At 32.3% G+C, this 57,671-nt stretch carries 58 protein-coding genes (2 of these 58 only partly in view); 42 read left to right on the plus strand and 16 right to left on the minus strand.

The features are described from left to right. The 22 genes from DM444_RS17270 to DM444_RS17375 all read left to right on the plus strand — a co-directional run. On the plus strand, window positions 1-344 hold the 3' portion of the coding sequence (locus DM444_RS17270) for a YeeE/YedE family protein (protein ID WP_111288892.1). Its footprint begins 220 nt before the window's first position; 344 of the gene's 564 nt are visible here — the last part of the coding sequence; its start codon lies off the left edge, out of view; it ends in the stop codon at window positions 342-344. A gap of 10 nt (window positions 345-354) precedes the next feature. Beyond that, window positions 355-831 (plus strand): DUF6691 family protein, encoded by a 477-nt coding sequence (locus DM444_RS17275; protein WP_111288894.1) that lies wholly within the window; start codon window positions 355-357, stop codon window positions 829-831. Window positions 832-1,171: 340 nt separating this feature from the next. Next, the gene (locus DM444_RS17280; RefSeq protein ID WP_111288896.1) at window positions 1,172-2,749 is read left to right on the plus strand and encodes a glycerol-3-phosphate dehydrogenase/oxidase; all 1,578 of its coding nucleotides are present in this window, start codon (window positions 1,172-1,174) and stop codon (window positions 2,747-2,749) included. Window positions 2,750-3,038: 289 nt separating this feature from the next. Beyond that, the gene (locus DM444_RS17285; RefSeq protein ID WP_111288898.1) at window positions 3,039-3,497 is read left to right on the plus strand and encodes a MarR family winged helix-turn-helix transcriptional regulator; all 459 of its coding nucleotides are present in this window, start codon (window positions 3,039-3,041) and stop codon (window positions 3,495-3,497) included. Between the two features lie 13 nt (window positions 3,498-3,510). After that, complete coding sequence (locus DM444_RS17290; RefSeq protein ID WP_111288900.1) at window positions 3,511-4,143, plus strand: NAD(P)H-dependent oxidoreductase; 633 nt, start codon at window positions 3,511-3,513, stop codon at window positions 4,141-4,143. Window positions 4,144-4,181: 38 nt separating this feature from the next. Beyond that, entirely contained in the window at window positions 4,182-4,748 is a 567-nt protein-coding gene (locus DM444_RS17295) for a YceI family protein (RefSeq protein WP_111288902.1), read from the plus strand. A 206-nt stretch (window positions 4,749-4,954) separates the two neighbouring features. Beyond that, window positions 4,955-6,235, plus strand: a complete 1,281-nt coding sequence (locus DM444_RS17300) for a hypothetical protein (protein ID WP_111288904.1) — start codon at window positions 4,955-4,957, stop codon at window positions 6,233-6,235. A gap of 298 nt (window positions 6,236-6,533) precedes the next feature. Beyond that, window positions 6,534-7,934: an anthranilate synthase component I family protein gene (locus DM444_RS17305; RefSeq protein WP_111288906.1), complete on the plus strand. Its 1,401-nt coding sequence runs from the start codon at window positions 6,534-6,536 to the stop codon at window positions 7,932-7,934. A gap of 73 nt (window positions 7,935-8,007) precedes the next feature. Continuing rightward, entirely contained in the window at window positions 8,008-8,451 is a 444-nt protein-coding gene (locus DM444_RS17310) for a hypothetical protein (RefSeq protein WP_111288908.1), read from the plus strand. An 84-nt stretch (window positions 8,452-8,535) separates the two neighbouring features. Further along, window positions 8,536-9,102, plus strand: coding sequence for an anthranilate synthase component II (locus DM444_RS17315; protein ID WP_111288910.1), 567 nt, complete (start codon window positions 8,536-8,538; stop codon window positions 9,100-9,102). Between the two features lie 94 nt (window positions 9,103-9,196). After that, window positions 9,197-10,189, plus strand: coding sequence for an anthranilate phosphoribosyltransferase (gene trpD / locus DM444_RS17320; protein WP_111288912.1), 993 nt, complete (start codon window positions 9,197-9,199; stop codon window positions 10,187-10,189). A gap of 47 nt (window positions 10,190-10,236) precedes the next feature. Then, window positions 10,237-11,016, plus strand: a complete 780-nt coding sequence (trpC, locus tag DM444_RS17325; RefSeq protein ID WP_111288914.1) for an indole-3-glycerol phosphate synthase TrpC — start codon at window positions 10,237-10,239, stop codon at window positions 11,014-11,016. A gap of 105 nt (window positions 11,017-11,121) precedes the next feature. Continuing rightward, complete coding sequence (locus DM444_RS17330) at window positions 11,122-11,754, plus strand: phosphoribosylanthranilate isomerase (protein ID WP_111288916.1); 633 nt, start codon at window positions 11,122-11,124, stop codon at window positions 11,752-11,754. 12 nt (window positions 11,755-11,766) lie between these two features. Continuing rightward, window positions 11,767-12,948, plus strand: coding sequence for a tryptophan synthase subunit beta (trpB, locus tag DM444_RS17335; protein ID WP_111288918.1), 1,182 nt, complete (start codon window positions 11,767-11,769; stop codon window positions 12,946-12,948). Between the two features lie 81 nt (window positions 12,949-13,029). Then, window positions 13,030-13,347, plus strand: a complete 318-nt coding sequence (locus tag DM444_RS17340) for a gamma-glutamylcyclotransferase family protein (RefSeq protein ID WP_111288920.1) — start codon at window positions 13,030-13,032, stop codon at window positions 13,345-13,347. Between the two features lie 10 nt (window positions 13,348-13,357). Then, a complete protein-coding gene (locus DM444_RS17345) occupies window positions 13,358-14,092 on the plus strand; it encodes a carbon-nitrogen hydrolase family protein (protein WP_111288922.1) in 735 nt (244 codons plus the stop codon). 57 nt (window positions 14,093-14,149) lie between these two features. Further along, on the plus strand, window positions 14,150-14,911 hold the full coding sequence (gene trpA, locus DM444_RS17350; protein WP_111288924.1) for a tryptophan synthase subunit alpha: 762 nt from the start codon (window positions 14,150-14,152) through the stop codon (window positions 14,909-14,911). Window positions 14,912-15,021: 110 nt separating this feature from the next. Further along, window positions 15,022-15,570 (plus strand): hypothetical protein, encoded by a 549-nt coding sequence (locus DM444_RS17355; protein WP_111288926.1) that lies wholly within the window; start codon window positions 15,022-15,024, stop codon window positions 15,568-15,570. 238 nt (window positions 15,571-15,808) lie between these two features. After that, window positions 15,809-16,438 (plus strand): TetR/AcrR family transcriptional regulator, encoded by a 630-nt coding sequence (locus tag DM444_RS17360; protein WP_111288928.1) that lies wholly within the window; start codon window positions 15,809-15,811, stop codon window positions 16,436-16,438. Next, a complete protein-coding gene (locus DM444_RS17365) occupies window positions 16,428-17,747 on the plus strand; it encodes a TolC family protein (protein WP_111288930.1) in 1,320 nt (439 codons plus the stop codon). The genes DM444_RS17360 and DM444_RS17365 overlap by 11 nt, the downstream gene beginning before the upstream one ends. 12 nt (window positions 17,748-17,759) lie before the next feature. Next, window positions 17,760-18,839, plus strand: a complete 1,080-nt coding sequence (locus DM444_RS17370; protein ID WP_111288932.1) for an HlyD family secretion protein — start codon at window positions 17,760-17,762, stop codon at window positions 18,837-18,839. 4 nt (window positions 18,840-18,843) lie between these two features. Next, window positions 18,844-20,433, plus strand: coding sequence for an MDR family MFS transporter (locus DM444_RS17375; protein ID WP_111288934.1), 1,590 nt, complete (start codon window positions 18,844-18,846; stop codon window positions 20,431-20,433). A gap of 178 nt (window positions 20,434-20,611) precedes the next feature. On the opposite strand, the gene yaaA is transcribed toward DM444_RS17375, so the two are convergent. Next, window positions 20,612-21,370: a peroxide stress protein YaaA gene (gene yaaA, locus DM444_RS17380; RefSeq protein WP_111288936.1), complete on the minus strand. Its 759-nt coding sequence runs from the start codon at window positions 21,368-21,370 to the stop codon at window positions 20,612-20,614. A 533-nt stretch (window positions 21,371-21,903) separates the two neighbouring features. On the opposite strand from yaaA, the gene DM444_RS17385 reads away from it, so the two are divergent. The 5 genes from DM444_RS17385 to DM444_RS17405 all read left to right on the plus strand — a co-directional run bounded on the left by DM444_RS17385 (window position 21,904) and on the right by DM444_RS17405 (window position 25,661). After that, on the plus strand, window positions 21,904-22,224 hold the full coding sequence (locus DM444_RS17385; protein ID WP_317048486.1) for a GxxExxY protein: 321 nt from the start codon (window positions 21,904-21,906) through the stop codon (window positions 22,222-22,224). A 70-nt stretch (window positions 22,225-22,294) separates the two neighbouring features. Then, window positions 22,295-23,725, plus strand: a complete 1,431-nt coding sequence (locus tag DM444_RS17390; RefSeq protein WP_162614992.1) for a CCA tRNA nucleotidyltransferase — start codon at window positions 22,295-22,297, stop codon at window positions 23,723-23,725. Continuing rightward, window positions 23,725-24,093 (plus strand): hypothetical protein, encoded by a 369-nt coding sequence (locus DM444_RS17395; protein WP_111288938.1) that lies wholly within the window; start codon window positions 23,725-23,727, stop codon window positions 24,091-24,093. Before DM444_RS17390 ends, DM444_RS17395 begins: the two co-directional genes overlap by 1 nt. After that, window positions 24,090-25,115 carry a COX15/CtaA family protein gene (locus tag DM444_RS17400; RefSeq protein ID WP_111288940.1) on the plus strand — a complete coding sequence of 342 codons (1,026 nt, stop codon included), beginning with the start codon at window positions 24,090-24,092 and terminating at the stop codon, window positions 25,113-25,115. Before DM444_RS17395 ends, DM444_RS17400 begins: the two co-directional genes overlap by 4 nt. 24 nt (window positions 25,116-25,139) lie before the next feature. Next, window positions 25,140-25,661 carry a hypothetical protein gene (locus DM444_RS17405; RefSeq protein ID WP_111288942.1) on the plus strand — a complete coding sequence of 174 codons (522 nt, stop codon included), beginning with the start codon at window positions 25,140-25,142 and terminating at the stop codon, window positions 25,659-25,661. Here the strand turns inward: DM444_RS17405 and DM444_RS17410 are convergent, their stop codons facing one another. From DM444_RS17410 to DM444_RS17450, 9 genes are all read right to left on the minus strand, one after another. Next, complete coding sequence (locus tag DM444_RS17410; protein ID WP_111288944.1) at window positions 25,662-26,429, minus strand: LytR/AlgR family response regulator transcription factor; 768 nt, start codon at window positions 26,427-26,429, stop codon at window positions 25,662-25,664. Window positions 26,430-26,469: 40 nt separating this feature from the next. Continuing rightward, window positions 26,470-26,850, minus strand: coding sequence for a 2TM domain-containing protein (locus DM444_RS17415; RefSeq protein ID WP_111288946.1), 381 nt, complete (start codon window positions 26,848-26,850; stop codon window positions 26,470-26,472). 20 nt (window positions 26,851-26,870) lie between these two features. Then, window positions 26,871-27,176 (minus strand): 2TM domain-containing protein, encoded by a 306-nt coding sequence (locus DM444_RS17420; protein WP_239455709.1) that lies wholly within the window; start codon window positions 27,174-27,176, stop codon window positions 26,871-26,873. A 2-nt stretch (window positions 27,177-27,178) separates the two neighbouring features. Continuing rightward, entirely contained in the window at window positions 27,179-27,508 is a 330-nt protein-coding gene (locus tag DM444_RS17425) for a 2TM domain-containing protein (protein ID WP_111288950.1), read from the minus strand. Beyond that, the gene (locus DM444_RS17430; RefSeq protein WP_111288952.1) at window positions 27,489-27,812 is read right to left on the minus strand and encodes a 2TM domain-containing protein; all 324 of its coding nucleotides are present in this window, start codon (window positions 27,810-27,812) and stop codon (window positions 27,489-27,491) included. Before DM444_RS17430 ends, DM444_RS17425 begins: the two co-directional genes overlap by 20 nt. After that, the gene (locus DM444_RS17435; protein ID WP_111288954.1) at window positions 27,812-29,149 is read right to left on the minus strand and encodes a 2TM domain-containing protein; all 1,338 of its coding nucleotides are present in this window, start codon (window positions 29,147-29,149) and stop codon (window positions 27,812-27,814) included. Before DM444_RS17435 ends, DM444_RS17430 begins: the two co-directional genes overlap by 1 nt. A 20-nt stretch (window positions 29,150-29,169) precedes the next feature. Continuing rightward, complete coding sequence (locus DM444_RS17440; protein WP_111288956.1) at window positions 29,170-29,790, minus strand: hypothetical protein; 621 nt, start codon at window positions 29,788-29,790, stop codon at window positions 29,170-29,172. Window positions 29,791-29,841: 51 nt separating this feature from the next. Further along, the gene (locus tag DM444_RS17445) at window positions 29,842-30,249 is read right to left on the minus strand and encodes a DUF2141 domain-containing protein (protein ID WP_111288958.1); all 408 of its coding nucleotides are present in this window, start codon (window positions 30,247-30,249) and stop codon (window positions 29,842-29,844) included. A gap of 322 nt (window positions 30,250-30,571) precedes the next feature. Next, window positions 30,572-32,737, minus strand: coding sequence for a TonB-dependent receptor (locus DM444_RS17450; protein WP_111288960.1), 2,166 nt, complete (start codon window positions 32,735-32,737; stop codon window positions 30,572-30,574). A gap of 141 nt (window positions 32,738-32,878) precedes the next feature. On the opposite strand from DM444_RS17450, the gene DM444_RS17455 reads away from it, so the two are divergent. The 10 genes from DM444_RS17455 to DM444_RS17500 all read left to right on the plus strand — a co-directional run bounded on the left by DM444_RS17455 (window position 32,879) and on the right by DM444_RS17500 (window position 40,937). Further along, window positions 32,879-33,337, plus strand: coding sequence for a DinB family protein (locus tag DM444_RS17455; RefSeq protein ID WP_111288962.1), 459 nt, complete (start codon window positions 32,879-32,881; stop codon window positions 33,335-33,337). A 160-nt stretch (window positions 33,338-33,497) separates the two neighbouring features. Next, window positions 33,498-33,956, plus strand: a complete 459-nt coding sequence (locus DM444_RS17460) for a YciI family protein (protein ID WP_111288964.1) — start codon at window positions 33,498-33,500, stop codon at window positions 33,954-33,956. Window positions 33,957-33,959: 3 nt separating this feature from the next. Further along, complete coding sequence (locus DM444_RS17465; RefSeq protein ID WP_111288966.1) at window positions 33,960-34,535, plus strand: sugar O-acetyltransferase; 576 nt, start codon at window positions 33,960-33,962, stop codon at window positions 34,533-34,535. Beyond that, window positions 34,535-34,924 carry an SMU1112c/YaeR family gloxylase I-like metalloprotein gene (gene gloA2, locus DM444_RS17470; RefSeq protein ID WP_111288968.1) on the plus strand — a complete coding sequence of 130 codons (390 nt, stop codon included), beginning with the start codon at window positions 34,535-34,537 and terminating at the stop codon, window positions 34,922-34,924. Before DM444_RS17465 ends, gloA2 begins: the two co-directional genes overlap by 1 nt. Before the next feature lie 209 nt (window positions 34,925-35,133). Beyond that, the gene (locus DM444_RS17475) at window positions 35,134-36,525 is read left to right on the plus strand and encodes a hypothetical protein (RefSeq protein WP_162614993.1); all 1,392 of its coding nucleotides are present in this window, start codon (window positions 35,134-35,136) and stop codon (window positions 36,523-36,525) included. Between the two features lie 157 nt (window positions 36,526-36,682). Continuing rightward, a complete protein-coding gene (locus DM444_RS17480) occupies window positions 36,683-37,963 on the plus strand; it encodes a chloride channel protein (RefSeq protein WP_111289266.1) in 1,281 nt (426 codons plus the stop codon). Between the two features lie 86 nt (window positions 37,964-38,049). Then, window positions 38,050-38,649 (plus strand): HPP family protein, encoded by a 600-nt coding sequence (locus DM444_RS17485; protein WP_111288972.1) that lies wholly within the window; start codon window positions 38,050-38,052, stop codon window positions 38,647-38,649. 190 nt (window positions 38,650-38,839) lie between these two features. Beyond that, a complete protein-coding gene (locus DM444_RS17490; RefSeq protein WP_111289268.1) occupies window positions 38,840-39,379 on the plus strand; it encodes an IS1096 element passenger TnpR family protein in 540 nt (179 codons plus the stop codon). A 94-nt stretch (window positions 39,380-39,473) separates the two neighbouring features. Next, window positions 39,474-39,833: a four helix bundle protein gene (locus DM444_RS17495; protein ID WP_111288974.1), complete on the plus strand. Its 360-nt coding sequence runs from the start codon at window positions 39,474-39,476 to the stop codon at window positions 39,831-39,833. 45 nt (window positions 39,834-39,878) lie between these two features. Beyond that, window positions 39,879-40,937, plus strand: a complete 1,059-nt coding sequence (locus DM444_RS17500; RefSeq protein ID WP_111288976.1) for a nucleoid-associated protein — start codon at window positions 39,879-39,881, stop codon at window positions 40,935-40,937. An 85-nt stretch (window positions 40,938-41,022) separates the two neighbouring features. On the opposite strand, the gene DM444_RS17505 is transcribed toward DM444_RS17500, so the two are convergent. Both DM444_RS17505 and DM444_RS17510 read right to left on the minus strand, forming a co-directional pair. Next, the gene (locus DM444_RS17505) at window positions 41,023-41,604 is read right to left on the minus strand and encodes a TetR/AcrR family transcriptional regulator (protein ID WP_111288978.1); all 582 of its coding nucleotides are present in this window, start codon (window positions 41,602-41,604) and stop codon (window positions 41,023-41,025) included. A gap of 70 nt (window positions 41,605-41,674) precedes the next feature. Continuing rightward, on the minus strand, window positions 41,675-42,427 hold the full coding sequence (locus DM444_RS17510; RefSeq protein ID WP_111288980.1) for an SDR family oxidoreductase: 753 nt from the start codon (window positions 42,425-42,427) through the stop codon (window positions 41,675-41,677). Window positions 42,428-42,655: 228 nt separating this feature from the next. On the opposite strand from DM444_RS17510, the gene DM444_RS17515 reads away from it, so the two are divergent. Then, a complete protein-coding gene (locus DM444_RS17515) occupies window positions 42,656-45,025 on the plus strand; it encodes a GAF domain-containing protein (RefSeq protein ID WP_111288982.1) in 2,370 nt (789 codons plus the stop codon). 305 nt (window positions 45,026-45,330) lie between these two features. Here DM444_RS17515 and DM444_RS17520 read toward each other — a convergent pair whose 3' ends face one another. Then, complete coding sequence (locus DM444_RS17520) at window positions 45,331-46,518, minus strand: Pycsar system effector family protein (RefSeq protein WP_111288984.1); 1,188 nt, start codon at window positions 46,516-46,518, stop codon at window positions 45,331-45,333. Between the two features lie 26 nt (window positions 46,519-46,544). Here DM444_RS17520 and DM444_RS17525 point away from each other — a divergent pair, with 26 nt between their 5' ends. Next, a complete protein-coding gene (locus DM444_RS17525) occupies window positions 46,545-50,276 on the plus strand; it encodes a metallophosphoesterase (protein ID WP_111288986.1) in 3,732 nt (1,243 codons plus the stop codon). Between the two features lie 152 nt (window positions 50,277-50,428). Here the strand turns inward: DM444_RS17525 and DM444_RS17530 are convergent, their stop codons facing one another. Beyond that, window positions 50,429-51,286 carry an SdiA-regulated/phytase-like domain-containing protein gene (locus DM444_RS17530; protein ID WP_111289270.1) on the minus strand — a complete coding sequence of 286 codons (858 nt, stop codon included), beginning with the start codon at window positions 51,284-51,286 and terminating at the stop codon, window positions 50,429-50,431. A 53-nt stretch (window positions 51,287-51,339) separates the two neighbouring features. Next, window positions 51,340-52,392: a hypothetical protein gene (locus DM444_RS17535; protein ID WP_111288988.1), complete on the minus strand. Its 1,053-nt coding sequence runs from the start codon at window positions 52,390-52,392 to the stop codon at window positions 51,340-51,342. A gap of 106 nt (window positions 52,393-52,498) precedes the next feature. Here DM444_RS17535 and DM444_RS17540 point away from each other — a divergent pair, with 106 nt between their 5' ends. The 3 genes from DM444_RS17540 (at window position 52,499) to DM444_RS17550 (ending at window position 56,615) form a co-directional block, all read left to right on the plus strand. Then, window positions 52,499-53,410 (plus strand): ABC transporter ATP-binding protein, encoded by a 912-nt coding sequence (locus DM444_RS17540; RefSeq protein WP_111288990.1) that lies wholly within the window; start codon window positions 52,499-52,501, stop codon window positions 53,408-53,410. Window positions 53,411-53,413: 3 nt separating this feature from the next. Next, complete coding sequence (locus DM444_RS17545; RefSeq protein ID WP_111288992.1) at window positions 53,414-54,250, plus strand: ABC transporter permease; 837 nt, start codon at window positions 53,414-53,416, stop codon at window positions 54,248-54,250. 70 nt (window positions 54,251-54,320) lie between these two features. Beyond that, window positions 54,321-56,615, plus strand: a complete 2,295-nt coding sequence (locus tag DM444_RS17550; protein ID WP_239455710.1) for a T9SS type B sorting domain-containing protein — start codon at window positions 54,321-54,323, stop codon at window positions 56,613-56,615. 130 nt (window positions 56,616-56,745) lie between these two features. Here DM444_RS17550 and typA read toward each other — a convergent pair whose 3' ends face one another. Then, window positions 56,746-57,671 carry the 3' portion of a translational GTPase TypA gene (typA, locus tag DM444_RS17555; RefSeq protein ID WP_111288996.1) on the minus strand. 871 nt of this gene lie beyond the right edge of the window, so the window shows 926 of its 1,797 coding nt (coding positions 872-1,797); its start codon lies off the right edge, out of view; it ends in the stop codon at window positions 56,746-56,748.

Consider the following 57,671-nt stretch of genomic DNA (forward strand, 5'->3'; position numbering starts at 1 on the left):
GTGGTTTTATTGCAGCTCACTTTTTATCAAATCCAAATCCGGTGGAAATTGCTCCTGAATTATCGGAGAAATTAGCCACTTACGGAATCACAGATCATACAGGTTTAGTTCCTGTACAGTTATTTTCTTGGGAAAGCTTATTAACTCTTCGTGGATTCATTATGATTGTTGTCGGCGGATTTTTAGTTGGCTTCGGAACTCGTTACGCTGGCGGTTGCACAAGCGGACACGCGATTATGGGATTATCAAACTTACAATGGCCTTCATTAGTAGCGACAATCTGCTTTATGATTGGCGGTTTTGTAATGGCGCTTTTGATTTTACCTTATATTCTTTCACTTTAAAATTTCAAAAATGAGTTTAGAAAATAAAAATATAGACGGCGAAGGAATCAACGCAAGCCAGAAAAAAGAAAACACATTCGCAAACCTAAAATACTTAATCGTTGGGATCTTTTTCGGAATTGTATTCGTAAAAGCAGAAATCATCAGTTGGTTTCGTATTCAGGAAATGTTTAATCTTGAATCGTTTCATATGTATGGCGTAATTGGATGCGCTGTTGCTGTTGGATTAATTTCAGTTCAGTTGATTAAAAAATTTAATATCAAAACTCTTGATGGCGAAAAAATCGAAATCCAGCCAAAGACTTTCAACAAAGGACAAATCTATGGCGGATTGTTATTCGGTTTCGGATGGGCAATTACTGGAGCTTGTCCAGGTCCGCTTTTTGCTCAAATCGGTACGGGTGCAACTGTAATTGTTGTGACTTTAGTAAGTGCAATTGCTGGAACTTGGGTTTATGGTTTGATTAAGGATAAACTGCCACATTAAAATTTGTTTCAAGTTTTATTTGTTTCAGGTTTCAAGTTGGAAAACGTAACAAACCCGACAGGTTAAAAAAACTGTCGGGTTTTGTATTTTAAGAACCTATTCATTCCGTAGGAGTGTCTGGTTGGTAGAAATTAAATTTGAATTCCGTCTACACGTTCCGTAGGAACGTTTGATTAATGATTGAATATATCATTTTATAAAAAACAAGTGTCCCTACAGGACACGACGCAAAACGATATTATCTTTTTTCTACCAACGAGATATTCCTACGGAATATTTCTTCATCAATTTTTAATTTCATTTCGTTAAGTTTGCTTTCAACAAAAAGTCCCGTAAATATATGAACCGCCCAGAGCAATTAACCAAACTACAAAATACCGAAAATTGGGACGTAATAATTATAGGCGGTGGAGCAAGTGGACTCGGAACTGCAATTGATGCAGCAAGTCGTGGCTACAAAACCGTTTTATTTGAAGCTGTAGATTTTGCAAAAGGAACTTCGAGCCGAAGCACTAAATTGGTTCATGGCGGAGTGCGCTATTTGGCACAAGGTGATGTTCATTTAGTTAGAGAAGCTTTAAAGGAAAGAGGATTATTAGCTCAAAATGCAAATCATTTGGTAAAAAATCAATCTTTCGTTATTCCAAATTATCATTGGTTTAGTGGCTATTTTTATACAATCGGATTAAAAATTTACGATTTATTGTCGGGCTGTCTTAGTTTAGGAAGTTCTCAATATCTTTCGAAAAAGAAAACTATTGAAATGCTCCCAAACGTAGAAGAAAACGGGTTGGTAAATGGCGTTATTTATCACGACGGACAATTTGATGATTCGCGTTTAGCAATTAATCTTGCTCAAACTGCCGTAGAAAACGGAGCTTGTGTTTTGAATTATGTAAAAGTTGTCAATTTGCTAAAAGACGACAAAAATCAAGTTATTGGTGTTCAGGTTCAAGATCAAGAAAACGGAATTAAATATGATGTAAAAGGTTCAGCTATAATAAATGCGACTGGAGTTTTTACAAATGCAATCATGAAATTGAATGATAACGTTTATAAAAAATACATTGTTCCAAGTCAGGGAATTCATTTGGTGTTTGATAAATCTTTTCTTCCAGGTGAAAATGCTTTAATGATTCCTAAAACAAAAGACGGCAGAGTTTTATTTGCTGTTCCGTGGCACAATCGAATTGTGGTTGGAACAACTGATACTTTAATTAAAAAACAAAGTTTAGAGCCTATTGCATTAGAAAGCGAAATTCAGTTTGTTCTCGAAACAGCGCAACGTTTCTTGACAAAAAAACCAACAAGAGCAGATGTACTTTCTGTTTTTGCAGGATTGCGTCCGTTGGCAGCGCCAAAGGAAGAAGGAAAAAGCACCAAAGAAGTTTCTAGAAGCCATAAAATTATAGTTTCAGAAACAGGGCTAATTACTATTACTGGCGGAAAATGGACAACGTACCGAAAAATTGCTCAAGATATTATTGACAAAGCTATCAAAACTGGAAAATTGCCTCAGAAAGAATGTCGCACAGAACATCTTCCCATTCATGGAAATAAATCTACAAATTCTTTAGATAGAGAAAATCACCTTTATATATATGGTTCGGATATTCCGAAAATAATTGAGTTACAAGAAAGCGAACCTGAATTAAAAGAAAAACTTCATCCTGATCATGAATTTACAATGGCAGAAGTCGTTTGGGCTATTCGTTACGAAATGGCCAGAACTGTAGATGATATCTTAGCGAGAAGAGTTCGTTTATTGTTCTTAGATGCGAGAGCTGCAATTGAAGTTTCGGAGAAAACAGCAAGGGTAATTGCTAAAGAATTAGAACACGATGAAGCTTGGATTAACACAGAAATTGCAAATTTCAGACAAATTGCAAACGGATTTCTTCTCTCAGAATTCCAATAAATAGTAAATTCAGACGATTTTGAGTAATTTTTATTTTGAAATCATCTTACAAAAAGCCATTTAAAAAATATTGCAGATCAAAATTACTTTTTGAGTTTAAAAAATCATTAATTCACAATATATCAGAACGTTATATTGAAAAATTATTTTAATTTTAGTATCAAGAAACTACCCTTTTAGTTCTTGCTAAAAGCGCAATTAAACATATTAACAAATAATTAACACAACATTTGTATATACAACTATTAAAAGTTCTACATTTGTATATACAAATTATACACTTACGACTATGACAATTGAAGAAGTTATTAAGAGTACGGTTAAGATGGATAATGCGAAAAAAGTTATTCTGAATATCATGTACACGCAGAATGTGATTCAGGATCATTTCAACGAGTTAATCAAACCGTATGATTTGTCTGGAGAACAATATAATGTGTTACGTATATTAAGAGGACAAAAAGGAAAGCCTGCTAATATGTGCGTGATACAAGAGCGAATGCTTGCCAAAACAAGCAACACAACGCGATTGGTAGACAAATTATTATTAAAGGATTTTGTAACCCGAAATGTCTGTCCAGATAATCGTCGAAAAATTGAAGTTTCGATTACAGAAAAAGGTTTGGACGTTTTAAAAGAATTAGATCCGAAAGTAGATGAGCATGAGCAGACATTTGCAAACAATTTAAAACCAGAAGAATTAGTTTTCTTAAATCAATTATTAGAAAAATATAGAACCAACAAATAAAATAATACAAACTATGAGCAATTTCTTAGAAAATCAAAATTGGAGATACGCAACTAAACAGTTTGATGCTTCAAAAAAGATATCAGATGCTGATTTAAATACATTAAAAGAAGCTGTTAGATTAAGTGCTTCTTCATACGGATTACAACCTTATAAAGTTATTCTTGTTGAAAATCCAGAATTAAGAGAAAAATTAAAAGGGGCAGCTTGGGGACAAACTCAAATTACAGATGCTTCTCACCTATTCATTTTTGCAAATGATTTAAACCTTGATGCAGGTTCTGTAGACAAATACATCAACAATATTAGCGAAGTTAGAGGTGTTCCTGCAGAAGCTTTAGGCGGATTTAGCGACATGATGAAAAATGTAATCGCTAATTTATCAGAAGATGCAAAACATATCTGGACAGCAAAACAAACTTATTTAGCTTTAGGAAACTTACTTAATGCAGCTGCTGAATTAAAAATTGATGCAACTCCAATGGAAGGTTTCAATGCAGCTCAATTCAACGAAATTTTAGGTTTTGACAAATTAGGTTTAAATGCTTCAGTAATCGCAACTGTTGGTTACAGACATGATGACGACAAATCTCAACACCAGAAAAAAGTTAGAAAATCACACGAAGAATTATTTATCACTCTATAATTATTTATTAATCAAATTCAAATTTTAATTTTAACAACATGAAAAATTTAAAAACAATTGCAATAGCATTATTCGTAGCAGCAGCTGGAATTTCAGTAAACGCTCAAACTAAAAAAATCGACGTAAAAGCATCTACTATTAAATGGGTAGGTAAAAAAGTAACTGGAGAGCACTCTGGAACTGTAAACTTCAAAGACGGTGCAGTAGTTTTCAAAGGAAAAAAATTAGTTGGTGGTAGCTTCACAGTTGACATGACTTCATTAACTTCTACAGATTTAACTGGAGAATACCAAGGAAAATTAAACGGTCACTTAAAAGCTGACGATTTCTTCGGAACTGACAAATTCCCAACTTCAAAATTAGTTTTCAAAACTATCGGTGCAAAATCTACTGACGTTTACACTGTAACTGCAGATTTAACTATCAAAGGAATCACTAAACCAGTAACTTTTGATATCACTGTAAATGGAAACACTGCTACAACTGCTTTCAAAGTTGACAGAACTAAATACGATATTAAATACGGTTCAGGTAGTTTCTTCGAAGGTTTAGGAGACAAAACTATCAGTGACGAATTTGAATTAGCAGTAGCTTTAAAATTCTAATATTTCAAGCTTACTAGTTCGTAAATATTACAAACCCCAGCAGTTCAAACTGTTGGGGTTTATTTTTTTTTTAAACTTTTCACAACCTTAACGTTCTTAATAGTATAATAACGCTTTCGTAATAAGTATCAGAGCTTTGATTAACATACGGCTTCTAATTTTGGGACAATTAAAAAAATCAAAAACTAGAAATTAAAATTATAGTTATGAAAACAAAATTACGTATTGCATGTATAAGTCTAATTACCAGCTTTTTCGTACAAGCTCAACAACAGCCAAAAGGAATAATTGGAACTTCAAATTGGATGAATAACTGGACGAGCTTTAAACCTGCTGCTAATGACTATGGCGAAGCAACCAATATAATTGCCGGAACAATTGATAAAGATATGCGATTAGTAAAACGTAATGTTTATCATTTAGTTGGTGTTGTGTACGTTACAAATAATGCAACTTTAACGATCGAGCCGGGAACTGTAATACGAGGTGATGATAAAACCTGCGGAACTCTTGTAATCACAAATGGTTCAAAAATTGTAGCAGAAGGATTAGAAACTGATCCAATTATTTTTACTTCTGAAAACGAAATAAACAACAGAAAACCAGGCGACTGGGGTGGAATTATTGTTTTAGGAAAAGCTCCAATAAACACTTTAGGAGGTATTCACACTTTACCTTTCGATTTAGATCCAAACTTAAATCATTACGGAGGTCAGGATCCTGAAGATAATTCAGGAATTTTAAAATATGTTAGAATCGAGTATGCTGGAAGAAAACTAAGTGCTTCTAAAGAACTTAATGGCCTTTCTCTTGCTGGTGTTGGAAGAAAAACAATTGTAAGCAATGTCCAAATTAGCTTTTCTAATGATGATTCTTTCGAATGTTATGGTGGAGATTTGAATTTGACTAATTTGATTTCATTTAGAACAACAGATGATGATTTTGATTTCACGCAAGGTGCTCAAATTAACATCAGTAATAGTATCGCAATTCGCCACCCATTCTCTTCAGATATTTCGGGTTCAAGATGTTTTGAGGTAGATTCATACGAAAAAGTTGCAAACACAGATATGACTAAAAAGATGACTAAAATCAATGCAAGCAATATTACTTTGGTTAATCTAGAAGAAAACAATCAAGGCTTGGTAAGAGAATCTGCTTATATTAGAGAAAATACTTTTTTTAATCTAACAAATAGTGTCGTTTCTGGATTTGCTCCTTTTGTTTTATTGGAAGGAAATATTGGAAATGGAGAAGCTAATTTGTCAAAGATTAGTTTTAAAAATGTTATAGCAAACAATTGTACTGGAGAAATCGAAAGCGAATCTGGAAGTAATATTCCTGGTATAAAAAGTTATTATGGTAACCCAGCTTATGGAATAGAATATACTAAACTGAAACTTATTGAATTATTTGCGCTTCCAAACATCAAAGGAAATCCAGATTTTAGATTAAGCGTAAATAACACGGTAGCAAGTGGAAACTAAAGAGTTATTGAAGTAAATTCAAATAAAATTTAACAAATTTTACAGATTCGAAAAGTTTTTTTTCAAATTTTATATACTTCAATTCAAATTACATTTATATCTTTGTCACAACAAAAACAGATATGAGAACAATATTAAACAATACTTGGTGGTGGAACAATTTACGTCAGACGTCGTGAACAAAGCTTCCTATGGTATTGTAAAAACTATAAATTAAAAAGGCTTGTCATCACGACAAGCCTTTTTTTTTGGTCCAATTTTAAACGAAAAACAACTAACGAATTAAAAACTATATATTTTGAAACCTTTTATTCTTAATACACATTACAAACAAATTCTGGCAGACACAGTTACGCCAGTGAGTATTTATTTCAAAATCAGAGATAAATTCCCAAATAGTTTATTACTAGAAAGTAGTGATTATCACGGAAATGACAACAGTTTCTCTTACATCTGCTGCAATCCAATTGCTACTATTAAAATTGAAAATGAAGTTATCTCTAAAACTTTTCCAGACGGAACTTCAGAAAAAATCAATATCGATTCTTCGACAAATATTCCTCAGGTAATTCAGGAATTTTCAAGCCAATTCAAATCAGAAAAAAACGATTTTAAATTCATCAATAACGGTTTATTCGGATACATTTCTTATGATGCAGTTCGTTATTTCGAAAAAGTTTCGATTGCTAAAAAAGACAACGCAACTTCGATTCCAGATGTTTTTTATGCTGTTTATCAAAACATTATTGCAATTAATCATTTTAAAAACGAAGCTTATATTTTCTGCCATAGTCTTGACGGAAAAAATAATATTTCAGAAATCGAGCAATTATTGCAATCTAGAAATATAGCTTCATATAAATTTTCTAAAGAAGGCGAAGGTTTCTCTAATTTAACCGATGAGGAATTTAAAGCAAATGTGGCTTTAGCCAAAAAACATTGTTACCGTGGAGATGTTTTCCAATTGGTTCTTTCTCGCCGATTTACTCAAGGTTTCAAAGGAGACGAATTCAATGTTTATAGAGCTTTAAGAAGCATCAACCCTTCTCCATATTTATTCTTTTTTGATTATGGAGATTTCAAAATATTTGGTTCTTCGCCAGAAGCACAAATTATCGTAAAAGATAGAAAAGCTGAAATTCATCCAATTGCGGGAACTTTCAAAAGAACAGGAAATGATGAACGCGACGCGCTTTTAGCTAAAGAACTTTCTGAAGACAAAAAAGAAAACAGTGAACACGTTATGCTTGTTGATTTGGCAAGAAACGATTTAAGCAGAAATGGTCACGATGTTAATGTAGAAAAATATAGAGAAGTTCAGTTTTTCTCTCATGTAATTCACTTAGTTTCAAAAGTTACCGGACATTTACACGAAAAAGCAACTACGATGCAAGTTGTAGCAGATACTTTCCCTGCAGGAACTTTGAGTGGTGCACCAAAACATAGAGCAATGCAATTAATTGAAGATTGCGAAAAAACAAATCGTAATTTTTACGGAGGCGCAATTGGAGTTATGGATTTTGACGGAAACTTTAATCACGCGATTATGATTCGAACTTTCCTTTCTAAAAATCACCAATTGCACTGTCAAGCAGGAGCCGGAATTGTAGCAAGTTCTGACGAAGAAAGCGAAATGCAGGAAGTTTATAATAAGTTAAGAGCTTTGAATACAGCGCTAGAAATGGCAGAACAAATTTAGTTTCAAGTTGTTGGAACGTGAAACGTGAAACCTTAAACAATTAAAAAACAAACCATAAAAACAACCACAAAATATGAAAAAAGCAGTATTAATTTTAGTTTTAATCATTATTATGACTTCTTGTAATTCAGAGAAAAAGCAGAATCCAATTGAAGGAACCTGGCGTCTTATATCAGCTGAAACCACTGAAAAAGATTCGACCTTTTCAACTTTCAATAGAAAAACAAAAATGATTAAAATTATAAACGATACACACTTTGCTTTTTTTAATCATGATTTAAAAAACGGAAAAGATTCAACAACAGCATTGTTCTTTGGCGGAGGCGGAAAATATACTTTGAAAGACAGTATTTACACAGAAAATTTAGAGTATTTCAACAACCGCGATTGGGAAGAGAACAAATTTGAATTTGTAGTGAAAGTTCAAAACGACACTTTAATTCAAAAAGGAATAGAAAAAGTAGAAAAATTAGGAATAGATCGAATTATTATTGAAAAATACGTTCGAGAGAAATAATAAAAAATTAGTTGCCAGTCTCAGTCTCAGTTTTCAGTAAAGACTTAAAGCCTTAGAATCTTAGCAACTTAGCACCTTAAAAAAATGAAAAAGATTTTAGTTATAGACAATTACGATAGTTTCACTTACAATTTAGTGCACTATCTAGAAGATTTAAACTGCGAAGTTACTGTTTACAGAAACGACGAATTTGATATTGATGAAATTGCATCTTTCGAGAAAATTTTACTTTCGCCAGGACCAGGAATTCCAGATGAAGCAGGTTTATTAAAAGCAGTAATCGAAAAATACAGCCCAACGAAAAGTATTCTTGGAGTTTGTTTAGGACAACAAGCAATTGGAGAAGTTTTTGGAGGAACGCTTTCAAACCTTGATAAAGTCTATCACGGCGTTGCAACAAATGTAAAAACAGTAGTTTCGGATGAAATTTTGTTTGAAGGTTTAGGAAACGAATTTGAAGTTGGAAGATACCATTCTTGGGTTGTAGACAGTAATTTACCAGAAGATTTAGAAGCAACTTCTGTTGACGAAAATGGTCAAATTATGTCTTTAAGACACAAAAGTTATGATGTGAGAGGCGTTCAGTTCCACCCCGAAAGTGTATTAACACCAAATGGCAAAAGGATTTTAGAGAATTGGATTAAAAGTTAATTTTTAGTCGCAGTCTCAGTTTTCAGTCACAGAAAACATGAAACAAAAAACTTAGAATCTCAGCATCTTAGAACCTTAGCAACTTTAAAAATAAATGAAAACTATATTAAACAAATTAATCAACCACGAAGTTCTTACTAAAGAAGAAGCAAAAAACGTATTGATTAATATTTCAAGCGGTCAATATAATCCAAGTCAGATTTCGGCATTTTTGACTGTTTTTATGATGCGAAGCATTACTATTGATGAACTTTCTGGCTTTCGCGAAGCTTTGTTAGAATTATGTATTCGAGTTGATTTATCAGCTTACAATACGATCGATTTATGCGGAACTGGCGGTGACGGAAAGGACACTTTCAACATTTCGACTTTAGCTTCTTTTGTATCTGCTGGAGCAGGAATAAAAGTGGCAAAACATGGAAATTACGGGGTTTCATCCATTTCTGGATCAAGCAACGTAATGGAGAAAATGGGAATTAAATTCAGCAACGATCCTTCATTTTTAGAAAAATGTATCGATCAAGCTGGAATCTGCGTTTTGCACGCTCCCCTATTTCACCCAGCAATGAAAAATGTTGGACCAATTAGAAAAGAATTGGCAGTAAAAACATTCTTTAATATGTTGGGACCAATGGTTAATCCAGCATTTCCACAAAATCAATTGGTTGGAGTTTTCAACTTAGAACTGGCGAGAATGTATGCGTATTTATATCAAAATACCGATACCAATTTCACGATCTTACATTCACTTGACGGATATGATGAAATTTCGTTAACTGGACCAACCAAAACGATTTCTAATCACATGGAAGGAATGCTGAATCCAGAAGATTTTGGCGTTCGTCTTTTATCTCAAACAGAAATTGAAGGTGGAAAAACAATTGAAGAATCTGCTGAAATTTTTACGAATATCATTTCTGGAAGAGGAAACGAAGCTCAAAATAATGTGGTTTGTGCCAATGCTGCAATGGCAATTTCAACCGTTACAAAATGTTCTCCAAAAGAAGGTTTTGAATTAGCAAAAGAAAGCTTGCTATCTGGAAAAGGATTAAAAGCTTTACAAAAATTACAACAATTATCACTTTAAAAAAAGCTTAGTATCTCAGTATCTTAGAATCTTAGCACCTTAAAAAAATGAACATTTTAGATAAAATAATAATAGACAAAAAAAGAGAAGTGATTTTGAAGAAATCGATTATTCCGGTTTCTCAGTTGGAAGCTTCTGTATTTTTTGGAAAACAGACCATTTCTCTTAGTCAGAAATTAAAAGAAAGTAATTCTGGAATTATTGCAGAACACAAACGCCGTTCACCTTCAAAATCAATCATCAACAATAATTTTACAGTTGAAGAAGTAGTAAAAGGTTACGAAAATGCAGGTGCTTGCGGAATCTCTGTTTTAACCGATGGAAAATATTTCGGCGGATCTTTAGACGATTTACTTTTAGCAAGAGCTTCAGTAAATATTCCGCTTTTACGAAAAGAATTTATTGTAGACGAATATCAAATTTTAGAAGCAAAAGCTCACGGAGCCGATTTAATTTTATTAATCGCAGCCGTTTTAACGCGTGAAGAAATCAAATCATTATCTCAATTTGCTAAAAATTTAGGCTTAGAAGTTTTACTGGAAGTTCACAATCAAGAAGAATTAGAAAAATCTATTATGCCGACTTTAGACATGATTGGTGTAAACAACAGAAACCTAAAAACATTCGAAGTAAGTTTAGATTTCAGTAAAGAATTGGCATCTCAAATTCCGAATGATTTTGTAAAAGTTTCTGAAAGCGGTATTTCATCAATTGAAGCCATTCAAGAACTTAAACCTTACGGATACAAAGGTTTCCTAATTGGAGAAAACTTCATGAAAACTGATAACGCAGGAAAAGCGGCGATTGACTTTATAAGTCAGCTGTAAGCCGTAAGCTATAGGCAATAAGCTTTTAGCAAAAGTTAAATAAAAAAATCAGCACAAAGCAAAGAGCTTAAAGCTTATTGCCTACTGCTTAAAGCATCAAAAAAAATGAAACTCAAAATATGCGGCATGAAATACCCAGAAAATATCCTCGAAGTAGGCGCGCTCCTACCCGATTATATGGGATTTATTTTCTGGGAAAAGTCTGCTAGATATTGCAATGGGAATGTTCCCGAATTGATAAAAACAATCAAAAAAGTAGGCGTTTTTGTCAATCAAAGTCAGGAAGAAATTCTAGAAAAAGTAGAAAAATACAATTTACAAGCAGTTCAATTACACGGAGAAGAATCTGTTGAATTTTGTTCAGCATTAAAAGAAAAACTTCCAAAGAAAATTGAAATTATCAAAGTCTTTTCGGCCGATGAAAATTTTGATTTTGAAATTATAAAACCTTTTGAAAATGTCTGCGATTATTTTCTGTTTGACACAAAAGGAAAACTTCCAGGCGGAAACGGAACAACTTTCGACTGGAGCATATTAAAAAAATACAATTCGAAAAAGCCTTTCTTTTTGAGCGGCGGTATTGGAATGAACGAATTAAAAGCCATTGAAGAAATTTCAAAAACCAAATTACCGATTTACGCTGTTGATGTAAATAGTAAATTTGAAATCGAACCAGGGCTTAAAAATAAAAATCTATTAAGCAATTTCAAGCGAAAATTTGATGTTGCCAACTTTTAAAATTTAAACAAAATGAGTTTTAACGTTAACGAAAAAGGATATTACGGAGAATTTGGCGGTGCTTATATTCCAGAAATGTTATATCCAAATGTAGAAGAACTACGTCAGAAGTATTTAAGCATAATGGATGAACCAGATTTTAAAGCCGAGTTCAACCAATTGCTGAAAGATTACGTTGGACGCCCTAGTCCGTTGTATTTTGCAAAACGTTTATCTGAGAAATACAATACCAAAGTTTATCTAAAAAGAGAAGACTTAAACCATACGGGAGCACACAAAGTTAACAACACAATTGGACAAATCTTACTTGCAAAACGTTTAGGTAAAAAAAGAATTATTGCCGAAACTGGAGCTGGACAACACGGTGTAGCAACAGCAACAGTTTGTGCATTAATGGGAATTGAATGCATCGTTTACATGGGTGAAATCGACATTGCGCGTCAGGCACCAAACGTGGCACGTATGAAAATGTTAGGCGCAGAAGTTCGTCCTGCACTTTCGGGTTCAAGAACTTTAAAAGATGCTACAAATGAGGCAATTCGTGATTGGATTAATAACCCAGTTGACACACATTATATAATCGGATCTGCAATTGGACCACATCCTTACCCAGATATGGTGACACGTTTCCAAAGCATTATTTCTGAGGAAATCAAATGGCAGTTAAAAGAAAAAGAAGGTCGTGAGAATCCTGATTATGTAGTAGCTTGTATTGGCGGAGGAAGTAATGCTGCTGGAACTTATTATCACTTTTTACACGAACCAGAAGTTGGAATTATCGCGGTTGAAGCTGCTGGAAAAGGTGTTGACAGTGGACATAGCGCTGCAACTAGTAAATTAGGGAAAGTTGGTGTTATTCATGGTTGTAAAACACTTTTAATGCAAACCCCAGACGGACAAATTACAGAACCTTATTCTATTTCTGCAGGTTTGGATTATCCTGGAGTTGGGCCTTTACACGCGCATTTAGCTCAAACTGGACGTGGAGAATTTTTCTCTGTAACCGATGATGATGCTATGAACGCTGGTCTTCAATTAACAAAATTAGAAGGAATTATTCCAGCAATTGAAAGTGCACACGCTTTTGCGGTTCTGGATCAAAAGAAATTTAAGCCTACAGATGTTGTAGTAATCAGTCTTTCTGGACGTGGAGATAAAGATTTAGATAATTATATTGAATATTTTAAATTGTAATAAAAGTTATACTTTTGGATAATTTACTTTAATGAATTAAGTTTTTATTCAAAATAACCAAATAACGAGAAAATAGTAATTATGGAAAAGTTATTCTCATACGGAACATTACGATCAAAAGAAATTCAAAGACAAATTTTTAATAGAGTATTAACTGGTACTGCAGATCAAGTATTAGGCTATAAACTCAAAAGTTTAAAAATTGAAGAAGAGTTTGGAATGGCCGATTATGTTGTAGCAGTAGCCAGCGAAAATCCAACAGATATTATACACGGTGTAATTTTCACGATTTCTAATGCCGATTTAGCAAAAGTAGACCTGTTCGAATCTAATGCTTACAGAAGAGTTCAAGTGACATTACAGTCGGGAGAAACTGCTTGGATTTATATCGAAAATTAACATTCAAAAAATGATTTTAGCTGCGGCGCAAACAAAACCAAAACGCGGAGATATATCTGCTAATTTACTGAATCATTATCATCTTATTGACTTGGCGGCTCAAAATGGCGCCAATTTGATTGCTTTTCCAGAACTATCGATTACTGGATATGAAAGAGAAAATGCAGAAGCATTAATTTTTACAGAAGATGATTATCGAATCGATCATTTAAAAGAATTATCGGTTAGAAACAATATGGTCATTATTGCTGGAGCGCCAATTTTGATAGATTCGAAAATGTTTATTGGCGAATTTATTATAGCTCCAGATGATTCAGTTTCTATTTATACGAAACAGTTTTTGCATGAAGGAGAAGATGATTTTTTTCAATCTTCGTTGGATCATAATCCGATGATTACTATAAAAGATCAAAATATTTCTTTTGCGATTTGCGCCGATATTGATAATCCGCTGCATCCTGAAAATGCGAAGAAAAGAGACACTGATGTTTATATTGCCAGCATTTTCTTTTCACCAAATGGAATTCCGAATGCGTACAGAGATTTACAAAATTATGCTGAAAAACATAGAATGAATGTTTTAATGTCGAATTTCAGCGGAGAATCTTGGGGATCGCCGTCAGCTGGTCAAAGTGCTTTTTGGAATAACAAAGGAGAATTAGTTGCCCAAATGAATGATTCAGATTCTGGATTATTGCTTGTTGAAAAAAAAGGTGATGATTGGACGAGTAAAATTATCAATTAATTAAAGTAAAAAAACACCTAACAGTTTTGAAAACTTGTTGGGATAAAAAATATTAAAATGAACAGAATAACTCAAAAGTTACAAGAAGATAAAAAGATACTTTCTATTTATTTTTCTGCCGGATATCCTAATTTAAATGATACTGTGCAGATGATTCAGGATTTAGAAAAAAATGGAGTTGATTTAATTGAAATTGGTCTTCCTTTTAGCGATCCTTTGGCAGACGGACCAACAATTCAGGCGAGTTCTACACAAGCGCTTCATAACGGAATGACAACTCAAATTCTTTTTGATCAGCTGAAGAACATTCGCGAAAGCGTAAAAATTCCGTTGATTATTATGGGATATTTTAATCCGATGTTACAATACGGAGTTGAAGCTTTCTGCAAAAAATGTGCTGAAATTGGTATTGACGGTCTAATCATCCCAGATCTTCCGGTTGATGTTTATGCTGATGAATACAAAGCCATTTTTGAAAAATACGGTTTAATTAATGTATTCCTAATTACGCCTCAAACTTCAGATGAGCGTATTCGTTTTATCGACAGCGTTTCAAACGGATTTATTTATATGGTAAGTTCTGCGAGTGTTACAGGATCACAAAGTGGTTTTGGAGATGTTCAGGAAACGTATTTTGAAAGAATTTCAAATCTAAATTTAAAAAATCCTCAAATTGTTGGTTTCGGAATTTCAAATAAAGAAACTTTCAACCAAGCCACTAAATATGCGAAAGGTGCAATTATAGGAAGTGCTTTTATTAAACATTTAAGCGAAAACGGAAGCGGAAAAATTGCTGAATTTGTTGGAGAGATTCGATAGATTATAAAATTCATAAAACACAAAACGACATTTATTTTTTAAGTGTCGTTTTTTTATGCGATGATATTAATGCATATATTTAAGCAATAACTATTATTTCAGAATAACACATGAAAAAAATTCAGTTCGTATTAGCTTTACTTTTTATTATCTCAAGTTGTCAAAAAAAATCTGATTACTCGAAATTAACTTATAATCAAAAGGCAAACGAATTAATTCAGCAAGTCCTTATAAATGAATCTTGTAATTGTGTTATGGAAATATCAGATATGACAATGATTAAAACAAGCATGGCAGAAAATCCTAGATTCGATATTAGGAAAGAAATAGTAAAAAAACTGCATTTAAGAAACAAGGAACAATTAGATACTTTGGAAAACATTTCTAAAAGTTTTATCCTAGATACTGTTTTTTTAAAACATAAAAACATAAAAATTATTAAGCGAGATTCTATAACTATTTCGAATATAATTAAAGATCATAGTCGTGAACTTATAAAAAAATGTCCTAATGGAGTTTTAAGCTTTACAAAACCAATTTTACACGAAGAAGGTAGAATTGCATTAGTAGATGCTAAGGTGGCTTTTTTTAGCTGTCTTTCAAGTCCATTAAAAATTTACATTTACAGAAATGAAAAATGGGTATGTGATAAAAATTAAAAGCAATATTAAAAAAAATTGACAAAGATTAAAACTTTTGATTACGGAGTTACTTGTGAAGATTCCTCTTTCGTCGGAATGACAAAACAGACTTGAAAAGCTGAAATACCAAGTGTTTCAGCTTTTTTTTGCTCCAAATTATCGAAACCGTTTTATGTTAATATTATGTTAAAATAAAATTAAACAAGCGTTTAAATTAAACAACTGTTTAATTTTGCATCCGATTAGAAACACTATCATGTCAAACATCGAATTAAACGATAAAAAAATTCAGATTCTTGAAGTTGCAGAAAAGCTATTTTCTGAGAAAGGATTTGAGGGTACATCGATACGGGATATCTCTAAAGAGGCAAAAATTAACATTGCCATGGTCTCGTATTATTTTGGTTCAAAAGAAAGGCTTTTGGAAGCTCTAATTCTCTACAAAACTGTTGATTTAAAGTTGCAACTCGAAAATTTATTACAGGAAAATCTTGAACCGCTTGAAAAAGTCAATAAATTAATCGAAATTTACATTAACAGAATTTGTCTTAACAAGGGGATTTACAGGGTTTTACATTTTGAACTTAACAGTAAAAAAAGAGAGAAAAGCCTTAATGCTTTTACAGAACTTAAAAAAGGAAACTTAAAATCTGTTGAAAGTATTATTAAACAGGGACAAGCTCAAGGCGTTTTCAGAAAAGATATTAATATTCAACTGATTACACCAACAATTATTGGAACCTTTTTTCACTTTCACATGAATCGCTCTTTCTTCGAAGAATTACTGGATTTAAAAACAGAAGAAATGTTTAACAATTACATTAAAAATGATCTTACAAAGCACATTCAACAAACTATAAAAGCGCTACTTGTTTATGAAAATTAGTCAATTAATGCTCTTTGGAGTTTTCTTTATCGGAATATCTTCAATAGAAGCACAAGAAAAAACAAGTTTAACCTTGGGCGAGGCCGTACAAATGGCTTGGGAAAAGAGTAACGAAGTTACGCTTGCCAATACTAAGGTAAACACAAAAATGTACGAATTAAAAACCGTAAAAAACAATCAGTACCCAGATCTTAAAATTTCAGGTCAATATCAGCGTCTAACAAAAGCATCAATTGATTTGCCAAATCAAGGTGAAAGTGCTTCATTAGCTTCTCCAGACAGAGCAATGCTTGGAATGGCGAACTTAAGCCTTCCTATTTTTGCTGGATTTAAAATTCAAAGTAGCATAGATGCGTATGAAGGAATGTACGAAGCAGAAACTGCTAATGCTGCTAAAACCAAAGAAGATGTTGCTTTAAAAGCAATCACTTATTACACAGCACTGTACAAAGCTCAAAAAACATTAGATGTTTTAAACGAAAATCAAAAAAGCGCTAAGCAACGTGTTACCGATTTTACAGAGTTGGAGAAAAACGGAATTATTCCGAGAAATGATTTATTAAAAGCGCAATTATTAGTTTCTAAAACGCAATTATCTATTGATGAAGCTAATAATAATATTAATAACATCAATTACTACCTAACTACATTGCTTAAATTAGATCCTAATGTAAAAATTCAGGTAAATGAAGAGGATTTCTTTAATCTTAAAACAAGCAATACTATAACATCTGATGCTGTTGCACTTGAGAGCAGAAAAGATTTAGAAGCAATAAGATTGCAAAGCAAAGCTTCTGAAGCTAATGTAAAAATTGCAAAAGCCGGATATTATCCAGCAATCTCATTACTTGGTGGTTATACAGCGTTGGATCTTAAAGATATCATAACTGTAAAATATGCTATGAATTTTGGAATCGGACTTTCTTATGATTTGTCAGGAATTCTAAAAAACAATGTACACGTGAAAGAGGCAGAAAGCAGAGCTTTAGAAGTAAAAAATACAGAAGCCATTATGACTGATCGTATTAAAGTTGAAGTTCAAAAATCTATTGAAGATTACGACTTAGCAATCAATCAAAGTGTTGTTTATGATGAAGCGCTTCAGCAAGCTGCAGAAAATTACAGATTAGTGAAAGATAAATTTGACAATGGTTTATCTGATACTAATGATTTGGTAGAAGCCGATGTAGAACATTTAAATGCCAAAATTCAAACTGCTTTATCTAAAGCAACAATTATTCAAAAATACTACGAATTACTTTCAGTATCAGGACAATTATCACAATCATTCAATCTTTCTAAAATATAATCGATAGCTCTCATGGAAAAGAAAAAGACAAATAAAAAATTCATCATCATATTAACCGTAATGGTTTTATTGGGAGGAACTTACGGAATATCAAAATATTTACACGGCCAAGCTCACGAAGAAACAGATGATGCTCAAATCGAGAAAAAAATGAATCCGATTATCCCGAGAGTTTCAGGATATATCAGCAAAGTATATGTGAAGGATAATGATTATGTAAAAAAAGGAGATACTTTGTTTACAATCGATAAGAGAGATTACCAATTAAAAATCGATGAAGCAAACGCTGCATTATTAGGAGCTGAAGGTCAATACGAAGCTGCAAAAGCTGATATTGGAAGCGCTTATGCAAGTATTTCTGTTTCAGATGCTCAAATGAGATCTGCAAGCGGTTCTATCGAAAGCGCTAAAATTAGATTGAGACAGCTTACAAACGATTATAACCGTTACAATAACTTGTACAAAACTCATACAATTACAAAACAACAATATGAGCAAGCTTTGACAGCAAAGGAAGAAGCTGAAAACCAAGTACGAGTTTTAGAACAACAACAAAAAGCTACTACTTATCAAAAATCTGTTATTCAGTCAAAATCTAAAGTTTCTGATAAACAAACAGAAGTTGCTGCTGCTAACATCAAAAAAGCAAGAACAATGCTAGATGTTGCGCATTTAAACCTTTCATATACTGTAGTTACTGCTGCAATTGATGGTCAAGTTTCTAAAGTTGATATTCAGCCAGGGCAATTAGTTCAGCCAGGACAATCTTTATTCTACATCATCAATAACAGTGAGGCTTGGGTTGTAGCTAACTTTAAAGAAACGCAATTGAACAAAATGGTGATTGGGCAAAAAGTAAGCTTAAAAGTTGATGCATATCCAAACTACGAATTCAAAGGAACTGTAACATCATTTTCTCCTGCAACAGGATCTCGTTTTTCATTGTTACCTCCTGATAACGCAACAGGAAACTTCGTAAAAACAATTCAGAGATTACCAGTAAAAATTAGTATCGATCAATCAAACGATCCTGAAAAAGTAAAATTATTACGCCCAGGTATGAACGTTGATGTAGACGTACATTTAAAATAAATAAATGGCAGCAGCAATACAAGCAGACGACGATTTAGTAGAATACGGTTACCGACGAGTGATTATTACAATTACAGCTGTACTTTGTGCATTGCTGGAAATTGTTGATACAACGATTGTAAACGTAGCTCTAACAGACATGCGCGGAAGTCTTGGTGCTACCTTGACCGATGTGGCGTGGGTTATTACAGCATACGCAATTGCGAATGTTATTGTAATTCCGATGACGAGCTGGCTATCGCAGCAATTTGGTAGACGTAATTATTTTGTGGCTTCAATCATAATATTTACAGTCTGTTCCTTCTTGTGTGGTAATGCCTCCAATATATGGGAACTTGTAGCCTTCCGATTCGTACAAGGTATGGGTGGTGGAGCACTTCTAGTAACAGCCCAAACAATTATTACAGAAAGTTACCCTGTAGCAAAACGTGGAATGGCGCAAGCGATTTACGGAATGGGTGTAATTGTAGGGCCAACTCTTGGACCGCCTTTGGGAGGATATTTAGTAGATAATTATTCTTGGCCTTATATTTTCTATATCAATATTCCGTTGGGAATTATTGCAACTATTTTGGCTTTAACATTCGTAAGAAGTCCTAAATATGGAGAAAAATTGAAAGCAAATCAGGTTGACTGGTGGGGAATTATCTTGTTAAGTGCCTTTATTGGTTCTTTACAATTCGTGCTAGAACACGGACAGCAAGACGACTGGTTTAATGATTCTTTAATCGTAACCTTAAGTGTTGTAACAGTTTTAGGATTGGTTTTATTTATCTGGAGAGAGCTTACTTATAAACACCCAATCGTAAACTTAAGTGTTCTAAAAGATGGAAACTTAAGAATTGGAACCATAATGTGTTTTATTCTTGGTTTTGGTCTATATGGTTCAACATTGATTATCCCAATTTACACGCAATCTATTTTAGGATGGACAGCAACTGATGCAGGTTTATTATTGATTCCAGGATCTATTACAACGGCGATCATGATGCCATTTGTTGGGAATATGATTCAGAAAGGTGTTCCTCAAGGGTATATGGTTGGAGTAGGATTTTTAATTTTCTTCTTCTTTACCTTTATGATGTACAGCCGAATGACACCAGACACTGGAGTTGAACATATGTATTGGCCTTTAATTTTAAGAGGTATTGGTTTAGGATTGCTTTTCGTTCCTATTACAACACTTTCTCTTTCTACTTTAAAAGGTAAGCAAATTGGTGAAGGGGCAGCATTTACTGGAATGATGCGTCAGTTAGGCGGATCTTTTGGTATCGCGATCATTACAACTTTCATCACACGTTTCAGCCAATCTCATAGAGTAGATTTAATTAATAACCTAGATCCTGCCAAATTTGACGTGCAGCAGCGAATTGCAGGAATGCAGCACGCTTTCATGGCAAAAGGATATAGCGCAGATGTTGCTTTGAAAAAAGCATATCAAGCTATAGAATATTCAGTAATGAAACAAAGTACTGTAATGGCTTATATGGATATTTTCCTCTATCTAGGAATAATGTTTTTATGTTGCATACCAATTATTCTCTTTATTAAAAAAGGGAAGAACAAAATTAGTGCAGCCGACGCAATGCATTAATAATAGATTTATAATACGCATAAACGCCGAATTCTTAGTTGAATTCGGCGTTGTTTTTTATAATAGTCGCAGTTCCCAGTGGCAGTATTCAGTTTATAAACTTTGCGTAAAACTTTGTGTCTTTGCGGTAAAAAAACTTAGAATCTTAGCAACTTAGAACCTTAGAATCTTTAAAAAATCATCTTGTAAAAACTAAATGATTGCCTTTAGAAAGATTCGCATCAAACTGATATCCTTCGTAATTAAAACCTTTCAAATCATCAATAGTTTCTGCGTTCGTATCAATAATATAACGCACCATCATACCTCTCGCCTTTTTTGCAAAGAAACTGATCATTTTTAGTTTTCCATCTTTATAATCTTTAAAATCTGGAGTAATTACAGAAACTTTTAAAGCTTTTACATCAACAGCCGAAAAATATTCGTTACTCGCTAAATTTACAAATAATTCGTCTTTTTTCAATTCTTTATTTAAAGCTTTAGTAACTGTAGGCTTCCAGAATTCGTGAAGGTTTTTAAATTCGGCAACTGGCATTTTAGTTCCCATTTCTAAACGGTAAGCCTGCATTAAATCTAATGGTTTTAAAAGTCCATAAAGTCCAGATAAGATTCTTAATTTATCTTGTAAAACATCTAATTTTTCTAACGGAATTGTATAAGCATCTAATCCTGTATAAACATCACCATCGAAAGTATAAACTGCCGGACGCGCATTTTCTGGCGTAAAAGGCGTTTTCCAATCCTGATTTCTTTTCCAGTTTAAATCGGCTAGCTTGTCTGAAATTGACATTAATTCTGATAATTCAGAAGGCTTTTTTTGTTTAACCACTTTATGAACTACTCTCGCTTCTTTTAAGAATGAAGGTTCAGTATATTGAGATGTTGGTAATTCTTTTTCAAAATTCAGTGATTTCGCTGGAGATATAACAATTTTCATGTGTGCATTTTTCTATGATTCAAAAATACAAATTGAATTTCTAAAAACAGATTATCGCAATTGATTTGTTTTATGGAGCCATATTTTTTTTCGCCACGAATTCACGAATTTATTTTTTAAAATCTTTGAGCAAAATTTCGAATGAATTTGTGTAATTCACTATCCTATTTTTTTTTAAATCAATTAAAATTAATTCGTGAATTCGTGGCGGAAAAATTTAAATCATGTCGAAATTCACGACTTAATTTTTAAAATCTGAACGTTCGATTTGTATTAATTCATGCAATTTACTTCCACTGTTTTTTATTTTCATAAAATTGAATTGAAAAATTGTGAATTTACTCAAAAAATTAGGCTGTAGATTATAAAAGGCATTTTCTATGTTGTAAATTTGCACCCATAAAATTCCAAAAACATTTTCAATACAAAAATTGAAAGTTGTATTCTAAATAATAGCCACAAATTCACGAATTAACTTTTTAAAAAATTAATTAGAAAAATTCGTGAATTCGTGGCGGAAAAAAATTTAGATCATGACAAAAATATTGTATCAAGAGGAAAGTTATCAAATAATCGGAATTTTATTTGATGTTCATAGAAATTTAGGTGGAGGCTTTTCTGAAATTGTATATAAAGATGCTTTAGAATACGAATTCAAGAAAGCAAATATTCCATTTGAAAGAGAAAAAGAATATTTAGTAAATTATAAAGACATAATTTTAGATCACAAATTTTATGCTGATTTTGTTTTGTTTGATAAAATTATACTTGAAATAAAATCAAGTGATTTTCTGCATCCAAAATATATTTCGCAATGTCTTAATTATTTAAAAGTATCCAAAAAAACAATTTAGCGATTTTGGCAAACTTTAATTCTACCTCACTTGAACACAAACGTATTATTTTATAAAAATTAGTGAATTCGTGGCGATACAAACAAATTACAAAACTGCTTTACAAAACAAAATCTTCGATATTATTTCGAAAGCTTCTCAGGAATTAAACGTTGACTCTTATGTGATCGGCGGATTTGTTCGTGATTTGCTTTTAAATCGAGGTTCAAAAAAAGATATTGATGTAGTTGCTGTTGGAAGCGGCATCGAATTAGCGCTTAAAGTTTCTGATTTACTTCCGAACAAACCAAAAGTTCAAGTTTTTAAAACTTATGGAACAGCAATGCTTCGTTTTGAAGATACCGATATTGAATTTGTTGGTGCGCGAAAAGAATCCTATAATCGTGACAGCCGAAATCCGATTGTGGAAAACGGAACTTTGCAAGACGATCAAAATCGTCGCGATTTTACAATCAATGCTTTTGCTTTATCTTTAAATAAAAACAATTTTGGAGATCTTTTAGACCCTTTTGATGGTTTAACCGATTTAGAAAATAAAACAATAAAAACGCCTTTGGATCCAGATATTACCTATTCTGATGATCCTTTGCGAATGCTTCGTGCGATTCGTTTTGCAACTCAATTGAATTTCGAAATCGAAGAAAATTCATTGAATGCCATCACAAAAAATGCAGAAAGAATCAAAATTATTTCTGGCGAAAGAATTGTTGACGAATTAAATAAAATTCTCTCTACAGATAAACCTTCAACAGGATTCTTACTTTTATATAAAACAGGACTTTTAGATCTAATTTTACCTGAATTAACGGCGTTGAATCAGGTAGAAGAAATTGAAGGTCATACGCATAAAAATAATTTTTATCACACTCTTGAAGTTGTAGACAATATCTGTCCAAACACAGATGACGTTTGGCTTCGCTGGTCGGCATTATTGCATGATATTGGAAAAGCGCCAACAAAACGTTTTACTAAAAAACAAGGTTGGACTTTTCACGGACACGAATTCTTGGGCGGAAAAATGGCTAAGAAAATATTCGAACGTTTGCACATGCCTTTGAACCATAAAATGAAATTCGTTCAGAAAATGGTTATTATGAGTTCACGTCCGATTGTTTTAGCACAGGATATTGTGACTGACAGCGCCGTTCGTCGTTTGGTTTTTGATGCTGGCGAAGATGTAGAAGATCTAATGACTTTATGTGAGGCCGACATCACAACTAAAAATCCAGCGAAATTCAAGAAATATCATAAAAACTTCGAAGTTGTCCGCAAGAAAATTGTAGAAGTCGAAGAACGTGACCACGTTCGTAATTTCCAACCTCCAATTACCGGAGAAGAAATTATGGAAATGTTCGACTTGAAACCTTCACGCGAAATCGGAATCTTAAAAGAAGCTGTAAAAGAAGCAATTCTTGAAGGTGATATTCCAAATGAATATCAAGCTGCTTATGATTTCGTGATTAAAAGAGCGGAAAAGTTAAATCTAACACCTAAGAAATAATGGATTTTTTAGGCGGCTTTTTTTTAGTAACATTTATTTTAATAATTTTTTACTCAAATTTTATATTTTTTAAAGAGCTAAAAAAGACCGAAAAAAAACATTTTAAACATAAATTATTCTACTTATTAATATCTATTTTTCTTCCCTGCTTTATAGTTTTCATTATCGCTGCTATCTTCACTAGTCCTGCTTTAATTGAAATGTCAGATTTAAAAATTGACATCAGTAATAATATCAATAGAGTAATTTTTGGAAGTTCAATATTAATAACAAGTATTTTAATAAATCTATATATAGTAAAATTCTATTTAAAAAGAATTTCAAACACCAAAAAAGAAAACGAAATCGAATTAATTGGAAAAGAATGAAAAAAGAGAATAAATCAGTAATCATTTGGTTACTATCGGGTTGTGTTTTATTATTTTTAATGGTCGTTGTGGGCGGAATTACTCGTCTGACCAATTCAGGTTTATCTATGACCGACTGGCATTTGGTAACCGATACCTTCCCGCCTTTAACAGATGCTAAATGGCAAGCTGCTTTTGACGAATACAAGAAGTTTCCAGAGTATCAAAAAATCAATATTCACAACGATTTTCAATTAGCAGATTATAAATTTATTTATTTCTGGGAATGGTTTCACCGTTTTATCGGACGTATTATTGGTTTAGTTTTCTTTGTGCCGTTTGTTTACTTTTTAGCTAAAAAGAGATTAGATACAGATACAATCAAAAAATGTGTCGTTCTTTTGGCGATGGGTGCTTTCCAAGGTTTCTTAGGATGGTTCATGGTAAGAAGCGGATTAATTGACAATCCTGATGTGAGCCACTTTAGACTTTCATTACACTTAACTTTTGCATTTATCACTTTTGCTTATACACTTTGGGTTGCATTAGATTTAATCTATCCTGAAAGAAATATCAACAAGATTTTGCCTCTTCGCAAAATTGCTCGTTTTGCTTTAGTCGCTTTATTAATCCAAATTATTTACGGCGGATTTGTAGCAGGTTTAAATGCAGGACTAATTCATAATCACTGGCCTTTAATGAGCGACGGAGAATTTATTCACGAATCGGTTTTTATTGAGCAATCTTCTTTAATAAAAAATTTAATTGAAGGTAAAAGTGGTGTTCAGTTTGTACACAGAACTTTTGCTTATGTTGTTGTGGCAATTATTCTTTTTCTTTTCTTCAAAAGCAAAAAATATTCACTTACGCGCACACAGGCAAACGGAATCAATACTTTGGTTGTTTTTGTTTTTATTCAATTCTTACTTGGAGTTTTCACATTATTATACAGTGTTCCATTGGCTTTAGGATTAATTCACCAAATTATGGCGTTTTTCCTTTTAAGCGCTATGACGTTTACATTGCATAGATTGAGTAAATAAACTAACTTTCATAAAAAAACATTTATGAAAACAGTCTGTTTTTTATTTACAATTATTTTTACTTGCATTGTTTCTGGGCAGACCAAAGATAATCCGTTAGTCATTTTGGATTCTAAATGTATTGGATATATGGAACAGGCAGAAAATACCTTGAAAAATATCAATCAGAATGATCTGTTGCCATTTATTTATAAAGGGAATGCTGAAGAAGTTGAGCAAAAGTTCGGTTCTAAATCGGGAGTTCTAATATTTGCTACCAAAAAATATATTCTTAATACGTTTTATCAAAACAATATTGAAAACTCTCCATTAAAAAAAGACATTCCAACAACGGATTGTTTATCTAAAATTGGGGTAATAGGAAGTATTGCGAGTAATATAAATCAACCTTATGATGAACTTGTAAATTATATCAGCATTACTCCGAACAATAAAGCAGTAAAAAAAATTGCGTCAATAACTTTTATAAAGCCTACTGACGCTCAAATAATTAATTCTGATTGGAAATTTGGAGCTATAGAAATTATGTCAACTATCGACAACTAATTATCCTAGCCAAGTCTTAAAATCTTGTACTTTTTCTCGGCTTACAATTACCTCATCTTCTTTATAAGTTGGAAGAATCACTTTAAGTCGAGAATTAGTATAAACCTGAATTTCTTTGATCGCTTTTAACGGAACAATAAATTTCCTGCTTACGCGAAAGAAATCCTTTTTATCAAGTTCTTGTTCTAAAATCTCCAGAGTCGAATCGATCAAGTAATCACGATTGTCGTAGGTATGAATGTAAGTTCCTTTATTTTCACTAAAGAAACATTCGATTTCTTCTGTGGTAATTACTTTTAAGTGTTGTCCAATTTTTACAGTAAACCTCTTTTTGTATGTTTTCTCAAAAGGATTTGACAGCATTTGGCGAATCTGCTCAAAATCTAACTGCAGATTTGAAGTTTCTGCTTCTGCTTTTGGCATTCGGGTTTTGAATTTAGAAACGGCCGTTTCCAGATCATCTTCATCAATTGGTTTTAAAAGATAATCGATACTATTTAGTTTAAATGCTTTTAAAGCATATTCATCATAAGCAGTTGTAAAAATGATCGCGCTTTTAATATCTATCTTTTCAAAAATTTCAAACGACAAACCATCTGATAATTGAATATCTAGAAAGATTAAATCGGGATGAGAATTGTTTTCAAACCATTCAACAGCTTCTTCGACAGAATGAAGCATGGTTTCTACTTTTACATTTAACTTTTCAAGTTTTCTTTGCAGCAATCTTGCAGCTGGTTTTTCGTCTTCTATAATTAATGTTATCATTTATTATATTGTAAAATTTAGAAAGAATAGTATTTCAAAGTTACTCCCATTTATTTTTATTTGCGGCGTCTTTCTCCATATATTTTTGAATTTTCTTTTGTTCCCAGTCTTCGCTGAAAAACAAATTAGAACCAAAAACAGATAATCCGTGAGCTAATAAACCAATTCCCCAAAAGAAAGCAGTTGAATAAGTATGCCATTCTGATAATCCGCTGAAATCAATTCCTTCAGTTAAATGATCTCTACTTAAACTAGAAACAATAATAATCGCATTTACAATGATATAAACTTTTAAATGCGAATAAAATCCTTTTATCTTTTTTACTTTTTTGTACGCTGCATTGTAACTCTCATCACCTGTATATTCTCCAGAATGCTGTTTTGCATATTCCTCGTACATATGTCTTCTAAAACGTCCCATGCTTTTATTTTTTTAAATAATTATTGCCACTTGTTTTTATTCTGTTTTTCCTTTTCCATAAACTCTTTGATTTTTCTTTCTTCCCATTCTTTACCCATTCCTGGAAAAACTTCAAAGACTTTTAATCCGTGAAAAATTACACCAACTCCCCACCATAATAATGGCCAAAAGAACCACAAATAGCTTGGCGATGTGTATAAATTTATAAAAATCAATATTGCATTTACTAATATGAAAGCAACTAGATTTCCATAAAATCCTTTAATATTTTCGACTTTTTTTCTAGCCTGAATATATCTTTCTTCTTCGCTTAAATTCATTTCCATGATTATTCCCATTTTTGTTTTTTATATTTTTTTTCTAAAATGCTTTTCATTTTTCGCTGTTCCCATTCTTGTCCGAAAATCTTATAAGAAGCAAACAAATCGATTGCAGAACCCACTATAACAGCCGACCAAATAATTACCACTACCCAATTGATGTATTTTATTGGAAAAAATTGCAGTGGTAGATTTGTATATTCTTTTAAAAGAAAAAGAATTAGTGCGATGGTGTAAATGAACAAATGTTTGTAAAAAGATTTCAACTGAATCACTTTTTTACTGGCCAATTCTTGCAGTATTATTTGTTCCTGATCGTTACTCAAATTTGTTTCCATGATTACTTTCTAATCGTTGTTTATTTTCTTTTTCTAGAATTTCCTGAATCTTTTTTTGTTCCCATTTTTTATTGAAAAAAGGTGGGAAACTAAAAACCTTCAATCCGTGTAAAATAATAGCCATTCCCCATCCCATTACAGACCAGATCCACCAAAGGTATTCTGGAGAAGTCATATAATTTACAACAATCACAATTGGATTACATAAAACGTAGACAGTCAAATGCTCATAAAATTCTCTAATTTCTTTGACTCTTTTTTGAGCATCGTAATAACGATCTGCTTCTGTGAAATCTTTTTCCATTATTTCCACGTTTTTTGCTTGTTATCTTTCTCTAAAATTTCTCGAATTTTTCTTTCTTCCCAATCAGAGCTGTATCCAAAAACTTTAAAAGCATGCATGGCAACTCCAAATCCCCATCCTAAAGCAGAAAACCAAAACCATTGAAATCCTGGTGAAAATTTTAAATTAATAAAAACCAAGAACGGAATCACACAACAGTATGAAATAATATTTCCATAAAATCCTTTTAGTTCTTCTACTCTTTTTTTGGCTCTATAATATGCTTTTGCTTCGTCTGTATATTCTGCACTCGTTTCCATAACGGTAATTTGTTTTGTTAAAATTGGAATCCTAACCGTGAAATTCTTCTCATCTTCCTGAACTTTCACTTTTCTGTCGGTTATAATTCCGTATCTGTTTACAATATTTTGCAATCCAACACCTTGTCTGTCCTGCAGCACTTCTTTTTTCTGAAGATCATTTTGAATTGCTAAATAATCTTTATCAATAAATATTCTAATATGAAGTGGTTTTTGCTCACTTACTATATTGTGTTTCACTGTATTCTCCAGCAAAAGCTGTAAAGAAAGCGGAACCACTTTTGCTTCCGGATTTATGTTTTCTGTTGGCAATTCGTAAAACAAACTATTTTCGAAACGCATTTTCAACAGATTCATATAGGTTTTTGCAAATGACAATTCATCTTCAACAGAAACTAATTCTTTGTCTTTTTGTTCTAAAACATATCTGTAAATTTTAGAAAGAGAAGTTGTAAAACGCTGCGCATTATCCGGATTTTCTTCGATCAAAGAACTTAAAACATTTAAACTATTAAACAGAAAATGCGGATCGATCTGGTTTTTTAAACTTTCAAATTTTGCATTTGCCGTTCCTGCGATAATCTTCTGTTGCGTGACTTTATTTTCCTGATAGAGTTTATAAAAATTAAGTCCGTGAAAAAACACTAAAACAATGAATGTCATTACCGAAGATTCTATATAATTTTCTGCTTTTTCATTGGCTAGAAAACCTAGAATTGTCTTATTCTCGATTATTATACTTGTAAACAAGCGCAATACACCAATTACAATCATTGACACAAAAAATGAACTTACAAAACCAATTAAAATTCTCTTTAGCGAATATGGATTTTCTCTGAATACTCTATCTAAAAATTCAAAAAGAACGACGTTTACGACATATAAAACCACACTGTAAAGCATGCAGTACAAGAAATAAATGTAAAGATTCTTGGTAAAAACTGCTGTTCCTATAGAAGCAAACCGAATTAGAAAAGAAAATAAAAATACTATTCCTCCAACTAAGCATGCTTTTAACAAATTAGGTTTTAATATCATGATGGCTTATAACTATTAAATTATTTACAGGTTTTTTGAATTTCTAACGCTCTTTCTAATCCCCATTTTGGAGAATATGGCGTTGCTGGTTTAAAATTATTAAAAAGTTCAATAGATTTATCAACTTGTGCACATAAAGGTTTTGTATCAACTCCTGTCCATTTTGCTCCTCCCAATTGATAATCTGCTTCACCAAAAACGGCTCTTGGATTATTTGGGTCTAATGTTTTAGCTTTCGCGTAAGCTTCCATCACCTTTCCAGAGTACTTCATTCCGTTTGTCATTGGGTCAGCAACAACATATCCTGTGTAAATTAAAGCTTGTAAAACATATAATTCTGAGTTGCTTTGATCTTTTATCATTTCAACATCTACAGCATCTTGCGCTTTTGTCAATAACAAATCGATTTTTGTTTTGTCTTTTTCTGTAAAAACAGCTAATGCATTTATTAAACCTACATAATAATTTGGTAAATAACTGTTTTTTTCAGCGCCAGCGATTCTTTCAAATAAAGCAGAAGCTTCAGTATTTTTTCCTTCTTTCCAAAGTCCGAAAGCTTTGTTCATTCCTTGTTCAAATTGTGTTTGAGCTGAACTTATTACTACTACAAATAGTGCTATTAAAGTGATGATTTTTTTCATTTTTTATAAGTTTTTTTAATGGTTTGTTTATATGGATTAGTTATTTGTTTATTAGAATGTAATTTCAATTTTTGAATCTTTATTGACATTAAATTTAGCATCACTATACAAAGGAGGTCCCATAAATCCTTTTGCATTATTCGAAGCTGCATATTCTTCTAATGGCATTCCCATTGCATTTCTGTCTAGCTTTCCGTTGATATTTTCATCATGATAAGTTGAAATTGCATATTCTCCCGCAGGAAGATCATCAAAAGTTACAACCGCTTGATTGTCTTTAATTTCGGAAGCAAGACTTTTGTAAGTAGATTTAAGAAACGTTCCGTCTGAATTATATAATCCTACTTTAACAACTCCTGTATCATTTTTCAAACCTGAAACAGCAACAGTTAATTTTACATTTTGTGCAGACATTAAGCTGCAGATAAATAAAATAGTTATTGTAATAATTTTGGTCATGATTTCTTTTTTTTAAAGTTTCTAAGTTACTAAGGTTCTGAGGTTCTAAGTTTTTTTATTGATGATTAAAACTCTTTTTTTAGGTTCAAAGATTCAGAGTTTTTGAATTTGCAAAGAAACCTTTGCTACTTTGTTACTTTGTAAATTTGAACCTTTATTTAATTTATACTTCAAAAATATGCTGGTTTTTACTCTTTTAAAATTAAATGATACTGAGTTGTTGATTTTGGTTACTGAATTGTTTCTTTTTAAGTTACTAAGGTTCTGAGGGACTAAGTTTCTAAGTTTTTTTTCCCTTAGCACCTTAGTATCTTAGAACCTTTTAAAGATTTTTAAGCTGATTCTCATTTTTATTTTGGCTGATTGTCCAGAAGAAACCTACGAAGAAGAATCTGTCTGCAGTCGGAACAACGGCTTGTCTTTGATAAACTCCACTTGGATCTGGATTTTTAGCATAATCGTAACCGAAAACATTTTGTGTTCCTAAAAGATTTGAAACTGAGAAATAAAGAATTTTTTGTGTTGTTAATAAGTATGCCCAATTGAAACTCAAACTATTGTAAGATTTAGTTTTTCCGTTCATAAATTGCGTTTGGTTTGGATCGTTGTACGGACGTCCTGAACTATAACTATTTGTAAATCCGATTTGTGATTTCCAGTCGGTAATGAAATATTTTGTTACTAAAGACAAACTATGGTTGGCAATAAAACTTGGAGTCGCCATGTTCGGAAAGTTTTTATATTGTCTTTCTGAATCGATGTAAGAATATGAAATCCAATATTCTAAGTTTTTGTACAAATTGCTATCTCTCCAAAGCAAATCAAAACCTTTTGCATAACCTGATCCGTTGTTATTAAAAACTGAATTGTACTGAATATCTCTCGTATCGTACTGAACTAAATTTCTATAATCTTTATAATAAAGTTCTGTTCTCAGCAATTGTCCCGGTTTTGTAAACGTGTAATTCAAAATATAATGTTGCGCTTTTTCGCTTTCAAACTGATGGTATTTTGAATATTTAATATAATCTACAACAGGCGTTTGAGAGAAATCTCCGTAAGCAAAAGAAAACTGGCTGCTTTTTGAAAGTTTGTATCCTAATGAAGCTCTTGGTGCAATGTTGTTTTCGTTTAATAAACTATTATTAGAATATCTTAAACCTACTTTTAAAGCCAGATTTTTTGAAAACGAAACATCACCTTCTACATATGATGCAAAAATGTTAGAATCATAACCATTTGCAATATCAAGAGAAACATTGTCAACTATATCTTCATTGTATTTGGTAATGAAATAATCTGTTCCGAAAGACAATCTGAAATAGTTTGAAAATTTCTTGCTTAACTTTAATTTCAATTGTGCCGCATTTTCTACACTTTTAACCCCCGTAATATCATATTTCAACTTGTTATTACTATAACCGTAACTAACTCCCGAAGTTAACGTCCAGCCTGATCCAAAACTTCCTTTGTAAGATGAATTCAAATAGAAGTTATTATTGTTCATATCTGTTCTAATAGGATTTTCAAAATTGACATTCTTCTGATTTAAATCGAATCTTTCTGAATCGAATGAAGCATATAATTTGAAAACTCCGTTTGTAAATTTATATCTATAAACTGTTTCACCTCCAAGCGATTGATAAGGATTATTCCAATCTACATTTTGCGGAATCACAGCTTGGTATGGCGCTAAATTCACATACATCATATTTACGCTCAAAGTACTTTTTTTGAATTTTTGAGTATTTCCTACGCTCAAACCTACAGTCATAAAACCCAAATCTGTTTTTTCGTGATCTTCGTCATCTTGTGTATTCAAAAGCAAAACACTTGACAAAGCTTCGCCGTATTCTGCAGAATATCCGCCTGTAGAAAAAGCAATTCCGCTAAACAAGAAAGGAGAAAATCTGCTTCGAGTTGGTAAATTATTTGTAGTTGCTCCATACGGTTGTGCTACACGAATTCCGTCTACAAAAGTTTGAGTTTCGCTAGCTTCTCCTCCACGCACAAACAAACGTCCATCTTCACCTACTGTCTGCGTTCCAGGCAAAGTTTGCAAAGCTGCCACGATATTTCCAGCAGAACCCGCAGTCGTTACAATATCTAAAGGTTTTAAAACAGAAACTCTAGCTTTTTCTCCAGATTCTAAAGTTCCAGCCGTAATGACAACTGCATCTAAAGCATTAACATTTTCTCTTAATTTTACCGTTTGGTCTTTATAATTAGCAACATCAATTTCTTGTTTATAAGTTTCGAAAAGTAAAAAACTAACCACTAAAAATTTATTTCCAGTTTCAGTAGTTTCAAAAGAGAACTCTCCAGTTTCAGAGCTTGTTGCTCCGTCATAAGTTCCATCTATATAAATATTTGCACCTGCAACTGGTTTTCCTTTTTGGTCAACTACTTTTCCTGAAATAGTATTCTGAGCAAAAATTAAAGCTGTAAAAAATAAAAAGCTAACTGTAAAAAATAATTTGGTTTTCATATCCGTTTTGGTTTTTGATGAAGCAAATGTATTTTAACAATTCATGTTAAAAAATATATAATAACCCAATTGTAGAATTTCGAGGATGAGTTGTAAAATACTAATTTGTATCTTAGCTAGGAAAACCATAATCATCTTTTTATGTCAGAAAGTAAACGAATTTCAAATCTATATCAATCCATTTATAATGGAAATCCTTGGCTTGAAGTCAATTTGGCTAGCACTCTAAAAAATGTAACAGCAGAGCAAGCTTACAAAAAAGCAAACCCTAATCTTAATACGATTTGGGAAATTGTGAATCATTTGATACAATGGAGAAGAAATATTTTAGAGCGTATGCAGGGAGAAGTGATCGTAACTCCAGATCATAACTATTTTGTTCCTGTTTTAGATCCGTCAGAAGTGGCTTGGGAACAATCGCTTCAGACACTTGCAAAAACTCAAGAATCGTGGAATGCTTTTTTTGAGAATTTTGATGATGAAGATTTAGCGAAGATTTATGTAAATAACGGTCATACGTATTACGAACACATTCACGGAATTATTCAGCATGATGTTTATCATTTAGGGCAGATTGTTATTTTGAAGAAACTGGTTTAAAACGTCGCTTATGTCATTCCGAGGAACGAGGAATCTCCGCGAGAAGCTCTACAAAGATTGGATTTTAGTTATAGAGTTACTTGCGGAGATTCCTCGTTCCTCGGAATGACAAAATTGAGCCTAATTTTTAAATAATATAATTTTAAAGTTGAATTGCATTATGAAAAAATCAATACTGTTATTTGCTCTTTTGCTATTAAGCGCTACCAGCTTTTCGCAAGAAACCGAAGTGAAATATGATGAAACCCTTGCAAAATCTCTTCACGCTGACGAATACGGAATGAAGAAATATGTTTTTTGTCTTTTAAAATCTGGAAGCAACACAACCGCTTCTAAAGAAGAAACCAAAAAGCTTTTTGAAGGGCACATGGAAAATATTGGCAAATTGGCCAAAGAAGGAAAACTGGTTGTTGCTGGACCTTTCATGAAAAATGATAGAAATTATCGTGGTATTTACATCTTTAATGTCGAAACGATAGAAGAAGCCAAAGCTCTTGTCGCTACCGATCCAGCAATAAAAGCCAATTTACTCGAAGCCGAATTAACGCCTTGGTATTGCACTGCAGCTTTACAGGAAACTGTGAAAATACATGACAAAATCGCCAAGACGAAAATGTAAAATATGAAAACAGAAAAAGAAAAAATGATCTCTGGCGAGTATTACAACGCCTTTGATCCTGAATTGATAAAAGGACGCCGAAATGCTAAAAATTTACTGCATACCTTAAATGTAAAAGAATACAGAGTTACCAAAAAAGCAAAAGAAATTTTAAAAGAATTAATTCCAAATGCTGGAGCTGGTTTTTATATAGAACCTCCTTTTCACTGTGATTACGGTTACAATATTTTTGCTGGCGAAAATGTTTATTTTAATGTGAATTGTGTGGTTTTGGACTGTGCTCCTGTAACTATAGGATCAAATGTGTTTATTGCGCCAAATGTTCAAATTTATACCGCTTCTCATCCGCTTGACGCTGAATTAAGAAAAACACTAGAAAATGCTTATCCAGTTACAATTGGAGACGATTGCTGGATTGGCGGAAATTCTGTTATCTGCCCTGGAGTAACAATCGGAAAAGGTTGTGTTATTGGTGCTGGATCTGTTGTTACAAAAGATATTCCAGACAATTCACTTGCTGTTGGAAATCCTGCCAAAGTTATTCGAAAATTAAATCAAGAACCTGAATCAAAAAAATAATGCTTACCCTTAATAAAGTTCACCATATTGCCCTTTTATGTTCCGATTACGAAAAATCGAAATATTTCTACACTCAGATTTTAGGTTTAACCATAATTAGAGAAATCTATCGTGAAGAGCGCCAGTCTTATAAATTAGATTTGGCTCTAAATGGCACTTATGTAGTCGAATTATTCTCTTTTCCAAATCCGCCACAAAGACCTTCAAGACCAGAAGCGGTTGGTTTGCGCCATTTGGCATTTGAAGTTATTAATTTAGAAGAAACAATTGCTTTTTTAACTTCTAAAAAAATTGAATCAGAACCAATTAGAATTGATGAAACGACAGAAAAACGTTTTACTTTTATTGCAGATCCTGATTTATTGCCCATTGAGTTTTATGAGCGTTAGGTTTTTTTTTTCTGCCACGAAGGCGCTAAGACGCAAAGTTTTTTTAATTTTTAAATATTGAAGGATTGAATTGCGTCCAGCTTTAGCTTATGTAAAAATAAATCTTAGCGTCTTTGAAAGTTTACTCATACTAGGATTCTACAAATTGTTCCCAACCTTTACAATAAAAAAATACTCTATTCAAGAAAGGAAATTCTAAAAACATAGATATGAGGTTATTTTACTTATTTATTATCATTTTTTTTCCACTTATTCTTTTCAGTCAGGAAAATAGAATAATCAAAATGATAGATGGTGAACCTATAAAAAACGGCGTATTTTTAAAATCAACTCCTGAAGGGTGGACTTTTGTTAACAAGAAAGGAGTCCAATATTACAAATCGTTCAAATCAGTTTTTAGTATAAATAACGGAATGGTAAGAGTTGAAGAAAATCTGCCAGCTGATCAAACTAGAGGCAATAGCAAAGGAAAGACCGCCAGTGTAAGTGAAATTTATATTTTAGAAATCATGAAACAAATGGGCGATATCAATTATTATTATTTTCCAGATCGATATATAAAAGTTGGATATTTTGAAGACAATTCAAATAAATTAGATTATGTTATTGAACTTAATAATCACACGGATGCAGCAGGATTTGCTGGCTCCAGAGACGGGAAATATGCTAAGATAAATAAGATCGGAGATGTATTAACGGAGTTTAAATATGACCATAGCTTTAGATTTTTCACTGTTACTAAAAAAAATAAAAGCGTAAAAACCTATGTAAAATTAGATTATTTTACCGGAAAAGAAGTTTTTTCAACGAAAGACAGTCTAGTAAGATATTGGGATACAAAAAACTATATTGTCAAAAATACCAAAACTAAGAAATATTTATTTACTTACAATTCTCATACTTACACAGTGCCGAAAGAATTTATCTATATAAAAGGTTTATCGCAGAAAAGTAAAATTTTTACCTATAGTTTTTACAATCGTAAAAAAGAGATTCACGAATATGGTTTTATTAAACTTAACGGAAAAAAATTAAAAACTGATTTAGAGCCTCTTTCTACTTTCTATAACGGTCATGGTATTGTGAAAGAAGAAATAAAAGACAGTCTTCAAAAAACAAAAATTGTTATTAAAATTGTAAACGAGCAATTAGAAAACTTCAGAATCTTAAACGATATTACGGTTGGTAGTGATTTTGATAGCTATGGAAATATCATTATGTCATATCCAGTAGGAGAAATACAGAATATTAAGTTTAAAGATTGTGTAATTGACTATAAAGGAAATTACATCATTACTCCTGCCGGAGATTGGAACAAAATATGGGAAGTCTCCGACGGAATTTATCATCGCGAAGTATATTATTATAAAAAAATAGACAGGATTTTAAATAGTTGGACTACTGATGAATATTACTACAACCAAAAGGGCGAGAAACTATTTCAAGTTTCAAATGAAGGTTTAAACAGGCCTTTTTTCTTTATTGGTGAAAAATTCAATTATTTCCGCATGTCTAGTATGCAAAATATCATTATGACTTTGGATAAGCAAAATAATGTCCTTGAAAGCAGTATATCTGGTATAGTCGAAACTAAATTATAGATGAATAGAGCGTTATATATCAATAAGTATACTGAGCGAATTTTCCTGTTTATATCTATTTTAACATACTAAAATGAATATTTCCTAGAAAAAACCGAATTTGATGCTTAATTTTGTAATCCGCAGAAAAAAATGCGGAATTCTCAAACTTATAATGATGAACAAAACGGCGCAAATCAAAAAAAATCATCAATTAATCAAATTCCGAAAATTAGTTATTGTTTCTATTTTAATTGGCTTTCTTTCAGCTTTCCTCGGAATTTCACTAAAAAAAATAACGGAATATTACGAAGAGATCTTCTTTCATGAAGTTTCAGTTCACCCAGTATTTTACATCATATTTCCAGTTTTCGGATTATCGGTAATTTATTTCTTAAGACAATATCTTTTTAAGAAAAAAGAAAATAAAGGAATCAAAGAAGTTTTTGAAAGTACAGCATCAAAATCTAATAATCTTCCTTCTTATAAAATTCCATCACATTTCATAAACGGATTATTAACGGTTATTTTTGGAGGTTCTACAGGAATTGAAGTTTCTACTGTTGTTGCTACAGCAACTATTGGATCTGTTGCTCATGAAAAAGAAAATGTTTTCCGTCAATATAAAACAGAATTAATCTGTGCGGGTGTTGCTGCGGGAGTTACAGCACTTTTCAGTAGTCCAATTGCAGGAGTTTTATTTGCTTTCGAAGTAATTTCTAGAAAAGTAACTCGTGCATTTATCATTTCAAATTTAATTGCCGTTTCTATTGCTTTTGGTTTACTGACCATTTTAAAAGAAGAACCTTTATTTGCAGTTTCAATCGTAACTTGGAATTTAAAAGCGATTCCATACTTCATTCTTTTAGGAATTTTAGCTGGAATGAATTCGGTTTATCTAACTCGCTGCGTTTTATTTTTCAAATCACAATTTGGTAAAATCGACACACATTATTACAAAATCATTTTAGGTTCAGCAGTTTTAAGTCTTTCCTTATTCTTTTTTCCTCAATTGTACGGAGAAGGTTATCACGCCATTAAAGGTATATTTGGAAATGCGCCTCAAATTCAATTAACTATAACTTTAGCTTTAACATTTATTGGAATTTTAATTCTAAAACCAATTGTTACTTCTATAACATTGGCTTCTGGAGGTGACGGAGGTGTTTTTGCTCCAAGTTTATTTATCGGAGCATTTTTAGGATTACTATTGGCTTCGATCTTAAACAGCTTTTTCCATGTAAATGTAATTCCAGTTAACTTTATGATTATCGGAATGGCTGCGGTTCTTAGCGCAAGTATTCACGCGCCTTTTACAGCGATATTCTTAGTTTGCGGTTTAACAAACGATTATACTTTGTTTTTCCCAATTCTTGTAGTTTGTTTAATTTCAAAATACACTGCAAAAACAATTTATCCGTATACAGTATACAGTTATTCTCCAAGCTTAGTTAAATAATTTACAGGCTAATAATAATCTGGAGATTAAAAAAACATACAGCAAAGTATATTTAAAAGCATAACGAATAAAAATAATACCACATAATGCCAACTGAAAAAATAAAAAGAAGCTATCGCAAAACACGTTACATCCTTTACAAAGAAACTTTAATTGATTATAAAGAACACTTTTGGTCATTTTTAGGTTCTTTCGTCGGAATCGGAATTTTAGCTTATGTACAATCGATACATTTTTCTGGTCCTGATGCAGTATATTTAATTGGTTCTTTTGGAGCATCGAGTGTTTTGGTTTATGGAATTATTCAAAGTCCGTTTTCACAGCCTCGAAATTTAGTTGGCGGACATGTAATTTCTGCTCTTGTCGGTGTAACTGTCAACAAATTGGTTCCCGATATTATGTGGATTGCCGCACCTTTGGCGGTTTCAATTGCCATCATTTTAATGCAGATTACTAAAACGCTTCACCCACCTGGAGGTGCAACAGCTTTAATCGCAGTTATTGGAACAGAAAAAGTAAAAGCTTTAGGTTATATGTATGTACTCTCTCCAGTTTTTACAGGAGTTATGATTTTACTTTTAACGGCTTTGATTTTCAATAATATGACTTCAAGCAGAAGTTATCCAAGTCACAGTACTTATCACAAACATTATCATAAGATTAGAAAAAGATTGACGAGAAAATAAATTTTTTAAGTTCTGTTTGTCAGGCTGAGCGAAGTCGAAGGCTCGCAAATTGGAATGTGGCTTCGACTTCGCTCAGCCTGACAAACTAATTGAAAATCAATTTCCTAAAATCTTTTCAACAAATCGCAATTCGAGATTCGAATTTCGTTTTTTATATTTTACCTTTGACCTCTCAATAAAAACAAAGATTATGGTTTATAAATTTAGAGTTATTCTAGACGCCGAAGAAGATATTTTTAGAGACATTGCTATTCTTGAGGAAGATACACTTGAGGATTTACACAATGCAATCTTCAATGCTTTTGGCTTTGACGGATCAGAAGTGGCTTCATTTTATACTTGTGATGATACTTGGAATCAAGAAGATGAAATTCCGCTTTTTGATACAGGAGATGTTCCTGGCGAAATAAGAACCATGAACGATTATCCGTTATCTAGTATTTTAGACAAACAAAATACTAAGATTATCTACGTTTATGATTTCATCAGTATGTGGACTTTCTTAGTTGAATTGGCCGCTGTCGAAGATGAACAAGTTGGAGCAATTTACCCAGAAACTTTATATTCTCACGGCGAAATGCCAGACGAAGCTCTTGAAAAAAACTTCGAAGCAGATATGCACGACGATATTTACGGAGAATTTGAAGACGACTTAGACGAAGAAGATCTTGATATGTTTGAAGGCGATGACAGCTTCGAAGATTATGGATTTGAGGAGAATTGGAATTAATCTAAGTTGCTAAGATTCTGAGACACTAAGATTCTAAGCTTTCTTTTTTTTTGAGAGATTTTTCTTATTTTTAAAATTAATTTAAAAATAAAAAATGAGTCATTTTAAAAAAATCTTAGTTTGGCAAAAGTCAATTTCCTTAGTTACCAAAATTTACAAAGCAACAAGTACATTTCCCAAAGAAGAAATGTTTGGATTAACTTCGCAGATACGTCGAAGCTCAGTTTCCATTCCGAGCAATATTGCGGAAGGATCAGGTAGAGAAAGCAGTAAAGATTTTTTACGATTTTTATATATTTCTCTTGGTTCTATATTTGAGATGCAGACTCAACTCGAAATTGCAAAAAATATAATTTACATAAACGAAGAAGAATTTAACCTTTTATATGAGGATAGTCGAGAGATCGAAAGAATGTTAGCGTCATTAATTAGAAAATTAAAAGACAGTAATTAAAAACTTAGTATCTTAGAAACTTAGAATCTCAGCAACTCAAAAAAAATGATCAACTTATTCAACACCCACATCGATACGCTTGCTATTCACCGCGTAGGAAACAAAAGCCGTAACGAAGCGATTTTTTTATCAGAGCAGCCGTTTAATTTAAATGACGAGATTGTTCCTTTGATTAAAGAATTCTTTTTTAAACCTTTTAGAGAAAAAGAAGAAAACTATTATCAGTTTGCACACGAAGTGGACTTGGACTACAACGACATGTTTAAATATGCAACTGAGATTTTTGCAAATCCGTCAAATGTTCATGAGGTTTCTAAAAACATCACAAAACATTTATACGAGCAGTCAAATCACCCGCACATTAAAAATGGTGAAGTTTATGTAACGTATTTGACTAATCTAAGTATTGATAACAATGTTGTTGATGCAATTGGAATTTTCAAAAGCGAGTTACAAGCAGACTTTTTACAGTTTGAAGAAAATGGAAGCAACCTTGAAATGATTTTACAGCAAGGAATTAACTTGAGTAAATTAGATAAAGGATGTTTGATTTTCAACTACAAAAGAGAAGAAGGATATAAAATTTTAACTGTAGACAGCAACCGTTATGATGCGCGTTACTGGTTAGAGCACTTTTTATCTGTTGATGCTTTTGAGGATGAAAATTTCATCACAAAAAAATATTTAAAATTCTGTCAAAACTTCGCAAAAGATGTTGTTTTACCAGCAGAAGACAAGAAAGAGGAAGTAATGTTTATGAACCGATCTGTGAATTATTTCGCTAAAAATGATCAGTTTGAAGAGCAGAATTTCTTGAATGAAGTATTAGACAATCCTGATTTGATTCCTGAATTTAAAAACTATAAAGTTGATAAAGGAGAAAAATACAGCATCGAAGATGTTACCTCATTCCCTATTGCCAACGCAGCAGTTTCTGACGCTAGAAAATCGATTAAAAACGTAATTAATTTGGATACTCACATTCAGATTAAAATGGATTTTATTAATCCTGAAAGTGCAGAAAAATTTGTTGAAAAAGGCTGGGATGAAGAAAAACAAATGTATTACTACTTAGTTTACTTCAACAAAGAAGAGAAAAGCTAAGAAGTTTTCATTTTCTATTACTTACTTAATACAAAAAAAGGCAGTTACATTTGTAATTGCCTTTTTTTATTTGCTTCAATTCTCTTTAAAATAAAGAAAAAATAGCTTTCAGAATATCATCATAAACTTGTTTGTCTCTTTCTCCTGCACGAGCTAAAACACGAATTCCAGAATAATTATTAAAGATAAAACGAGCTAAAGATCGAGCTTCTTGTTTATCAGAAATCTGGCCTAACTCCTGCCCTTTTTTTATAGATAGGCAAAAAATATCTTCGACCGTTTTCTGATTATTGTGAACAATTTTTGCAATTTCAGGATCGTGCATCGCCAATTCTACTGACGAATTCACCATAAAACAGCCTTTTGTAATTCGATCTTGAAGACTTTCTACAACAGCCTGTTTAAAGATTTCCGTTAAAGCTATTTTGATGTTTTCAGCATTTTCTAAAAGCTCTTTAAGACTGTCTTGATTTTGCTGTTGATATCGTTGCAATGACTTTACAAATAGCTTTTGCTTATCGCCAAAAGTATCATACAAACTAGAACGGCTTAATCCTAAATGATTTACCAAATCCTGTGCAGAAGTTCCGTTGTAACCTTTATGCCAAAAAATCTCGATTGCTTTATCTAAAGCTTGATCTTCATTAAATTCTTTCGTTCTAGCCATGACATTCAAATTAAATTCATTTACAAAGATATAAAAAACGGAACAATCGTTCCTGAATTAGTCAAAAAAATTATAATACTGTATTCACAGTAAGTCCACCATCAACCACAATTTCAGTTCCTGTTATGAATGAAGAATCGTCTGATGCAAGGAAACTAACTGTTTTTGCCACTTCGGTAGCTTGTCCAAAACGTTTCAATAAAATCTTTTGCCCTAAAGCTGCTCCTAAACCTTCAACTTCTTCTTTTTCTAAACCAACTTTACCATATAAAGGTGTTTCGATTGGACCAGGAGAAACCGCGTTTACTCTAATTTTTCTTGAAGCTAATTCTGCAGCAAAAATTTTGTTTAATGATAAAACCGCTGCTTTACTTGCTCCATAAACACTTGAACCTGGCATTCCTAATTGAGCATTTACTGAAGTATTGAAAATAATAGAACCTCCATCGTTTAAAATTGGCAGCACTTTTTGAACTGTAAAATAAACTCCTTTTACATTCACATTCATAATACTGTCATAATGATCTTCTGAAGCTGAATCAACTGGAGCAAAAGCTGCAATTCCTGCATTCAAGAATAGAATATCAACTTTTCCAAATTTTGATTTTACTTCTGCTACCAAATTATCAATTGATTTTAAATCAGATTGGTCTGCAACAATTCCAGTAACATTTAATTCAGATTCCGCTTTCGCTAAAGCTTCTTTGTTTCTTCCTGTTACAATTACTTTTGCTCCTTTTGCAACTAAATCAGCCGCAGCTGCGTATCCAATTCCGCTATTTCCACCTGTCACGATTGCCACTTTGTTTTCTAAATTTTTCATTGTTATTTGTTTTTTAAGTTATTGATTATTCAATTATTATGGTACAAAGATATAATAACGGAACGATCGTTCCGTTATTATCAATGTTAATTTTTAGTTAAAATAAAAAGAAACTTCCCGAAAGCCTTTAATTATAAGGGAAACAACTATTTAACTATAGAGGAAAGAGATTATAAAATGTCGTACATTCTTAATTTATCCTTAATTTTGTATTAAAAAATAACTCAGATGGATATTCAATTTTTTAAAGAAAGTCCTTTTACCACTATAATTTCATTTCACAAGCTAATCGAATCTTTTGAAGAAATTGCTTTATCAGACGTTGATTATAGATCAAATTACGCCAAAGCGATTTTAGAACAAATTGACTTAATTCCGGAACTTAGGACTGGAATCCAGGATTATTCAATCATTAAAGACAATGAAGCTTTAATTAAAAATATTTTAGCCGATTTATTTCCAACTGCATTGACGCACAACGAAATAAAAGCGGTAACGATTCCATTTCAAAATATCTCCTTTAACTATACAGAGCGTTTCAAGAAAATTCTCAAAAATGCGGGAGACGAATTTTACATGGAAATTCGTGATTTTAGCGAACATCAATTCTATATTAATAACTGCTGTTTGATTTTAAGCTATTATTACAATCAACGTATTGATTTTAATCAGCCATTTTTCTATGACATTCCAGATGAAAATGGTGTAGAAAAGCATTATAGAATTTTATACAATGCTGATTTCATGGAAATTATTCCAACTGAAAACTCTGTCCTATTAACTCAAGAAGATATCGATCAATTGATTGACAATTACAATGATATTGATTTATGGAAATCTAAATTCCCTAAAGGAAGCTGGATTTTAAGAGGTTTCGGAATTGTTTCATTGTTTGATGCCACAACAGAAAGTGCTATTTCTATTTTGAAAAGTAATTTGTTGAAACCTGGACCAAAAACAGTTGAAACAGATGAGGAAGTTTCTAATATTTTTCAGTCAATTTTTAATCTTCCGAATTTAAAAGTCGGATTTATTATTTACAATCCTGAAGAAGAGAAATTCATCAGACCAGCAAAATATGATAAACAGATGAAGAGCTTTTTACTTTCTGCCGATCAGGAAGTAGATTGTAAAAATGCTTTTTTTGGATGTTCTTTCGAAAATTTATTGGACAACAGAGAACCTTTCGTTATTTCTAATGTTAGCAAATTCACAGAAGAATCAACAAATAAAAGACTTGGCGAACATTTACTAAAACAAGGAATACAGAGCTGTATTTTTGCTCCAGTTATCAAAAGCGGACATTTATTAGGTGTTGTCGAATTGGTTTCTCAAAATCCAAGAGATCTAAACAGCGTAAATGCTACAAAACTAGATTTGGTTCTTCCTTATTTGACTGACACAATTGATCGTTACAATACGGATATGCAACATCAGATTGAAGCGATTATTCAGCGAGAATATACTACAATTCACCCAAGCGTTTATTGGAAATTTAAAAGGGAATCGCAGAATTATTTTCAGAATATGAATCATACTAAAGATTATATTTTTAAAGAAATTGTCTTTAAAAATGTATATCCGCTATATGGTCAAATCGATATAAAAGGTTCTTCTGAGCATCGAAATGAAACCGTGAAAATTGATTTGAAAAGTCAGTTGACGGCACTTTTGGAAATCTTCGATAATCAGAAACCAAATTCGAATCTAGTTCTTTTGGAACAAAGAAAATTTGAATTGGAATCGCTTCGAAGCGAATTGGATTTTCCTTTAAAAGCAGATACAGAACAGCATATTCAAAGATATATTGAAGAAGAAATTCATCCGATTTTGAAAAATACAAAAGGCAATGCTAAAGATGAGAAATTGGCAGAATTGTATTTTGAAAAACTGGATGAAAAAACAGGAATGTTTTATCACGAAAGAAAGAAGTTCGACAACGCAATGTCGATTATCAATAAGAGATTAGCAACGGTTTTAGATAGAAAACAAGTTGAAGCTCAACAGATTTATCCGCATTATTACGAACGTTTCAAAACGGATGGTGTTGAACATAATTTGTATATTGGAGCTTCGATTTCGCCAACAAAACCATTCGATATTATGTATTTGCATAATCTCCGTTTATGGCAATTGCAGACTTTATGTGAAATGGAATTGGAACATCACGAACTTAAAGAATCGCTTCCTTATGAATTGGATGTTACTTCTTTAATTTTGGTTTTCAGTTCTCCGCTTTCTATTCGTTTTAGAATGGATGAAAAACGTTTTGATGTTGATGGAACTTATAATGCAAGATATGAAGTCGTTAAAAAACGAATCGATAAATCGAACATTAAAGGAAGCAACGAAAGAATTACTGAAAAAGAGAAAATTACAATTGTGTATTCTCAAAACAGCGAAGAAGCAGAATATTTAAAATATATTAAATACTTACAGCACAAGAAAATTCTTGAACCTTCGATTGAGCAATTTGAAGTTGAAGATCTTCAGGGAGTTTCGGGCTTGAGAGCAATTCGTGTGAAAGTAATTAACAACATTTCAAACTCGAAAATTAAAAAAATAACCTATCAGGATTTATTAGATGAGCTCAACTAGATAGTTGAGCTTTTTTTTGCAGTTTTAAATTATTTAAACACATAGAAACATAGATTTTGAAAACCTATAAAAGGCATTTCATTTTTTTTGAAAAAACATAGCTGTACTTCTACTAATTTATGCGCAAAGCTTTGTCAAAGTTTCAAACTTTGACAAAGCTCTCAGCATTTTGATCTATGTGTGAGAAACTAGCTTCTTTCTCTATTCTTTTCTGAAATATAAAAAACTATATTTCTATGTGTTTAAAAACATTTCTGTAAAAAAAACTTTGTCAAAGTTTAAAACTTTGACAAAGTTCTCTAAATCTAGATTGATTTAAAAGCAATCACAAACGCGATTACGGTTATGATAATTCCGACCATAAAAAAGTTATATGCAATTCGGAGTAAATTATATTTTCGCTGTAAAACCAATCCTAGATAATACAAATCTTTAATCATGGTGGAATACAAATAATCTCTGTCTTTCATCATTTCATTCATTGCCCAATCGTAATCTTCAAGAGGCATTTTATAGAAATTTCCAAAAAACATTAAATTCACTTTTTTAGCTTCCACATCATCTCTTGTAAAAAATCCAGAAGTTACTTTTGGACGAGTAGAAAGAATCGCAAAAATAATCGTGATCACACTCGAAATCAACATAATAAAAGTTGGAACAACTAAATGTGCATTTTTTGGACTGTCTAATTTTGGAATAATAGACGATAATGCAATCGAAATAATAATCGCATTTACTGATAATAAAATATTGGCTTTACTATCTGCAATGCCACTTAAGCGAGTATGATTTCCAAGCGTAACACGAAATAAAGTATCAATTCCGCGATCTGGTTTTTCGGCTTTCTCAGCTTTTTCCTTTTTTTTATTTTCTTCTTCGAATGCGGCAGCGGCTTTCAATTCCTGTTTATTGATTTTTTTCTGAATTAATAATAGATTTTTTTCCTTTAAAGGTTGCCATTTTCTTAAGGCGTAATCTGTATAAAATCTGTGCTTATTCAATAAGAAATTTAAATTTTCTCTAGTCCATTCAGCATTTGAAAAACTAACTATGCCAGCATTTTTTAATTCAAGACGCAGCAATTCGCAAGTTGTAGCATATTCCGCTCCCATTAAATGCGCGTAATCTGCATCTCTTATAATTTTTTCTAAATGCGTTCTAGGCTCATATTCTTTAACTGTCGCCAAAATTAAACTTGAAACCAGTGCAATAAATTCTTCCGATTTTCCTTTTTCGCGCAAAAAGTCAGCAGCAATTTTTGTACTTTTCTTTTCATGGTTTTCATAACCTTCAATATATCCAGTGTCGTGAAACCAAGCTGCGACCAAAAGTGCCTCTTTATCATCTCCTTCCACATCTTCTTTTTTACAAAGCTCTTTTACCGCATTAACCACTGTAAAAGTATGATTAAAATTATGGTAAGAATATAAATTAGAAAGTTTATCTTTGAGTAAATTACCGACAAAATCCTCGGATTGTTCTATTAGATTCATAAAGAATATTTTTATACCACTAAATTATGAAATTGTTTTTGGATAATCATTTTATTGCCAAGATTAAAAACTCATCATTAGCAATAATGTCACTATTCATTGTTTATTCCTGTGCAACGCGCAAACCGCAGTACGGAAAAAATGTTAGTGCCAACGAAACAGAAAACGCAACAGATACTATAAAAATTGCTCATACATTTTTTCTTGTTGGCGATGCTGGAAATGCTGACGAAGAACAAGCACAGCAAACTCTGGAACTTTTGCATCAAAAGCTAAAAAAAGCAAGTAAAAAATCGACCCTTATTTTCTTGGGTGATAATATTTATCCAAAAGGTTTTCCGAGTGACAAACATCCAGAAGACAAGGCTTTGGCTGAAACTAAACTTACAAATCAATTAAAATTAACCAAAGATTTTAAAGGAAAAACAATCGTAATTCCTGGAAATCATGATTGGTACAGCGGCATTAAAGGTCTGGAACGTCAAGCGGATTTTGTGACGAAATATTTAAACGATAAAAAGAGTTTTCTTCCAAGAAAAACCTGCCCGATCGAAGATGTAAAAATTGACAGCACCACAACTTTGATAGCTGTTGATAGTGAATGGTTTCTGGAAGATTGGAACGATCATCCGACTATAAATGACAATTGCGAAATCAAAACAAGAGAAGCTTTCTTTGAAGAATTAGAAGGTCTTTTAAATAAAAACCAAGAAAAAACAGTTGTTTTAGCAATTCACCATCCTTTATTCAGTAACGGAACTCATGGCGGACAATTTTCATTAGAAAAACAATTATTCCCTTTAGAGCAAAAAATTCCGCTTCCGATAATTGGGTCTTTCATCAATTTATTGCGAAAAACATCTGGAGTTAGTCCGCAAGATATACAAAATAAACAATACACGATTTACACAAAAAGAATTAAAACGCTTTTACAGAAGCAGAAAAATGTAATTGTAGTCTCTGGACACGATCATAACTTGCAATTTATCAGCAAAGAAAATATTCAGCAAATTATTAGCGGTGCAGGATCAAAATCGGAAGCTGCGAGAGCAATAAATCCTTATGATTTTTCGTATGGCGGAAATGGATATGCAACATTAACTATGTTCAAAAGCGGCGACGCAAAAGTTTCTTTTTATGGAAATGAAAACAATAAAGAAAAACTGCTTTTTGAACGCGAAATTATAAAAGCCAAAGAAATTAACTGGGCTTCAGATATTCCGAATAAGTTTCCTACAACAGTGACCACTTCGATTTATTCTCCAAAAATGACTCAAAAAGGAGCATTTCACAGATTTTTATTTGGTCAGCATTATAGAAAATATTACAGTCTTCCTATTGAAGCTACAACTGCAACCGTTGATACTTTGAAGGGCGGTTTAAAACCAATTCGAGAAGGCGGCGGACATCAATCTGTTTCCTTAAGAATGTCTGATCCTCAAGGACGTGAATATATCATGCGCGCCATGAAAAAAAGCGCAACGGTATTTTTACAGTCAGTTGCTTTTAAAGATCAATATGTAGTAAATGAATTTGAAAAAACATACGCAGAAGATTTCTTATTTGATTTTTACACTACTTCTCACCCTTATTCTTCTTTTGCAATTGGCGGAATGTCTGATAAAATTGGGCTAAGACATACCAATCCGATTTTATATTATGTTCCAAAGCAAAATGGTTTAGGCGAATTTAATGCAAGCTTTGGAGATCAATTGTACATGGTTGAAGAGAGACCTGCAGACAATCATTTGGATGGGAAAAATTTCGGAAAACCAGACAATATTATTGGAACTGATGAAATGATGCTAAATCTTCATAAAGATGAAAAGTATGTTGTTGATGAAAAAGAATATATAAAAGCGCGTTTGTTTGATATTCTTTTAGGAGATTGGGACAGACACAGCGATCAATGGCGCTGGGCTGAATATAAAGAAAATGGAAAAGTAATTTACAGACCAATTCCTAGAGATCGTGATCAGGCTTTTGTTAAATATGATGGAGCTTTGCTTTCACTTATCATGAATATGCCACCACTTCGCCATATGCGAACTTTTAAAGGCGACAGAATCAATGTGAAATGGCTTGGAAGAGAACCTTATCCAATGGATTTGGCATTTCTAAGAACTGCTCAAGAAAAAGATTGGGTTGAGCAGGCGAAATACATTCAAGAAAATCTAACCGATGCAGATATCGATGAGGCTTTCAAAAACATGCCAAAAGAAGTTCAGGATGAAACAGTTGATGAAATCAAAGCAAAACTAAAAAGCAGAAAAAAAGATCTTCAAAAGTATGCTCGCAGATATTCTGATGTTTTAAACAAAACAGTTATGATTGCTGGAACAGACAAAAAAGATAAGTTTGTTATAAATCATAATGTAAAAAAAGGAATTGAAATTCAGGTTTTCAGAGTTAAAAAAGAAGGCGATGAATTGGTTTTTACCAAAAACGTAACGGATGATAAAACCAAAAATCTTTGGATTTACGGATTAGATGATAATGACACTTTTGAAGTAAAAGGAGATCAAAAATCTAGCATTAAAATTCGTTTAATCGGTGGCCAGAATAATGATACATATAATATCGAAAACGGAAGAAAAGTTATTGTTTACGATTTTAAATCAAAAGAAAACACATACAATTTAGATTCTAAAACCCAAACACAGTTAACAGACGATTACGATGTTAATTTATATAATTATGAAAGGCCAAAATACAATGTAATTGCAGGGCTTCCAACGATTGGATATAATCCAGATGATGGTGTAAAAATGGGAGTTAATTTAAATTATACGGTCAATAATTTCAAACAGAATCCGTACACACAAAGACATATTTTTAATGCATTCTACTATTTTGCGACAGGCGGTTTAGAATTTAATTATGTCGCGCATTTCCCAGGTTTATTAGGGAAATGGGTTATTGATGTGGAATCTTTATATACCACTCCAAATTTTGCTATGAACTATTTTGGATACGGAAATGAATCGCAATACGATGAAGATTTAGGAATGGATTATAATCGTGTTCGTATCAGAAAATTTAATGCTTCGGCCGCTATTCGTCACGTAGGAAGATTTGGAAGTGAATTCAGCATTCAGCCAATTTTCCAGAGAATGACAGTTGAAGAAACAGAAAACAGATATATAAATATTCCTGGAATTGTAAATCCAGTTGTTTTTGATAGCCAAAATTATGGCGGTTTGAAAGTTAAATATACTTTCAAAAATTCAGATTTTCAAGCAAAACCAACTTTAGGAATGTTCTTTATGATTGCTGGAACTTGGACGACAAATCTTGATCAGACAAAACAGAACTTCCCAACTTTGGAAAGTGCTTTAGGTTTTACACATAAAATCGATCATAATGGTAAATTGATTTTAGCAACTTATGTTAAAGGAAAAGCGATTTTAAATAATAACTACGAATTTTATCAAGGTGCTTCTCTTGGTGGCGATACCGATTTACGAGGTTTTAGAAATGAGCGTTTCTTAGGAAATTCATACTTTTCTCAAAGCTCTGATTTGCGTTTAAGTATTGGAAAAATCCGCAAAACGATTGTACCTTTTACATACGGAATTTTAGGTGGTTTCGACTACGGAAGGGTTTGGCTTGATGGCGAAGATTCTAGAAAATGGCATCAAGATTACGGCGGCGGACTTTGGCTGAATGCCATAAATGTTATTACGGCTAGAATTTCTTATTTCAAATCTCCTGATGAAGTTGGAAGGCTGATTTTTGGAGCTGCATATAGTTTTTAAAAAAGATGCTAAGATACTGAGATACTAAGGTTCTAAGTTTTTAGCTTTGAGATAAAAAATAGCCACTAATTCACGAATTATTTTTAATTAAAATTCGTCAATTCGTGGCTATTTTTTAACTTAGTAGCTTAGCAACTCAGAATCTTAGCGACTTAGAGTCTAAATTCATAAACCTTTCCTCCTATTTTATTTGTTTTTTCGTCGGCGATTAATAGCGTATTGTTGTCTTTAAAAACTATGGCTTCTTTTTGAGAAAAGTGATTTAGATTTAATTCTGTTTGTTTTCCTTTATGAAATAAATCTCCTTTAAAATCTTTAAACAACAAAACTTTATCATGACTTAATAAGGCAACTTTTTTTCCGTCTGGACTAATTGTCGCGCTTGTCAGCACGCAATGGTTGTAATTGTTACAAGTTTTAAATTCACCAATTCTTACTGCTTTCTGAGTTCCTGCAGCATTTTTTATTTTATAAATAAAAGCAGTTCCATCAAAACCTTTGCTTCTGTTTTTGGTGAAAAGGTAGAAATAACCATTTTGCTCAAAGAAACCTTCAACATCATAAAACATTTCTTTTTTCTTTGGAGGAAATTCTGTTTGTTCTGGATATGAAAATGAGATTTTATATTCGGCTTTAGCCAAATCATTATTGAATTGATTTTTTGTGACTTTATAAATACACAAATCTCTTCTTTCGTTATCATTGTTTCCGAAATCTCCAATGTAGATATTTCCAGATTTATCTTTTGTAATATCTTCCCAATCGACATTTGCAGCATTTGAAATGGTGATTGTTTTAGCTAATTTTCCTTTAGAATCAATTGCGTAAATAGCATTTTTATTTCCGCTATCTTCTAAAGTGTAAAGCAAATTCGTTTCAGGAAAATAGGAAATTCCCGAAACTTCTTTTAATTTTTTTGGAAGCGAATAAAGTTCTTTTAATTCAGAACCAGATTGTTTCTGGCAAGCTAATAAAACAATTGAACAGATAACTAGGAAAGATTTTTTCATGATACTATTTTTTATTTTTTTTTCATTCTGAGGAGTGATGAATGACAATAATTCTAAACTAAATTAGTGTTTTTAAAATTACGGATAATGAACTCAAATGCCGCGTGCATAACGTGTCCCATCGATTTTGCGTTTTTGAATTTCATATCGTTGGTATAACGGTACAATTCCATTTTTAATTGCAGTAAATGTTCTGGCGTTGAAATGGTATCGTGGCACATTATATTCAATAATTTTTTAATTCTGGTTTCGGCAGAATGGATACGTTTTGCCAAAATTGCTCTTTCTTCATCTTTATATTGAATGATCGAACGTTCTTCCAATTTTTCTTTAATCAGTTGAATCATTGGAAAATTTTCCTTGAAAAACTGTGGGCGATAGACTTTAAAATTCCCTTCGTAACATTGCTGATCAAAATCGATTGGACGAATTTTATAAACTACTTGATCAAAATCGTGAATTGGGACAATTACATAATTATAAGCGCGCATATCTCCTAAAAGACGAATCATACAGCGTTCGTTAAACTTTACGAACTCTTTTGCAATCTGTGCTTTTTCCATTTCACTGCATTTATCAAGCAGTGTATCCATAAAAACATCACCAGGAATTCCTATAATATGTTCTTCGATCAAAGTATCTTTATAAACCAAAAAGTTGATTTTATCTGGCGAAAGAATATCTTCCAATTCTAATCCGTAAATACGCGAAGCATCGGCTTTTTTAATGTAAAAATGAACGTAATTATCGTTGAGAATATTTCTCACTTTCACTCGAAAAGGTTTCGAATTTCCGAAAGTACAATAATCAATTGCATCAACATTCAGAAACTGAATAATTTCACTGTTACCATCAGAATGCAGAAGCGAGTATATTTTTTTCAGATTTAAATCAATTTCATTGCGTTCAAATTCACCGTAATATACTCGAATCCAAAGCGTATCGTTATCATTTTTATCATACACATTGATTGAGCCCGAAAAACGAAGCAAATCATCATAAAACACAGAAACCTTAGAAATACGTTCGTATCTTTCTAAATAACTTAAAAGTGGCTGTGTTAAAGGATAAGAAGGTTTTTTTAAAACCATTAAAGGCTCGCTCATTTTGAATATCTTTATTACAAATTTACATCAATACGATTTAAAGTTAGACTTTAAAGTAACAAAAATCAACTTGCCTCGTCATACTAAAAACTAAAACCAGAAAAATTTGGAAACCATATTAACCATCGAGAATTTAAGTAAAAGATACGGCCGAATTCAGGCTTTAAAAAATGTATCTTTTCAAATACAAAAAGGTCGCGTTTATGGCATTCTTGGCCCAAACGGCAGCGGAAAATCGACTACTTTAGGAATTGTATTAAACGTTGTCAATAGATCGTCTGGTAATTATCGCTGGTTTGACGGCAATATTGAAACACACGAAGCCTTAAAAAAAGTTGGCGCTATTATAGAAAGACCAAATTTTTATCCGTACATGACCGCTGAGCAAAACCTTCAATTGGTTTGCAAAATTAAAAACATCAACTATTCTAAAGTAAATGAAAAACTAGATTTAGTGGGTTTGAGCGAAAGAAAAGATAGCAAATTCAGTACTTTTTCTCTAGGGATGAAACAGCGTTTGGCAATTGCTTCGGCACTTTTAAACGATCCTGAAATTTTAATTTTAGATGAGCCTACAAATGGATTAGATCCGCAGGGAATTCATCAAATTCGAGATATTATTAAAAAAATCGCTTCTCAAGGAACTACAATTTTATTGGCTTCTCATTTATTAGATGAAGTTGAAAAAGTTTGTTCTCAAGTAATTGTTTTAAGAAAAGGCGAAGTTTTATATTCTGGTCCTGTTGACGGAATGTCTTCAAACGAAGGTTTCTTCGAATTACAATCCAATGACAATTTAGCTTTGAAAACTATCTTGCAAGAACATCCAGCTATTGACAGAGTTTCTGAAGAAGACGAAAAAGTTTTGGTTTATCTAAAATCTGATTTATCAGCTTCAGATTTAAATCAGTTTTTATTTTCTAAAAACATTGTTTTAAGTCATTTAGTAAAACGTAAAAACAGTTTAGAAGCTCAATTTTTAGAATTAACCAAAAATGCTATCGCCCAAAAAAACTAAACCATGAAAAGACTTCTTTCTATAGAATTGCAAAAAATCTGGATGAACAAAGCCAGCCGTATTTTAACTTTAACTTATTTCATATTACTTTCTTTTATAGCGCTAATCGCTGCTATAAAATTTGATATTGGACCTTTTAAATTTCATTTGGCAGAAATGGGAATCTTTAATTTTCCTTTTATCTGGCATTTTAATACTTATGTTGCCGCTTGGCTAAAATTCTTTTTAGCAATTGTAATAGTTTCTATGATGGCAAACGAATACAGTTACGGTACTTTAAAACAAAACTTAATTGACGGTTTAAGCAAGAAAGAATTTATTTTATCCAAATTCTTAACTGTAGTTGTATTTGCCTTTATATCAACGGTTTTTGTTTTTATAATGAGCTTAATTTTGGGTTACTTTTTTTCTTCTTATACAGAATTGAGTATTGTTTTTAGCGACCTAGATTTTCTTTTAGCCTTCTTTGTAAAACTAACTGGATTTTTCTCTTTCTGTTTGTTCTTAGGAATCCTTGTAAAACGTTCCGCCTTTGCATTAGGTTTTCTATTGGTTTGGAGTATACTTGAAGGAATTGCTAGAGGTACTTTAGCATTTAAAATTTTCCCAAACAGCGATACTGATGAAAAAATCACACAGTTTTTTCCTTTAGAATCAATGTCAAATTTAATTGTAAATCCAGGTCCTAGATTATCTGTTGTTAAAAATATTGGTACGCAAATGGGAATCGAAACAGATAGCAGTTACGCTGTAGATTATTCTGCTATTTTAATCGTTTTAATCTGGACTTTTTTATTCGTTTATTTTTCTTACAAATTATTGAAAAATCGAGATTTATAGTATATTTGTTACTATGAGTCGTATAAGCAGTTTTTTAATTATTCTATTAGTATGTTTTTCATCTTTAAAGATGAATGCACAAGTTATAACTATAGATGATCAAAGAACTCCACAAGAGCTTATAGAAAATGTTTTAGTAAATAGTTCTTGTGCATCGGCTTCAAATTCAACTGGAAAAGGTGATACTTTTAGATCTGGAAAACAAAGCTTCGCTTATTTCAATAGAAACGGAAGCAATTTCCCTTTTGAAGAAGGAATTGTGTTAGCCACATCGACTGCTGAAACTGCTATTGGTCCTTTCGTTAGTAATCTTACGAGCAATGATAGTGACCAATGGCTTGGCGATAGTGATCTTGATCAGGTTTTAGGAATTAATTCTATAAACTCAACATTATTAGAATTTGACTTTATTGCTTCTGCAAATTCATTAAGCTTTAATTATATTTTTGCTTCCAATGAATACCAATACGATTATCCCTGTCAATATTCAGACGGATTTGCTTTTTTAATAAAAGAAGTTGGATCAACTGGACCGTATAAAAATTTAGCTATTATTCCCAATACAACTACACCAGTTTCCTCTGTAGATATTCGCCCAGAAATTAAACCCGGGACAAGGCCTGGCGGAATTTCTTATACAGGTTGTCCAGCTTCAAATGAAAGTTATTTTAATGGTTTAAACAATAATACAAGTCCAATAAATTACGCAGGGCAAACCGAAGTAATGACAGCCCAAACTACAGTAGTTGCCGGAAAAAAATATCATGTTAAACTAGTAATTGCTGATGATGATTTCAAATATTTAGAATCTGCCATTTTTCTGGAAGCGGGAAGTTTTTTAACGAAAATAAACTTTGGTGAGGATAGAACAATCAGCAATAACAATCCTGTTTGTTATGGCGAAAATTTTGTTTTAGACACAAAACTAAGCACTGCTGATTATACTTTTAAATGGTTCATTAAAGATGTTCCAACCAATACTTATGTACAATTATCTGGCGCGAGAACTTCTACTTATACCGTAATCACTCCCGGGGCATACAAAGTTGAAGCGACTTTAAATGGAACAACTTGTGCTTCAATAGGAGATATTAAAGTTGAATTTGCACCAGAAATCATAACAAGAAATACTTCATTATTGCAATGTGATGATGATACTGACGGAATTACAATTTTTGATTTGACTAAAGTCGCTAATATTATAAAAAATAATAATTCTGAAATTATTAATCAGGGTTATTATGAGACATTAGCAAATGCGCGAGCAAAAACAAGCCCTATTTTAAACCCAGAGAGCTACACTAACAGAATTCCTAATCAAACTGTTTTTGCAAGAATTGAAAACATTTATGGCTGTTTCACAACGCCCGAAATTGCTTTAAATGTTTCGACTTCTGTTATTCCCGATCAGTCGCCAATTGAAACATGCGATTATGACCAAACGTTGGATGGTTTATATCAATTTGATTTACAAGCAGAAGTAACTCCTCAAATCATGACAGGTCTTCCTTCTGGATTAGTAATAAATTACTTTTTGACAGCAAATGATGCGTTAAGGGAGACAAATCCGTTGCCAAATATATTCAGAAACACGATTCCGAATAGTCAGACTATTTATGCTCGTGCAGTAAATGGATCTGATTGCTATGATATAACACCTGTAGAATTGGTGGTTCATACTTTCGATCCTCCAAATTTTGAAGATGAAACACTATATTTATGCAAAGGTGACCAGTTAACATTATCAGTAGCCACTGGTTTTAAAAGTTACAATTGGTCAAATGGAGCTACGACAAACTCAACATTAATCAATACAGCTGGCGATTATTCTGTTATAGTCACCAATGCTAATGATTGTCAGAAAACAAAAAATTTCAAGGTAATTTTATCAGAACCTGCTTTAATTACTGCAGAGGTAAAAGATTTTTCTGGAAATGATAATACTGTGAAAATTCAATATACTGGTGTCGGAGATTACGAATTTTCTCTTGATGGAACTATTTTTCAAGACGATCCAACTTTTACTCAAGTAACGCCAGGAGCTTACAATGCAATAGCAAGAGATAAAAACGGATGTGGTTTATCAAATTCTTTATTAATATATGTTTTAGATTACCCTCGTTTTTTTACTCCTAATGGTGACGGTTACAACGATTTGTGGGCAATAAAAAACATTGATCAAATGCCAGATTACACTATTTCAATTTTTGACCGTTATGGAAAACTCTTGAAACAAATGACTCAAAATAGTACTGGCTGGAATGGAATTTTCAACGGACAGGAAATGCCATCAGACGATTATTGGTTTACTCTTTTATTTGTTAACGGAAAAAATGTAAAAGGTCATTTTAGTTTGAAAAGATAAACTTCAAAAAAAAACAATTTTCAAATTGCAATCTCTGAAATTCCAATCTCTGAAAATAATTTCATTTTAATAAAAAAAGAATCCCAAACTCCTTAACTGGAATTTGGGATTTTTTTTTATTAAAATGAAATTAGATTTTATATCTTTTTCTATCTGTTTCGCTTAAGTAAATTTTTCTTAAACGTAAAGATTTTGGAGTAACTTCAACATACTCATCTTTTTGGATGTACTCTAAAGCTTCCTCTAATGAGAATTTGATAGCAGGAATAATTCTAGCTTTATCATCAGCTCCAGAAGAACGTACGTTAGAAAGTTTTTTCGTTTTAGTAACGTTAACAGTCATATCGTCGCTACGAGTGTTTTCTCCAATAACTTGACCTTCATAGATATCTTCGTTAGGATCAACGAAGAATTTACCACGATCTTGTAATTTATCGATAGAGTAAGGAATTGCTTTTCCGTTTTCCATAGAGATTAATGAACCGTTGTTACGTCCAGGAATTTCTCCTTTGTATGGCTCATACCCAATGAAACGGTGTGCCATAATAGCCTCACCAGCAGTAGCAGTAAGTAATTGATTTCTTAAACCGATGATTCCACGAGATGGAATGTTGAATTTAATGATCATACGCTCTCCTTTACCTTCCATAGAAAGCATTTCTCCTTTACGGATAGTAACGAATTCAACTGCTCTACCTGAAAGATTTTCTGGTAAATCGATAGTTAATTCCTCAATTGGCTCACATTTCACACCATCAACTTCTTTGATGATAACTTGTGGCTGACCAATTTGAAGCTCATACCCTTCTCTTCTCATTGTTTCAATAAGAACTGACAAGTGTAATACACCACGACCAAATACCATGAATTTATCAGCTGAATCAGTTTCTCCAACTTTCATCGCTAAGTTTTTCTCTAACTCTTTTGTTAATCTTTCACGAATATGTCTAGAAGTAACAAATTTACCTTCTTTACCAAAGAAAGGAGAATCGTTAATTGTAAACAACATACTCATTGTTGGCTCATCAATAGCAATAGTTTGTAAAGCTTCTGGAT

The organism is Flavobacterium ginsenosidimutans, assembly GCF_003254625.1.
Taxonomy (GTDB): Bacteria; Bacteroidota; Bacteroidia; order Flavobacteriales; family Flavobacteriaceae; genus Flavobacterium; species Flavobacterium ginsenosidimutans.

Bases quoted from the DNA above. Each gene is read 5' to 3' on its own strand.
- DM444_RS17465 (WP_111288966.1), top strand. From the start codon at position 33,960: ATGAAAACAGAAAAAGAAAAAATGATCTCTGGCGAGTATTACAACGCC.
- DM444_RS17425 (WP_111288950.1), bottom strand. From the start codon at position 27,508: ATGGAAACAAATTTGAGTAACGATCAGGAACAAATAATACTGCAAGAA.
- DM444_RS17450 (WP_111288960.1), bottom strand. From the start codon at position 32,737: ATGAAAACCAAATTATTTTTTACAGTTAGCTTTTTATTTTTTACAGCT.
- DM444_RS17430 (WP_111288952.1), bottom strand. From the start codon at position 27,812: ATGGAAAAAGATTTCACAGAAGCAGATCGTTATTACGATGCTCAAAAA.
- yaaA (WP_111288936.1), bottom strand. From the start codon at position 21,370: ATGAAAATTGTTATATCTCCAGCGAAATCACTGAATTTTGAAAAAGAA.
- DM444_RS17505 (WP_111288978.1), bottom strand. From the start codon at position 41,604: ATGGCTAGAACGAAAGAATTTAATGAAGATCAAGCTTTAGATAAAGCA.
- DM444_RS17355 (WP_111288926.1), top strand. From the start codon at position 15,022: ATGAAAAAAATTCAGTTCGTATTAGCTTTACTTTTTATTATCTCAAGT.
- DM444_RS17480 (WP_111289266.1), top strand. From the start codon at position 36,683: ATGAACAAAACGGCGCAAATCAAAAAAAATCATCAATTAATCAAATTC.
- DM444_RS17330 (WP_111288916.1), top strand. From the start codon at position 11,122: ATGAAACTCAAAATATGCGGCATGAAATACCCAGAAAATATCCTCGAA.
- DM444_RS17445 (WP_111288958.1), bottom strand. From the start codon at position 30,249: ATGACCAAAATTATTACAATAACTATTTTATTTATCTGCAGCTTAATG.
- DM444_RS17295 (WP_111288902.1), top strand. From the start codon at position 4,182: ATGAAAAATTTAAAAACAATTGCAATAGCATTATTCGTAGCAGCAGCT.
- DM444_RS17485 (WP_111288972.1), top strand. From the start codon at position 38,050: ATGCCAACTGAAAAAATAAAAAGAAGCTATCGCAAAACACGTTACATC.
- DM444_RS17400 (WP_111288940.1), top strand. From the start codon at position 24,090: ATGAAAAAAGAGAATAAATCAGTAATCATTTGGTTACTATCGGGTTGT.
- DM444_RS17435 (WP_111288954.1), bottom strand. From the start codon at position 29,149: ATGATATTAAAACCTAATTTGTTAAAAGCATGCTTAGTTGGAGGAATA.
- DM444_RS17415 (WP_111288946.1), bottom strand. From the start codon at position 26,850: ATGGGACGTTTTAGAAGACATATGTACGAGGAATATGCAAAACAGCAT.
- DM444_RS17405 (WP_111288942.1), top strand. From the start codon at position 25,140: ATGAAAACAGTCTGTTTTTTATTTACAATTATTTTTACTTGCATTGTT.
- DM444_RS17375 (WP_111288934.1), top strand. From the start codon at position 18,844: ATGGCAGCAGCAATACAAGCAGACGACGATTTAGTAGAATACGGTTAC.
- trpD (WP_111288912.1), top strand. From the start codon at position 9,197: ATGAAAACTATATTAAACAAATTAATCAACCACGAAGTTCTTACTAAA.
- DM444_RS17285 (WP_111288898.1), top strand. From the start codon at position 3,039: ATGACAATTGAAGAAGTTATTAAGAGTACGGTTAAGATGGATAATGCG.
- DM444_RS17315 (WP_111288910.1), top strand. From the start codon at position 8,536: ATGAAAAAGATTTTAGTTATAGACAATTACGATAGTTTCACTTACAAT.
- trpB (WP_111288918.1), top strand. From the start codon at position 11,767: ATGAGTTTTAACGTTAACGAAAAAGGATATTACGGAGAATTTGGCGGT.
- DM444_RS17495 (WP_111288974.1), top strand. From the start codon at position 39,474: ATGAGTCATTTTAAAAAAATCTTAGTTTGGCAAAAGTCAATTTCCTTA.
- DM444_RS17280 (WP_111288896.1), top strand. From the start codon at position 1,172: ATGAACCGCCCAGAGCAATTAACCAAACTACAAAATACCGAAAATTGG.
- DM444_RS17535 (WP_111288988.1), bottom strand. From the start codon at position 52,392: ATGAGCGAGCCTTTAATGGTTTTAAAAAAACCTTCTTATCCTTTAACA.
- trpA (WP_111288924.1), top strand. From the start codon at position 14,150: ATGAACAGAATAACTCAAAAGTTACAAGAAGATAAAAAGATACTTTCT.
- DM444_RS17440 (WP_111288956.1), bottom strand. From the start codon at position 29,790: ATGAAAAAAATCATCACTTTAATAGCACTATTTGTAGTAGTAATAAGT.
- DM444_RS17510 (WP_111288980.1), bottom strand. From the start codon at position 42,427: ATGAAAAATTTAGAAAACAAAGTGGCAATCGTGACAGGTGGAAATAGC.
- DM444_RS17530 (WP_111289270.1), bottom strand. From the start codon at position 51,286: ATGAAAAAATCTTTCCTAGTTATCTGTTCAATTGTTTTATTAGCTTGC.
- DM444_RS17410 (WP_111288944.1), bottom strand. From the start codon at position 26,429: ATGATAACATTAATTATAGAAGACGAAAAACCAGCTGCAAGATTGCTG.
- DM444_RS17340 (WP_111288920.1), top strand. From the start codon at position 13,030: ATGGAAAAGTTATTCTCATACGGAACATTACGATCAAAAGAAATTCAA.
- DM444_RS17370 (WP_111288932.1), top strand. From the start codon at position 17,760: ATGGAAAAGAAAAAGACAAATAAAAAATTCATCATCATATTAACCGTA.
- DM444_RS17490 (WP_111289268.1), top strand. From the start codon at position 38,840: ATGGTTTATAAATTTAGAGTTATTCTAGACGCCGAAGAAGATATTTTT.
- trpC (WP_111288914.1), top strand. From the start codon at position 10,237: ATGAACATTTTAGATAAAATAATAATAGACAAAAAAAGAGAAGTGATT.
- DM444_RS17345 (WP_111288922.1), top strand. From the start codon at position 13,358: ATGATTTTAGCTGCGGCGCAAACAAAACCAAAACGCGGAGATATATCT.
- DM444_RS17515 (WP_111288982.1), top strand. From the start codon at position 42,656: ATGGATATTCAATTTTTTAAAGAAAGTCCTTTTACCACTATAATTTCA.
- DM444_RS17525 (WP_111288986.1), top strand. From the start codon at position 46,545: ATGAAATTGTTTTTGGATAATCATTTTATTGCCAAGATTAAAAACTCA.
- DM444_RS17460 (WP_111288964.1), top strand. From the start codon at position 33,498: ATGAAAAAATCAATACTGTTATTTGCTCTTTTGCTATTAAGCGCTACC.
- DM444_RS17420 (WP_239455709.1), bottom strand. From the start codon at position 27,176: ATGGAAATGAATTTAAGCGAAGAAGAAAGATATATTCAGGCTAGAAAA.
- DM444_RS17395 (WP_111288938.1), top strand. From the start codon at position 23,725: ATGGATTTTTTAGGCGGCTTTTTTTTAGTAACATTTATTTTAATAATT.
- DM444_RS17550 (WP_239455710.1), top strand. From the start codon at position 54,321: ATGAATGCACAAGTTATAACTATAGATGATCAAAGAACTCCACAAGAG.
- gloA2 (WP_111288968.1), top strand. From the start codon at position 34,535: ATGCTTACCCTTAATAAAGTTCACCATATTGCCCTTTTATGTTCCGAT.
- DM444_RS17275 (WP_111288894.1), top strand. From the start codon at position 355: ATGAGTTTAGAAAATAAAAATATAGACGGCGAAGGAATCAACGCAAGC.
- DM444_RS17500 (WP_111288976.1), top strand. From the start codon at position 39,879: ATGATCAACTTATTCAACACCCACATCGATACGCTTGCTATTCACCGC.
- DM444_RS17455 (WP_111288962.1), top strand. From the start codon at position 32,879: ATGTCAGAAAGTAAACGAATTTCAAATCTATATCAATCCATTTATAAT.
- DM444_RS17520 (WP_111288984.1), bottom strand. From the start codon at position 46,518: ATGAATCTAATAGAACAATCCGAGGATTTTGTCGGTAATTTACTCAAA.
- DM444_RS17290 (WP_111288900.1), top strand. From the start codon at position 3,511: ATGAGCAATTTCTTAGAAAATCAAAATTGGAGATACGCAACTAAACAG.
- DM444_RS17360 (WP_111288928.1), top strand. From the start codon at position 15,809: ATGTCAAACATCGAATTAAACGATAAAAAAATTCAGATTCTTGAAGTT.
- DM444_RS17365 (WP_111288930.1), top strand. From the start codon at position 16,428: ATGAAAATTAGTCAATTAATGCTCTTTGGAGTTTTCTTTATCGGAATA.
- DM444_RS17385 (WP_317048486.1), top strand. From the start codon at position 21,904: ATGACAAAAATATTGTATCAAGAGGAAAGTTATCAAATAATCGGAATT.
- DM444_RS17300 (WP_111288904.1), top strand. From the start codon at position 4,955: ATGAAAACAAAATTACGTATTGCATGTATAAGTCTAATTACCAGCTTT.
- DM444_RS17545 (WP_111288992.1), top strand. From the start codon at position 53,414: ATGAAAAGACTTCTTTCTATAGAATTGCAAAAAATCTGGATGAACAAA.
- DM444_RS17310 (WP_111288908.1), top strand. From the start codon at position 8,008: ATGAAAAAAGCAGTATTAATTTTAGTTTTAATCATTATTATGACTTCT.
- DM444_RS17475 (WP_162614993.1), top strand. From the start codon at position 35,134: ATGAGGTTATTTTACTTATTTATTATCATTTTTTTTCCACTTATTCTT.